The organism is Apilactobacillus kunkeei, assembly GCF_005930975.1.
GTDB lineage: Bacteria > Bacillota > Bacilli > Lactobacillales > Lactobacillaceae > Apilactobacillus > Apilactobacillus kunkeei_E.
Window position 1 is genome coordinate 1 of the sequence record NZ_VBSE01000030.1, and the last position, 41,574, is coordinate 41,574.

A 41,574-nucleotide genomic window follows, 5' to 3' on the forward strand; every position below is an offset into this window, starting at 1 on the left:
TACAGAAAATCAGTTGCCCAATTAAATAGTTAGAAAGCTGCTTTTATTTATTTGTTCAAAATAATAGTTGCAGTTCCTAATGGATAGTGCTTTTTTATATATGTACTTACTTTAATCATTGATCAAATCAAGTACCTTTATCTTTCAAATATTAAGCTAATGCTGCACCAATAAATGATAGTACGAACAAGATAAAGATAATACCAATAAATGAAATAATAGTACCAGCAATTGCAAGACCTTTAGGTTGCTTAAATAAACCAATAATTGAGAAGATGGCACCTAATAACCATACAATAAAGTCAACAAATGGAATCCATGAAGTAACCAATAAAGCAATTAATGATAATACGAAACCGGCAGTCCCGATACCATTAGTCTTAGCTTGGTTGATGTAAATTGATTGGTTACCACCGTTTGGTTGACCATTTTGTTGTTGAAAATCTGGTTGTTGGTTGTTTGAACCGTTATCCATTATGAAAAATCCCCCTAAATATAAATAAAAATAATTACATCTAATCGTTTTATAATTATTCCTTAACATAATAATAACCAAAAATAGACGTAGGGTCAATTTTCGCTTATATTAAATTCACTTTTTGTTTATCTTACATGTACCCATGATTAAAGTTTCTTAGTTTCTTTAGCGTTAACATTGCAACGACTGCAATTAGATACATTAATGACATGAATACCATAATTTCAATCAATGAAAACTTAGCCATTAATAGTCCCATCAACACTGGTGAAAAACCACCTACCGACTTACCGATTGCCATAATCATGTTATTTGCTGTGGTCCTAATGTTGGTAGGATATAATCGACTGATAATGGCACCAAAGCCACCGTAGAAACCTGCTGCAAAGAATCCTGCTAGCGCACTAAACACTAGTAACATCATGGCACTATGAGCAATTGCAATACCATAAATTGCCACGGCTGCAGACAACATAAAGAACGCAAAGGCAACTCTGGGACCAATTTTATCCATAATGTAACCAAAACTAATCATTCCTAAACTGATACCAACAATTGTGGCAATCATCCATAGTGACGATTTTGAAATTGAAACATGAAGTTGTTTTTGCATAATTGTTGGTAACCAAATCATTAACCCATAGTAACCAGCGTTTTCAACAATTACCATAATGGTGATTACAATTGTTTGCCATGCTAGTTGTGGCGTCTTAAATAGTTCAGAAAATGACACATGTGGAAGCTTGTGATTTTTCTGAACTTCAGCTTCATAAACCGGACTTTCTTTTAAATGACGACGAATAAAATATGCTAATGCAACTGGAATTAATCCGAATAAAAATAAAGTATTCCACCCAAACATCGGAAGAACAATCGAAGCAATAATAGCAGCCATGATTCCACCCATTTGACCACCGGCAGCTGAGAAGGAAATAATTTTGCCGACCTTAAACCCTTGGAAATGTTCAGAAATCAATGACACCCCTGCACCAAATTCTCCACCTGATCCAACTCCAGCTAAAAATCTTAGTAGATAAATTTCATAAATGTTGTGAGCAAAGAATAATAATCCAGTAGCAAGCGCAAATAAGAAAATTGTATGTGAGAAGATTTTGACACGACCAAATCGATCAGCCAAAATCCCGAATAACAATCCACCAAATAGTTTACCTAAATTGGTAATAGTTGAAGTAAGTCCAGCTGCGGCAGGACTAATATGTAAACTCAAAATCATCGACGATAGCGCAAAAGATAAGAACATGCTATCCATATTTTCTAGCGCAAAACCAACAGTGGTAGAGGCTAGCGTCTTTTTTTGATCAAAACTAAAATGCTTTGATTCGTTAATGACATCCATTTAAAAGCTCCTCTTTTCGTTAAATCACGAACATTAATTGTATTTACTTTTATAATATACGTATATTATGCTACTATATTGAAAAAATGGCAATATTTTTATGTTTTTATCTATATTTAATATATGGATAATTAGACGTCCTTAGAAATATTCAAATAAAAAAGGATGATTATTAATTAATCATCCTTTTTGTTTTCCAAATTATTTTCAATATTTCGTTCTCTTTGTGATGCTTCGATACGAATTAACATTTCCATTTGTAATTGATTCAATTGACTTTGATGCTTGTTATATTTTGTTTGTAAATCAACCTTAGCATGTAATAACTTTAATTCTTCTTCTGAACGTAGGTTAACGTGGTAATCATTTCTACGGTCTAAATCATCTTTTTCTCCTGCACGGTTTTGACTCATCATAATGATAGGTGCTTGAATCGCAGAAATACATGAAAGTGCCAAATTCAAAAGAATGAATGGATATGGATCAAAATGCCAACCGAATAATTGCATAACATTAATAATCATCCAACCAACTAAAAAGACAATGAAAGAAATTACAAACCCCCATGAACCACCAACTTTAGCTACTTGATCAGCCAGTTTTTTCCCAAACGTGTAGTTTTCTTGAAGTGCCTTGTCGGCATCAATTACTTTAAAATCTTCGTTATTAATTTTTTGAGTTAAACGACGATCAATTTTATTAAAAGCGGCCTCATCTTTTTGCATTGCTTTTTTAATATCAGCATATTGTTGTGCGTAATTTTCCATTATTTCAACTCCTAAAATATGTATAAACAAAAGTCTATACTTTATTCACAAGATATACAAAGATAAAATCTTACAGTAAAAAAGCTATGGTATAGACCATAGCTTTTTTACTTATCTAAATGCTTTGTCACCGATATCAGTTCGGAACGAATAATCGTTCGTATTAACGTTATCAGCAATTGCTTGATTAACTAATTTTTGTGCCTTTTTTAAGTCTTTATTCGAAGCAATTACCATCATAATACGTCCACCAGAACTAACTAGTTGTTCATCTTGTTCTTCTACTCCGGCATAAGCTACCGAAAGTTTATCATCGCTAAATTGAGGTAGTGTTAATCCGTTTTTATGGTTACCAGGGTACCCCTTAGCAGCTAGGACATTGCCAAGGAAGTATCGGTCGGTTTGCCAATCAACGTTTTGTTCTTGATGGTTCATTAGTTTGACAATCACATCCCCCAAATCGTCTTGTAACTGTGGCAAGATGACTTGAGTTTCCGGATCACCCATTCGAACGTTGAATTCGATTACTTTAACACCATCTTTAGTCAGGATTAATCCAGCGTATAGAAAACCTTGGAACAAAATGCCTCGTTTGTGCATTTCAGCCAACACGGGTCTAATCACCTTCACTAATCCCTCGTTTAAGACATTATCACCAAATTGCGGAAGTGGACTGTAGGCACCCATTCCACCAGTATTGGGGCCCTTATCGCCATCATAGATGCGCTTGTGATCTTGAGCTAATGGCATGGTTATGATATCCAATCCGTTTACCATTACAATCATCGAAAATTCTTGACCGTCCAGGTATTCTTCAATCAGAATTTCTTGGTGAACGTTATTATCATAGATCGAAGCCAATGTTTCTTTGGCTTCTGCTAAGTCTTTAATGATGAAAACACCTTTTCCAGCAGCCAAACCGTTTAATTTCACAACAACTGGAAAATCATGTTCCTCCAAGTATTTGATAGAGTCATCATAATTACTAAAAGTAGCATAGGCAGCGGTTGGGACACTAGCTGATTTCATCACTTCTTTAGCGAACTCCTTAGAGCTTTCCAATTGAGCAGCCTCTTTATTGGGTCCAAAAACCTTCAAACCAGCATTGGTAAATCTGTCAACAATGCCATCACTAAGTGGTTTTTCGGGACCGATTACCGTCCAATCAATTTGATTATCCAAGGCAAATTCAATTAGAGCATCGAAATCTAGTTCTTCAATATTTATGGTTTGAACCCTATCGATTACATTCATCATGGGATTACCAGGTGCTACAAAAACTTTTCGATTGACGTTCTTAGCTAAACTTTGTGCCATCGCATATTCGCGACCGCCTGAACCAATCAATAACCATTTTTCCATCTTCATCATAACCTCACTCTAGTGTTTGAAATGACGGTTGCCACTAAATACAAGGGCAATACCTAACTCGTCTGCTTTATCAATTGAATCTTGATCGCGAATACTTCCACCAGGTTCAACAATTGCTGTGATACCATGTTTTGCGGCAAATTCAACACAATCATCCATTGGGAAGTATGCATCTGAACCTAATACTGCGTTTGCATAATCAGGCTTAGTTTCAGCCTTCTTGATAGCAATCTTAGTTGAATCAATACGGTTAGGTTGACCAGAACCAACACCTAAGGTCTGATGATCGGTGGTAACTACGATTGCATTACTTTTAACGTGCTTAACAGCGTTTTGAGCAAATGCTAACGCCTTCATTTGCTTTTCAGTTGGTTGTTTCTTTGAGACAACTTTGTAGTCCGTTGGTTCTTCATGAAGCAAGTCACGTTCTTGAACTAACATTCCACCTAGCACACTTACTAAATCTTTCTTGTCAGGGTTAATCTTATCGAAATCAACAGTTAATAGACGGATGTTTTTCTTCTTAGCTAATACGTCATAAGCTTCGTCAGTAAATGATGGAGCAATTACGATTTCCAAGAAGATAGCGTGCATCTTTTCGGCCGTTGCTAGGTCAACTTCTCGGTTTAAAGCGATGATTCCACCAAAGATTGAAGTTGAATCTGATTCATAAGCTAGGTTCCAAGCAGTTAGTAAGTCATCTGCAGTCCCAATACCACATGGGTTCATGTGCTTTAATGCCACAACAGTAGCTTGATCTGGGAATTCGGCGACAATACGAAGTGCGGCATCTGCATCCCTAACGTTGTTGTATGATAGCTTCTTACCATGTAATTGTTTTGCATTAGCTAGCGAATATTTTTCAGGAATTGGTTCCTTGTAGTATGCCGCTTTTTGGTGACTGTTTTCACCGTAACGCATTGCTTCTACCTTTTCATATGTGAAAGTTAGCTTTTCTGGGAATTCTTCTTTGGTTAGGTAGTTGGCGATTAATGCATCGTAAGCGGCAGTATGTCTAAATACCTTCGCTGCCAAACCGCTTCTGTATTCAGCATCAATTTCATCGGCGTCGTATCTTGCAATGTAATCATCATAGTCAGATACATCAGTAATTACGATCACGTCTTGGCTATTCTTAGCAGCGGCTCTTAGCATTGAAGGACCACCGATATCAATATTTTCAATTGCATCGGCATATGTAACGTCTGGTTTTTCAATTGTTTCTTTAAATGGATACAAATTGACACAGACTAAATCGATTAATCCAATATTTTGTTCCTTTAGTTGTTGCATGTGTTCTTGATTGTCGCGACGAGCAAGAATTCCAGCGTGAATACGAGGATGTAATGTCTTCACACGACCATCTAGCATTTCTGAAAAATTAGTAATTTCTTCAACAGCGATTGCATCCACACCATTGTCCAATAATGTCTTCAATGTTCCCCCAGTTGAGACAATATCGTAATCGCGTTGTTCTAGTTGCTTGGCAAATTCAACAATTCCATTCTTATCTGAGACACTTAACAATGCTAACTTTTTCAATTTAAATAACTCCCTTTTTAATTAATTGTAAAATCGTGCGTGGGTACAACTGATGTTCAACATCATGAATTCGATTTTCCAAATCCGCTAACGAATCACCTTCTTTTCTAAAAACTTCTTCTTGAGCAATAATTTGACCAGAGTCAATCCCCGAATCCACAAAATGAATCGTGACTCCCGTCTTATTAACTCCAGCATTATATGCATCTAGGATTCCTTGTTTTCCTGGAAAACTCGGTAGCAATGCTGGATGGATATTAATAATCTTATTAGGAAAAGCATTTAGCAATGTATCACCTACAATACGCATATACCCGGCGAGTATAATAACCTTTACGCCTTGTTCCTTTAATGCTTCTAAGATACGTCCCTCACGAATAGATCTTTTTTCACCCTTATGAAGCTCTTCTATCAAGACGTTAATGCCTTTTCTTTTCGCTCTTTGCACTACATAAGCATCATGATGATCACATACTAATAACCTAATATCGATTGGTAGCTCTGCTTCAGCAATGGCGTCGAAGTTAGTTCCATTTCCGGAAGCAAAAATGGCAACCGGAAGCTTAGTCGATTTCAACTGCTTGTTGCTCACGTTTTACCACCTCACCAATCTCAAAATATTCTAGGCCGTTGTCTGTAAGGTAGTTGGTCACTGCTTGAACATACTCTTCAGGAGCAACTAATACCATGCCAATTCCCTGGTTAAATACCAAATCCATATCACTTTGATCAAGGTTTCCCCAATCTTGTAGGCACTTGAAGATATTTGGCACTGACCAAGATGAACGGTCAATTTTAGCAGTCAAATCATTCGGAATTACTCGAGATAAATTATCAGCAATTCCTCCACCGGTGATATTGGCAATTGCATGAATCGCACCAGACTCAATGATTCCCTTAACATAGTGGTAGTACAAACGCGTCGGGGTAAGTAATTCATCAATTAATGGTTGTGATAGCCCTTGGTATGTGGCGTTTAAATCAAGATTGGCATCCTTGATAATCTTTCGAACTAATGAGTACCCATTGGAGTGAATTCCAGATGACTTCAAACCGATTAACTTGTCACCTTTTTTCACATTTTGTGCACCTAGCAAACGCTTTTTATCAGCAATTCCTACCGCAAAACCGCTAAGATCATAATCATCTTTCTTATAAATACCAGGCATTTCAGCCATTTCTCCCCCAATTAAAGAAAGACCAGCTTGCTTACATCCCATTACAACACCAGAAACGATTTCCTTAATTTCTGCCGGAAGTAATTTACCAATTCCGATGTAATCTAAGAAAAATAATGGTTTCGCCCCTTGTGCCAAGATGTCGTTAGCACACATTGCCACCAAATCAACACCAATTGTAGTGTGACGTTTAGCTTGAATCGCTAACATCAACTTAGTACCCACACCATCAGTTCCTGAAATCAAAACTGGATCATCATATTTAGCGAAATGTGATTGAAGTGAATACATTGCGCCGAATCCACCTAGACCATCAACTACGCTTTGATCATAAGTAGAAGCGACCATATTTTTAATGGAATCTACTGCCTTTTCGCCACTCTCAACATCGACACCGGCTTCTTTATATTGATTAGCCATTCACTTCATCCTCCTCATATAGATGTAGTCTTTTTGCTTCTGCATCATATGTTTCTTGATAGTCATACAATGGTGTTGGATATTTGCCATCAAAGTAGGCCGTACACAAACCATGGTATTGATTGTCGCAATCAAGATCGATTGCATTGATTAACCCCTCAACACTTAGATACTTTAAAGAATCAGCCCCGATGATGTTTTTAATTTCTTCAACACTGTGATTGGCACCGATTAATTCGCTTGGCTTTTGAATATCGATTCCGTAAAAGCATGGGTATTTCAAATCAGGTGAAGCAATTCGAACATGGACTGATTTTGCTCCAGCATCCTTTAACATTTTGACAATAAAACGACTGGTGGTTCCACGAACGATTGAGTCATCTACTAAGATGACGTCCTTGTCCTTGATGACTGATTTAACAACGGAAAGCTTCATTGAAACCCCGCGTTCACGTCGTTCTTGAGTTGGCTCTATAAAGGTTCTGGCAACGTATTGATTCTTAATCAATCCCATTTCGTAGGGAATGCCACTTTCAATTGCATATCCCATCGCCGCAGAAAGCGACGAGTTTGGTACCCCAATCACAACATCAGCCTTGGTTGGATTTTCGCGAGCCACCAACGCTCCCATACGTTTTCTAGCCTCATGAACCGAAACGCCATGAATTACAGAATCAGGACGAGCGAAGTAAACATATTCCATTGAACAAATAGTTAGTTCAGTATCTTCGGTAAAGTGGTCAATCTTGATTCCAGAGTCATCAACAATAATGACCTCTCCCGGTTGAACATCCCTTACATATTCGGCTTGAACTTGATCTAAAGCACATGTTTCACTACAGATAACCACGGCGCCGTCTTTTCTTCTTCCGACAACCAAAGGACGTAATCCGTTGGGGTCACATACTGCATACATTGCATCTGGACTAAGTAATACATAGGCAAAGCCACCGTGCATTTGATTGGCAGCTTCCTTGATACGACCTAAGAAAGTTTCTTGATTACTAACTTCAATCAAGTCACCGAAAATCTCACTATCAGAATCAGATTGGAAGATAGTTCCAGTTTTTCTAAGCATTTCTTTTAGAGTGTCAGCATTAGTTAAGTTTCCATTATGTGATAGTGCGAAATGAGTTTCGGTGTTTTCAAACATAAATGGTTGAACATTGTTGATGGTATGGCTTCCAGCAGTTGCGTATCGAATGTGGCCTAGTGCTGCATTTCCATGTAATCGATCAAATGAATGTGGGTCATCAAAAATAGCTCCAAGTAAACCTTGTCCGCGATATCGGTTTAGTCGTTTATTAGCGTCAATGGCAAGAATTCCAGCACCTTCTTGACCACGATGCTGCAAAGCGTGGAGACCACTGTAAGCGACTTTGGCAGCCGGACCTTCAACACCCCAGACTCCAAAAACACCACATTCATCGTTTAAGCTTTTGACTTCATTTGGCATGATAAACTTTCCTTCCAGATGGTTTTTAATGTAGTCACATCATCAACATATTGACCATCTTGTAGTCGTAGATTGATTTGTTGACTATCGTCAGTCACTCCAATCAAATGGGCTTTTTTACCAGCTAGTTTTTCAAAGGCTTCTCGGTCTTCTTGGCTGACTGATACCACATATCTTGATTGAGTTTCTGAAAATAATTGCGCTTTAGTAATATCGATTTCACCATTTAAACCAAGATTGTTTTCAAATAATGATTCCAGTAGCGATACGATAATGCCACCTTCACTCACATCGTGAGCAGATTCAATTAGGTGGTTATGAATTAAATCAAGAATTAAACGTTGGTTGCTAAATTCTTCTTCTAGGTCAAAATGGATTTTTCCTGAAATTTGGCCTTCTAAATGCTTTTGAATTTCTGAGCCCGCAAAATCATCGTTTGTATCTCCAATAACGTAGACTAATTTCCCAGTTTCCAAAAAGTCAGATTTAGTGATGTATTGATTATCTTCAATTAAACCAACCATCCCGATCATTGGAGTTGGGTAAATCGCCTTGTTATCAGTCTCGTTATATAGAGAAACGTTTCCAGCAATTACGGGTGTATCGAATTTTTCACAAGCCTTAGAGATTCCTTCAACTGATTGATCCATTTCAAAGTAACTTTCTGAATCATCAGGGTTTCCAAAGTTCAAGCAGTCAGTGATACCGATTGGCACGGCACCGCTAGCGACAATATTTCTAGCAGCTTCTGATACAGCAATTTGCCCACCTAGTTTTGGATTAAGGTAGATGTAACGACCGTTGGCATCAGTAGTCATTGCGAGTGATTTATTAGTTCCACGAACACGAATCACTCCTGAGTCACTACCAGGTTGAACGACAGTGTTGGCTTGAACACGACAATCATATTGACGGTAAACTGACTCTTTAGAAACGATTGTGGGTTGCCCAATAATCGTCTTAACCATGTCATTAACATTGCTAATAACTGGCACTTTGGCTTCTTTAACGTTCTTTAAACGTTCAGGTTCTACGACATCGTGTTGGTATTCTGGAACATCGTTTACCAAACTTGAAGTTGGGATATCACAAACAACTTCACCATGATGAATCAATCTGTATTGTTTATCATCATTAACATGACCAATGACAACAGCGTCTAGGTGATGTTTTTCAAAGATTTCAAGAATTTCATCTTCATGGCCCGCTTTGACACAAAGCAACATTCTTTCTTGTGATTCGGATAGCATGATTTCATATGGTGTCATCCCAATTTCTCTTTGAGGAACTAAGTCTAAATCAAGGTCCACTCCACTATTAGCTTTGTCAGCCATTTCAGCTGATGAAGATACTAGACCAGCTGCACCCATGTCTTGAATTCCAACTAAGATATCCTTGTGGTTATGAGTCACTTCCAGACATGCATCAACAAGTAATTTTTCCATAAATGGATCACCAACTTGAACTGCAGAACGATCAGATTCTTCTTCAGTGCTGAATTGACTTGAAGCAAACGTTGCACCGTTAATTCCATCACGTCCAGTCTTAGCACCGACGTAGATGATTGAGTTTCCAGCACCTGAAGCTCTTCCTGCCTCGATGTCTTCTTGATCCATCAATCCGACACACATAACATTTACCAAAGGGTTACCGTCATAACATGGATCAAAACTTATTTCACCACCAACTGTTGGCACCCCAATACAGTTACCATAACCAGCAATTCCAGCAACAACCTTATCTAATAAAAATCGATTTTTATCATTAGTTAGTTCACCGAAACGAAGACTATCTAAAGAAGCGACCGGTTTAGCTCCCATTGAGAAAATATCCCTGATGATTCCACCCACACCAGTAGCAGCACCTTCATAAGGTTCAACATAGCTTGGATGGTTATGACTTTCGGCTTTAAATACCACCGCTTGGCCATCACCAATATTTAAAACTCCAGCACCTTCCCCAGGTCCTTGTAGAACACGAGAACCATCTGACCAGAATTTTCTTAAGACAGGTTTAGAATTCTTGTATGAGCAGTGTTCGCTCCACATTCCTGAGTACAAACCAGTTTCGGTGTAGTTAGGCAAGCGGTGCAAAATGTCATTTGAAATTAAGTTATATTCAAAATCAGTTAAACCCCAGTCTTGGTAAATCTTTTGATCTTTAATATCTTGGGGTGTAATTGTCTTTGGCTTTTCCATCTTGTTAGCTCCTAACGTGATTTAATAATGACTTGAACAACTTCAAGCCGTCAGTTCCACCTAAAATACTCTCAACGGCACGTTCTGGATGTGGCATCATCCCTAAAACATTACCTTGTTCGTTCACAACACCAGCGATATTGTCACAACTACCGTTCGGATTGTCTTCATAAGTGAAAACGATTTGATTGTTAGCTTTTAATTGAGCTAAAGTTTCGTCATCACAGTAGTAATTACCTTCACCATGGGCGATTGGAATATCAATCACTTCTGATTCTTCGTATTGGTCGGTAAACATTGTGTCGTTATTTTGAACACGAAGTTTGGACCAATCAGAGATAAATTCCATGCTAGTGTTGTGTTGAAGCGAACCTGGTAGTAAGTTTGCTTCAGTTAAAATTTGAAATCCATTGCAGACACCCAATACCGGTTTCCCTTCTGCGGCCATTTCCTTAACCGATTCCATAACTGGTGCAAAACGAGCTACGGCACCACTTCTTAGATAATCACCATAGGAGAAACCACCTGGAATTAAGACACCATCATATCCATCTAGATTAGTAGCGTCTGAAGTAACTAAATCGACGTCTTCATTTAGTGAATCGCGGACTGCATAGTACATATCCATGTCACAGTTAGAGCCGGGAAAACTAATTACTGCAAATTTCATTTCGCCACTTCCTTTAAATCAAATTCAAATGATTCCATATTGTGGTTTACTAATAGGTCTTTAGCAATATCATTAACAACCTTTGATGCTTCATCTTCGCTATCAGCTTGGATGTTAACTTCAAAGTACTTACCTTGTTTAACTGCGTCGACCTTGTCGTAACCCAAACGTTGTAAGGCGTTCAATACTGCTTCACCTTGAGGATCTAAAATTGATGCTTTGTGATGAACATAAATTTGTGCTAAATACATATTTCTTCCTCCCTAAATGGCTGCTCGTAAACGATGTAGAATTTCTAGGTACCCTGGCATCATATCGCCAGCTTCTTTTCTAAAGACATCCTTGTCTAATGATTCGTTCGTGTCTTTATCAAGTAAACGACATGAATCAGGTGATATTTCATCAGCTAAGATAATTTCACCATTTTCGTTAATCCCAAACTCTAGTTTGAAATCAACTAAGGTAACGTTCATCTTGTCGAATAATCCTTTTAGGATTTGGTTAACTTTTAGACCATTAGCTTCTAGTTGAGTTAACTTATCAGCTTCGATTAAATCTAAGCCAATTGCATCAGACTTCGTAACGATTGGATCGTGCAAATCATTGTCTTTATAAAAAAATTCGACAACTGGTTCTTTCAATGTTTGAAGATAATCAGTGCCGAATCTTTTTTGGAAATGTCCGGCAGCAAAGTTTCTAATTACAACTTCCAGCGGAATCATTTCAACTTTTTTATTTAATTGATCTGTTTCGTTCACACGTTCAATAAAGTGAGTATCAACGCCATTTTCGTTTAAGTATGTGAAAATCATACTTGAAATTTCGTTGTTAACTGCGCCCTTGTTTTCGATTAATTCATTACGCAAACCATCCCCTGCAGTGGTGTGGTCAGTGTAGTGCACACGCAATACACTTGAATCATCGGTGGTGTAAAGTTCTTTAGTCTTACCTGATGCAACTAATGTGGTCATTTTAATTCTCCTCATCTAAATAATTTAACGTCTTGCAATAATTGATCGATTGATGAACCAGTCACGGTGATGTGACCCATCTTTCTTTGATGTTTAATTTCAGCCTTACCATAATCATGAAAGTTCCAATTAGGATGGTTAACTAACTCGTTTCGACCGAGTGTTAGATTGTCACCCAATAGGTTCACCATTACGGCGTTATCATTTAACTTGATATCTGGTAAAGATAGATTACAAATACTTAAAATATGTGCTTTAAATTGAGAAACATTGCAGGCCTCAATAGTGTAATGACCTGAATTATGTGGTCGTGGTGCCAGCTCGTTAACAAGAAGTCTACCATCTTCCATTAAGAAGAATTCGATTCCTAAAACACCGACTAGCTTCATTTCTGAAGCAATGTTTTCGGCAATCTGTTCAGCATTTTTATGAACCTTTTCATTAGTTCTTGCTGGTACGATACTGGTGTGTAATATATGGTCCTGATGAATATTTTCGCTAAGTGGGAAGACAATCACCTTGCCGGAAACATCTCGGTCTACCATTATGGAAACTTCCTGTACAAAACGTTGCTTTCTTTCGTAGATCCACTCAATGCCGTCCAAGTGTTTAATGACTTCCTTTAAATCAGATTCACTATTAATGTCGAATTGACCGTGGCCATCGTAACCACCCTCTGCGGTTTTTAAAATCGCAGGAGTAGATATTTTTTGGTACGCTTTCAACAAATCGTCGGCGTTATTTACTGGCATGTAGTCAGTAACAGGTGCTCCAATGCTTTGTAAAAAGCCCTTTTCCTTGTTTCGGTTGCTAGTGATTTCTAGTTCACTAAATGGCTGTGGGATATATGTAGTATCCGAAACCTTTTTAATCGCTTCTTGATCGACGTTTTCAAACTCATAAGTTAAAACATCTGATTTATCAGCTAACTGCTTAATGGCTGTTTCATCATCATAGTCGGCGATAATTTGAAAATCTGCAACTTGTGCTGCTGGAGCGTCAGGTGTTGGATCTAAGACTCCAACCTTATAACCCATTTCTTTGGCAACCAGTGCCATCATTTGACCAAGCTGCCCACCACCCAAAATTCCGATAGTAGCTGGTGGCAAAATTGGTTTAGTGTAATTGTTCATTACTATCAATTGCCTCCCTTGTTTGTCTTTCACGGAAATCATCTAGACTTTGTGCGATTTTGTCATTGCTAATTGCTAAAATCTGAGCCGCTAACAATGCAGCATTCTTAGCACCAGCGTCGCCAATTGCGACGGTCGCAACTGGTACTCCTGAAGGCATTTGAACGATTGATAGCAATGAATCAACTCCATTTAAGGTGCTGGTCTTAACCGGAATCCCGATTACCGGTAAAGTTGTATTTGCCGCTAACATTCCTGGCAAATGGGCTGCACCACCCGCCGCAGCAATAATCACCTTATATTGTTCGTATTTTGCCGAACTGCCAAAAGCCTGCAATTCATTTGGCATCCGATGAGCTGAGATTATTTTAGTGTTATAACTAATTCCTAGACTATCCAAAGTATCAATTGTTCCCTGTATTTTAGGTAAGTCAGAGATTGAACCCATTACAACTGCTACATCCATTTTTTAAAGTCTCCCCTCTAAATGGTTAATTTCATCATAACAAGTCGATTAACATTCGTCAACTAAAAAACGAACAATATTTAAAAATAATATATTATAGTTCGTAAAAAGTAGAATGTCGGCACAAAAAAAGACCAACTTAGAAAAGTCGGTCTTTTTTGACTATTTAAACTCAGGAAATGTCTTATAAATCATTTTGTACATTCGATATTGATCGTATGCATTAAATTTATCATGTAATGACACGATAATCACACGGTTCTTATTTGGTAGTTGACTGGTGCTTACTAGACAGTTACCTGCCAACGGAGTGTATCCTGTCTTTAAACCATCAACATGTAATGCTGCATCATATCTTAGTCCACCCGCTAGTAGTTCATTAGCATTCTTTAGAGTTTGACCACTTTGGTGGTAGCGATAAATCTTAGCATCATTTACAATCGCTGGATATAGCTTCAATAGATGTGAAGCAATCACAGCTAATGCTTTAGCAGATACACGGTTATAGTCATAACGTGATCCATAACGAATATAATATGGATATAAATCGGAGTTTTCCAAACCAGATGAGGAAACGAAGTGAGCTTGAGAAGCGATGCCCCATGCCTTCACTTGTCTGTTCATCTTCTTGATGAACTTATTGTTAGTTCCTGATACCCATTGACCAAGTGCAATGGTTGCACTATTAGATGAGGCAATTAATGAAGCCTTATACAAGTTTCTAACACTGTACTTCTTGTTAGCTTTTAATACGTAACTGCCCAGCGAATGATGTCTACTCATTCTTGCTAAACTTGGTGATATTTTAACTTTTTGTTTCCATCCATTTTTGATAGTTTGTGCTTTTTGAATCGCTAAGTATAATGTCATAATCTTAGCGGTCGAAGCAACGGCACGTTTGGATGTGGAATTCTTTTGGTAGTAAACCTGGTTAGTATCCATGTTCATGGCATAAGTAGCACTACTTGTCTTGTTGTACTTATCCATAGTTTTGGTGTACTTACTGTTGGCATTGGCACTTGCGCTCACAGTAACAAATGATGATCCAAGCATAAAAATAGCTAGAAACGATACCATTATGTTTTTGATTTTACTCATTTAAATTTACCCCCCTTAACGAAATCAATAGCTATATATTACAACGTTTTGACGGGATTTTAGTTTACAAATTATTACATTTATATTGTGAATATTAAAAAAGGAGCCTAATAATTAGGCTCCTTTTCCTTGTTACTATTTAATTGCTGATTTAACAGCGTCTTTTTCGGATTCAACCAATTCAACGGTACTTGTAATTGCTCTAGTATCCATTTTAATTTCACGGGTTAAACCTGGTGTGTCTAGTTTTGGTTCAAAGAAGGCTTTGAATTCATCCAGACGGGTTCTAGTGTGGAAAATGTTTGAGATAACCGTAATAAATGTAGCGAATTCCATATCACCACCAACAGTATCTTCTAACCATTGCCATTCATTTCTAATCCAATCCCATGCGAATTGTTGACCGGCTGGATTTCTCAATACACCAGAGAACCAAGCTCGTAAGTCTTGAGGTTTTACAACGCTACTGTCTTCAAAGTTAGCTACTAATTTCCCTAGTAACTTAGCATCGTTTGTTAGAGTTACTGCAGAACAAATATCTTGTTTATAACTTGGGTCTGTTGATTGCTTGTATTCTTCGACTAATGAATCGAATTCTTCAGCGTTTGAGTAGTTCTTCATTTCATTAGCTAAGATATATACACGTGTATCAGCAGGTAATGATAATAAGTTATCTTGGTGATCTTGGAAGATTGCATGTGCAGCTTCGGCGAAGTCCTTATTGCCACCATATAATGATGCACTTAAGATGTATGGACGAGTTAACTTATCATTGTTACTTTCACCGTCAACACTAACTAGACCTAGTCGTTCTAGTTGTTTGTCACTTAGCTGTCTGTATAGTTTCTTCAAGTTATCTTCGTCTTCAGTTCCGGGTTCAACGAACTTCTTCAAGTTGTTGGCTAATGTGTAAACAGAATCATTAACAACATTAGATTTACTATCAGCAAATTGTTTTAATACCGGAACAATTCCTGCGTATGATACTTGCTTAGCCTCAGCTAATAAACGAAGATCTTGTAATAACTGCATCTTATCAATTGGGGATAAACTATTCGCATCACTTAAGATGTCATCTTGTAATGTTTCATCATATTCAACGATAAAGTGTGAATTATTACCAACATTTACTCTAAATGGTTTGCCATTTAGCTTACGTAGTTCTTGGTAGTCACCCAAATCAATAGTTTCTTCACTAAAGATGTCGGGAACTTGGTCATAGTTTGCGTTTAAAGGAATTTGCCAACGACGGCCTTCATCCTTACCTTCACCTGTGAAAAATTGCTTTTGAGCTAGCTTCAAACGGTTATCTTCAACGTAAGCGTTCACAACTGGATAACCTGGTTGTTCCAGCCATGATTCCATAATCTTGCCCAAGTCCATACCTGCAGCCTTACCAAGTGCATCCCATAAATCAGCACCGGCAGCGTTGCTGTACTTGTGAGCAGCAAAATAGTTCTTTAGACCTTCACGTAGTGCATCGTCACCAATCAAGGCACGAACCATTACTAACATTCTGGCACCCTTAGCATAAACGATTGCTGCATCAAATAATGCATCAATTTCTGCTGGGTGATGAACATCAACGTGTACCGATTGAACACCGTCCACAGCATCACGTTTTAAAGCTGCAGGCACATCTGTGGTTTGGAATACTTCCCAAATGTTCCATGAAGGTTCGATTGCATCAATTGCAACATATTCCATCATGTTCGCAAAACTTTCGTTCAACCATAAATCATCCCACCATCTCATGGTTACTAGGTCACCAAACCATTGATGAGCTAATTCATGGGCAATCACTGTAGCAACACGTTGCTTCACTTCAAATGAAGTGTTATCTGGATCTAGCAATAAGTAAGCTTCACGATAAGTTACTAGTCCCCAGTTTTCCATGGCACCTGCTGAAAAATCAGGTAGAGCTAATTGCCATGAATGTGGAAGTGGATATGGGGTTTGGTAAAAATCTTCGAAGAATTCGATTGAACGTTTAGCAATATCTAAGGCAAAATCTAATTCTTTAGCGTCATGAGCTTTAGTACCAAACACACCAACTTTAACGCCACTCTTGGTTTCAGTCATCTTACTTTGCATGTCACCAAAAGCAAATGCGACTAAATAAGTAGACATTTTTACGGTTTCGTCAAAATAATGAACGCCATTTTCAACTTTTACTTCTGGCATATTTGCTATAGCAGTCTCCCCAGGTTGTTCATCAAACTTAAGCGCTAATTTAAACTTAGCCTTTGCTTCTGGTTCATCAATACATGGAAATGCTTGTCTAGCAAAATTGGTTTCAAATTGAGTCCCTACAAGTTGTTTTTGTTCACCATTAACTTGGTAGTATGAGGGATAAATTCCCATCATAGTATCTGTTAATTTAGCTGAGTATTCAATAGTTACTGCCACTTCCCCGGTCTTTCCTAAGGATATGTTAATTACTTCATTATCATTATCCACGCTAAATTCAACGGCAGTACCATCTACCGAAACGCTAGTGACATCAAAGTCTTTTTCGTGAATGCCAATTTCTTCTTCACTTGCATTACCGTAAATTGTGGTCTTTCCACTAAATTTCTTTTCACTACGGCTAACATCTAGAAAAATATCGTAGTGATCAGGTTGAAATCGATTAAATAATCTAACTAATTCAGCCATCAATAACACTCCTTTTTTATCATCGTTTTCTCATTATTTTTTAATTGTACGCTATCTAAATATAAAATGCTACAAATATATTGTAATAGCTAAAACGTTTTTATGCACATGTTAACATTTTTATAATTTTCTTTATAAAAGATTTAATTTCTTTAGCAAAACTTAACTTTGCAATCATAGATACTAGAACAAAATAAAATTATAGTTAGACCATAAATATAATTAGGAAGTGAACTCAATGAGAAAATTAGCAAAAAAAGCTTTCATTCTTTCAACATTGACTTTTGGTGCTTTAGAAGTAACAAGCGTCGCTAACAAAAATTTTAACCCTAAAGATAACGTCATCGCTTATGCTTCAGAAACCCAAGATCATTTTGATGCTTCTAGCATGTTCCCAGATAAGACATTTCAAGATATCCTTGTTCAGTCTGTTAATGAATACGTAAGACATTCGTATCCATTCGGGAGTGGTGCTGCGAAAAGCATCAATGATATAACTCAGAGTGATATAAACCAATTAACTACTTTAGATGCTAGTAACGAAGCAAATCCTATTGCTTCATTGACTGGAATTAACAATTTAATTAACCTAAACTCAATTAAACTAAAAAATGTTACATTTGATTCTCAAATCAATTTTTCACCTCTAAAGAGTCTAAACAATTTGACATCTCTTTCTATAACTTCTTCAAATATAAACAGTCAAATGATTAATAACTTGGATGGATGGAACAATACAAAATTAACTAATATTAATTTAACAGATAATAAAATCGATAGTATTGATTTCATGAAACACATAGACATTCCAAACATTCAAAATATTGCTGTTGATTACAATCAAATCAGCGATTTTAGTCCACTAGATGGTAAAAATTGGGAACAACTAAAGAGCTTAAGTGCTTCTCATAATCAAATCTCTGATATTTCCCCAATTGCTAACATCAATTGGCCTAATTTACAAAATTTAGATGCTTCTTACAATAAAATATCTGATATCAGTTCCATTTCAAAAGTAAAATGGGAAAACATTCAAGAAATTAACGTTTCAAATAATCAGATTAGCGATATCAATGTCATATCTAGCGCTGATTTCCCTAGTATTCAAACAATTAACGCTGATAATAACCTAATTTCTGATATCAATAGTTTCGCTCACACTAACTGGAAGCAGCTAAATCAAATATCAGTTAACGGAAACAACATTAAAGATATTTCTGCAATGAAGGGACTATCGACTATCTATCCTAACTTGCAAACATTTTATGTAGACAATAACCAATTATCAGATCTTTCATTCATGCTAGGATACCAAATCGGCGGTGGTTCTGCTTTAAACCAAGCTGTTAATGAATCCTATACACTTAAAAAGCCAAAAATTGGTGACGTTATAAAGATTCCAATTAACCTTGAGGATATTAACACTTATCCTCAAAATGCAGTTTTAGACACTGGCAGAACACAATTCATAATAAATCTTCATTCTAATGGATTTACAGCATATGGTACGGATGGAAAAGTATACAACTCATCTGATGGATACTCATCTAATGGTATCAGTTATTTAACATATAAATACAATGGTGGTAACCTTCCAACTGTTGCTACTCTTGGTTTCAGAAGTACATTAGGTCAAGGACAAACTGATCCCTACTTCTCAGGTATTTATAATGTTTCATTAAACTATTCACAAGATGACTTATCAAATGATAAATCTTCTACTTCTAGCTCCGAAGAACAAAGCTCTAGTGCTCAATCCTCTGCTTCTAGCTCTGAAAAACAAAGTTCTAGTGCTCAATCCTCTGCTTCTAGCTCTGAAAAACAAAGTTCTAGTGCTCAATCCTCTGCTAGTTCAAGCTCTGAAAAACAAAGTTCTAGCGCTCAATCCTCTGCTTCCAGCTCTGAAAAACAAAGTTCTAGTGCTCAATCCTCTGCTAGTTCAAGCTCTGAAGAACAAAGCTCTAGTGCTCAGTCCTCTGCTTCTAGCTCTGAAAAACAAAGTTCTAGTGCTCAATCCTCTGCTTCTAGCTCTGAAGAACAAAGCTCTAGCGATCAATCCTCTGCTTCTAACTCTGAAAAACAAAGTTCTAGTGCTCAATCCTCTGCTAGTTCAAGCTCTGAAGAACAAAGCTCTAGCGCTCAATCCTCTGCTTCTAGCTCTGAAAAACAAAGTTCTAGTGCTCAATCTTCTGCTAGTTCAAGTTCTGAAAAGCAAAGCTCTAGTGCACAACCTTCTGTTAGTTCAAGCTCTGTAGATCAAAGCTCTAGCGCTCAATCCTCTGCTTCCAGCTCTGAAAAACAAAGTTCTAGTGCACAACCTTCTGCTAGTTCAAGCTCTGTAGATCAAAGTTCTAGTGCTCATTCTTCTGTTGCAGACAACCACAGCAATAATGCAGGTAATCCTACATCAAAGAAGAGTTCTACTAACACTACTTCAGACAGCAAATCATCCTCAAATCATGGTAATAACGCTGGTAATCCAAACAAAACCGTTACTATCAAGCATGTAGATCCAGCTGTGCCGGGTAACAATAACAATGCTTCTTATCATGATGCTGAAAGCAAAAACAAGTTACCACAAACTGGTAACAAAACTGAACAAAATGTGTTAATCTCCCTCGGTGCAGTTGCAATCGCTACTGCATTAGGACTAGCTGCATTTGCTCTACGTCGTAAAAATAAATAACGATTAATCAAAAAGACCTCCGAAATTAATTCGGGGTCTTTTTTTAGAATAGAGAATTTAAACGTTTTAAATCATTAATATTAAATTTACGATGCTTACCATCAACTAATCTATTACTCTTTTCGTCACGATTTACCAAACTATATTGAGATTGATCTTTAATGAATTCCTGAATAATTGCTTTTAACCACTTAGTGCTCTTAGTTTGGGTGATTTTCATCTCGATTTCTTTTTGAATAACTTGGGTAGCATCGTTTAAATCCTTTTGTGAACTGGTAATATCATATGTATCATCGCCATAATCAAAGTATTCGTTCATAAAATTGATATATTGTGTTTCTAGACGTTTACTTGGCCACCATGCCATAAGAATTGGACGACGATCCTTAGAAGTTGATTTTTCCCACTTTTGCCCATTTCTAAGAATCATCTTTGGTCGATACCACGTGTTAAATGTCAGGTATCCGTCTACAGTTGATATATTTTGTTCATCAATCTTGTAAAACGCATTATTTTTAGAATAAGTGTTTTGCGGATTATACGATGGTTTTACAATTCCTGAAGTTTCCGCCCTTGAATTTGAGATTGATAAAATCAAACCAACTCCAAACAATGCTGCCACTATCATTGCGCAAGTCACAATTGACAATAGCAGTTTTTTGCGCAAGAAACTCAGCTGTCCTTTTTTCATTATAAGTTCTCCTAGTTTCATATTATGATACTAATTTTACCACAAAAGAATATTTCTCTTGCTTCATTGATAAAATCATGAAATATTAGATATTATTGTTTAATTCTAGGAGATGTTTATATTGAAAGCAAAGATGTTGTTTAGAATCATCTTGTACATAATTGGACTAAATGTTTTAGCACTTGGTACAACACTATTCGCATGCGGAAAACTCGGGGTTAGTTCGTTAGTCTCTGTACCACAAACTCTATCATTTATTTTAAATACTACTTTGGGTCATGCCACTACGATGTTCTTTATTGTTTTGGTGGTCATCCAATTAATTATCATTAGAAAATTTGAATTAAAAATAGTTTTACAATTGGTACTAGCATTTGTTTTTGGTTGGCTGGTTGATTTTTATGGATTAACCGTTGGATTGAAAAGGATTCCATTACAGGGATATGCTGAAAAAATCCCAGTAACTTTACTAGCCATTTTATGTACAGCATTAGGGATTTTTATGATGGTAAAAGCATCTTTCGTCCTAATCCCAGCTGATGGATTTGTTAATGTCATCAGTGATAAATTTAATAAACCATTTGGCCAAATGAAGTTTTGCTTTGACGCATCCATGATTATCATCACAATCATTTTAGGATTGGTATTTTTACACCGCATTACTTCAATTGGGATTGGAACTGTTTTAGCAGTCCTTTTTGTTGGTCAATTGATTAACCTATTTAATTATATTGTGGACAAGACAAAAAAAGCTTAGAGCATCTGCTCTAAGCTTTTTTGTTATTTAAATTTACGACGGTATCCTAAATATATTGTGAAAAGATATAATATCGTATATACAGTAAAGAAAATAAATCCGAAGTCGCCGCCCAAAAATAAGTTGAAACAAATAAGAAACATAATTACAAATACTAATGTAATTATGCTTTCATTAAAATAGCTTTTGATAGCTCTTTTTCGTTCAGCATCGTCACCATAATCATATTCATCTAATCCATATCGTTTCACTACAACATTCATATACGTTAGCGCAATTAAAGCAGCTGTTATATTTGCAAAGATCAAACCAATCAAGATGTTGGAATTATCGTAGAAGTTTCCTATTATTAGCGATGTGAAAGACGAAACCAAAAGAAAGACAATAAGACCGAATGCCACCTTATTGGCCGCCTCAGAAATTACCTTATTGGTAAATTCATCAAATGGTTTATTAATACCGTAAATAAATTTAACTAATTTTGTAAATAAAGATTCATTCATATTCATTCTCCTCATCTTTTAAATAGACGACAATACTGCATATAAATTACCACCAAATTACCAATAAAAAAACCGATAAACATTGGCGAAATACTTTCGTACATTCCCATATATCTGAACCAAATCGAAATCGGATACATAGTGAGTAACAAAATCAATACAGACGTGAATAATCTGCTGATAATAAATCTTTTACTATAAATCTTTTGTTCTTCTTCATTATCAAATTCATAGCGATCCAATTTATTTTTTCTAATGATTCTACCTATATATGCACTTGCAATCAAATACACAAAGGTATCGGCAATAATTAAACCACTTACTACATTCATAGGACTAAACCAACTTATCAGTACCATCAATGCATATGCTGAAACAATAAGATATACCATTAACCAAATCGCGATTTTATTTCCAGCGTCGTTAATGACGTCCCTGGCAAACTCATCAAACGGTTTGCTAATTCCATAAAAATTTTTAACTAGTTTTATAAACAAAGATTCCTTCACCGGTTATTCACTCCTTCATTCCAAAATAAAGTATTTAAATCTGTTTTTAGTGTTTTGGCAATATTGAAACATAGTTTCAAACTCGGATTGTATTCTCCCTTTTCAATCAAACTTAAAGTCTGACGAGAAATACCAACTAGCTGCGCTAGATCTTTTTGCTGAATATTCAATTTGGTCCGTATTTCTTTAACTCGATTTTCCAAAAATAACCCCTCACAGCTTCTTTATTTTTGAATTTTATTTTTTAAAGTTATATATACAGTAAAGCCACCAATCACAGAAAAAGCTAATATCATTAAATTATTCCATGGACTTAACACTCTCTCTGCTAAAGTGTTACCAGCGTTATTGGGACCACCAAAGATAACAAGTGCCCTTTCCAAAATGAAAAAAGATATACCACAATTAAATCCACGACGTTTAGCCTTTTTTACCAACGTTTCATATGATTGTTCATTCGTTACATCAATTAAATCAATTTTACTTTTACGTATTTTATATTTGAGAAACGCTAACACCAATAACATAGCTAATAAGTTAATTGATAATACGACTGCTAATAAGTTAGATAAAAAGTTGGCAGAAGGTGAATTTAAAAAGAAACATCCGGCAACCAAGAATTCAATAAGACTAAATAGGAAATAAGATCCGAACGCAATAAAACCACTTTCATACATGACATTTTGTTGGTATTCATCTTTTTTTAATGGAACACCAAATTCATATTCAATAATTTTGTTTAATATTTTTTTCATTAGATATGCACTTCCTAATTTTTAGGTAATATATATATTCCATATGTAAACTATATATTACATAAATTAAAAATGCAAGTATAGAAAAAGATATCTTTTTAGACGTCTCTTTTATTATTATTTATGATATGGACTACCTTCATTAATCATGAAGGCACGATAAATTTGTTCGGTTAATACCAAGCGCATCAATTGATGTGGCAAGGTAAAACGGCCAAATGAAATTTGAGTGTCAGCACGTTTTAAAACCTTTGGCGCAAGACCAAGTGATCCACCGATTACAAAAGTGATATCTGAATGACCATATGTGGCCAACTTATCGATTTCTTTGGCAAATTCTTCGGATGCACGTTCTTTACCAAGAATGGCTAGTGCATATACATATTCCTTGTCGGCAATCTTGTCCAGAATTCTAGTTCCTTCTTTATCCATAACATCTTGCATCTCAGATTCACTAAGGGATTCAGGCGCTTTCTCATCTGGAACCTCAATAATCCGAAACTTACAAAAACGTGATAAACGCTTGCTGTACTCATCAATTCCGGCCTTAAAATACTTTTCTTTTAATTTTCCAACCACAACTAGTTTAATATTCATTTGTGAAATCTCCTTTTTGAATTTTAGAACCACTATATTTAGTATGTGGAAATGTTGTTAACTACTACTAATATTGTCCACAGATTGTCAAGGTTTTTCACGAGTTATCCACATCTGTGCATATGCTATTTTAACCCGTGTAACACTCAAAAAATACTGTCACACAGGCGTTTCACAGTACTGCGTTTTCCGTGTAACTTTCTTTTCCACAATGTTATCCACAGAGTTATCCACATGAGGTGGAAAACTAAAAAATAGCGATAATTATTGATTTTTCGGGCATATATATAGATCGAAAAAATTTTAATTTTTCTAGTTATACACCGAATGTATGTTTTTTTCTTTGTGAAAAGTTTTGGATTAAAATTTCACAAAGATTATTATACAAAATTAAGTAATTGTTCGTAAAATTTTATATAAAAAAAAGCGTTGAATTTAATCAACGCTCTCATAAATAAATGGTAATTATTTAGTTGGTAATTCGCCTTCAACGATTTGGTCTAACGTTGTCATAGAAGGTATAAAGAACACGTTACCAGTCACTGGATCAGAGAAATCTAGTAAGCGGTCGGATTGCCCAAACATGTTTTCAAGCATGCGCTTAGTAACTGTCCAATGTCTAGCATAACCAATGAAGTATGTTCCAGTCTTACCAGAGCTAGGATCTGAGAATGGGACATTCATTCTGACAATCTTGTGTTCAACACCATCGTCGTTATCTTGAGATGCGACGTTATGTGAGTTTTTAAGTTTTTCGTCATCTTCTAATTCCAAATCGGAGTATTTCTTTCTTCCGATAGCCTTTTCTTGGTCTTCAGTCTTTAATGCATTCCAAGCATCCATGTTATGAATGTATTTTTGAGCAAATGCGTACGAACCATTTTCAAAGTCAGGGTCTTCATCCCCAATAATAGCGTATCCTGAAGCCTTTTGAATTTCAGGATTTTCAGTTCCATCAACAAACCCGATGATAGCTCGACCTTCAAAATATCTAAATCCCTTTGTTTCATCTTCAACGGTTGCAAAATCACGGTAGTAATTTCTGATTTGACTAGCAACTTCATATACCACTGCTTCAGAATCTGCACGAATGTGGATAAATAAATCGGCAGGTGTTGATGGTGAAGTATATTTAGGTCCCTTTACTGGTTTAAAGTCTTCTAATTCTTGTGGCTTCTTCGCGTCAGCAAATAAATAATCCCATGCTGAGTTAGAGAACCCAAACGCTACTTTCAAATGTTCTTCAGGATATCTGATATTCATTGAACGTAAAATGGCTTGTTCTCTAGATACTAATTCGACAACCTTTTCACGGTCATCGTCTGCGTTACTTCTATTAATAGTTAATGTCGTAAATAATACATTTTTTCCCGCATCTTTATATACGTCTTGTGCGTCAGTAGGATCGAATGGCATGGTAGTACCTTCTTTCGTTATTTATAATGATTATAAACTAATAATCAATATTATTATAACTCATTTTAAACATGATGAACGGTAAAAATTTAAAAAATCATTAAAATTTTGAGCATATATTATCATAAGTTTTTATTTAGCATTACAATGTTGGTGTATAAACATAAAGGGGGAATTATTCATGACCAAACTAACTACTGATGAAGGTCAACCATGGGCAGATAATAATCATTCATTAACTGCCGGAAATCGTGGCCCTGTTTTATTACAAGACTACCAATTAATTGAAAAATTAGCTCACTTTAACCGTGAACGTATTCCAGAAAGAGTAGTCCACGCTAAAGGTGCCGGGGCTAAGGGTGTTTTCACTCTTACCCGTGACATGAGCGATTATACAAAAGCCGACTTGTTCAATGGTAAAGGCAAGCAAACACCTCTTACCATTCGTTTCTCTGAAGTTGCTGGTGAATTAGGTTATCCTGATACCATCAGAGATGTGCGTGGTTTCGCAATGAAGTTCTACACTAATGAAGGAAATTACGACATCGTTGGTAACAACACACCTATATTCTTTGTTAATGATCCTTTGAAGTTCCCTGACTTCATTCACTCACAAAAACGTGATCCTGCTACACATCTTCGTTCAGAAGACATGCAATGGGACTTCTGGTCACACTCACCTGAATCACTTCACCAAGTAACCTATTTAATGGGTGACCGTGGTAACCCTGCTAGCTACGCTAACATGAATGGTTACGGTTCACATACATTCAAGTGGGTTAACGCCAAAGGAGAAGTTTACTGGGTTAAGTACCACTTCATCTCAGAACAAGGCGTTAAGAACATGACCGAAGACCAAGCATCCAAGGTTGCTTCTGAAAACACTGACTACTTAATTCAGGATTTATATGACCGTATTAATAATGGTGACTATCCTAAGTGGAAGGTATGTGTTCAATTAATTCCTTATGAAGAAGGATTAAATTACAAGTACGACATTTTTGATGTTACTAAGACCGTTTCTCACAAGGACTACCCACTACAAGAAATCGGTGAGTTCGTATTAAACGAAAATCCTGAAAACTACTTCAATGATGTTGAAGAAGCATCATTCTCTCCTGCTAACCTAGTTCCAGGAATCGAACCTTCAATGGATAAACTATTACAAGGTCGTTTATTTGCTTATAAAGACGCCGCTAGATACCGTTTAGGTGCCAACTACGAACATCTTCCTGTTAATAGTCCAAAGAATGAAGTTCACAACTACGCTCGTGACGGATACATGTCACAAGGTCAAAATGGTGACGTTAACTACGAACCAAATCAATATGAAGATGCTCCACGCGAAGATCCTCACGCAAAGATTAAGCCATTTCCAGTTGAAGGTGAAGCTAACAGCTACAAGACCTATGACGAAGACCCATACTCACAAGCTGGTGCACTATATCACGTCTACTCAGACGATGAAAAAGACCGCTTAATTCAAGCCATCAAAAAACACCTAGGTAGCGTTAAGAGCCATGATACAAAAGTACGTCAAACTAAGCTATTCTACCGTGCAGATCATGACTATGGTAAACGCGTTGCCGATGCTTTAGGCCTAAATATGGATGAAATTACTGAATAATTGATAAAAATTACACCGGTATGATTGTTGTCATACCGGTGTTTTTTTGACTTTTATTTCAGCAATGTAACAATTAATAATATAACTGTAACCATGTAATAACGTTACTGATATATAACTTCGATATAGTATTAATCATCATAAGAAATCGAAGTAAAAAATTTTTAAGGTATATATAAAGGAGTTATGTTTCTTGAATAACGTTACAAAATCTTTTATCAAATTCACAGTAATCGCATTTACATCATTATTAATTTTATTTGCAATTAATTTCGCTAAAAACGACATTCATGCTGATGCCTCAGTTAACTGGCAACATGTTGCTGAAAAGCATCTAAGCAAGAAAAACATCGCCGCAAGACGCTGGATTTCATTTCACGAATCAACTAACAGATACCATGCAAGAAACGGTGTTTGTTACGGTAAGTTCCAATTAGATATCAGCTACCTACATGGTGACAAATCAAAGAAGAACCAAGAATTAACTGCCAACAGATACGTTGCTAGTCGTTACGGTTCATGGGTTAACGCCAAGAAATTCTGGCAAAGACACCACTGGTACTAAAATAAAAAACAGCTTAGCTAATCGCTAAGCTGTTTTTTATTGTCTAAACATTATTGTTTTGTTATCCGCTTGAAGAATTTCTTGATATAACATATGTGCAGATTCGATAGTTTGGTTAGATAAAGTCCAATACTTACCTTCTAGGTTAGTAACATCTTTTAAATCACTAAGATCAATTTCAGTTCTTATGATGTATTCAGCAGCAAAATTATTGTTATCGATTATTAAACGGTGGCTACCATCAATGGAATAGCTAGGATTACTCTCAAAAACATCGACGATATCTTGTAACAAGGCGTTGGCGGTTGGTTTTCTTCCAGCCCCTTGTCCTAAGAAACATAGTGGTCCAATGGTATCCCCGGATAGTTGGACGTAGTTCAAATTGCCGTTAACTGTCGCAACGGTATTATCAACCGGTAATAATGTTGGTTCAATTGAAATAGCTAGTTTATCTTGATCATACAAGCTCGCCTTTCCAATTAATTTAATATTCATATTACGACTCAAGAAGAAATCAACATCTTCCTTTAGTAGATTTCTAATACCGATTTTCTTAATCGCATCCCCCGGTTTAACAATTGTATTAAACGCTAAATCCGTTGAAATACATAGTTTATTTTCGACATCAAATCCATCAATATCAGCTGTCGGATCTGATTCTGCGTATCCTAAGTCTTGTGCCTGCTTCAACGCTCCTGCAAAACTAACGTGTTGATGTGCGATTGAATCAATAATGAAGTTACTAGTTCCATTAAGGATTCCTCCTATCGATTGAACATCGTCAATTCGTAGCGCTCTTTTGAGGTTTTGAATCCATGGTATTCCACCGGCGACACTTGGTTCAAAGCGAAACGAAACATGATTTCGTGTGGCCTCATGGATAAATTCTTCCATATACTTAGCTACAACTGCTTTATTGGCAGTAACCACATTCTTATGAGCTTTAAAAGCATCCATAATCATCTCATATGCTGGGTGAATGCCACCCAATGTTTCTACAATCACCTTAATGTCATCATTATCTAAAATTGATTGATAATCATTAGTCTTATTTTGATTTGCATCTACTTTTTCTTTTCTTACCCATATGGCTGATACGTTTAACTTTTCGTTAAGTCGTGGGCTCTCATCGATAATTTCTTTAACCCCACCACCGACGGTTCCAAGTCCTAAAATCGCGATATCCAAACCGATCACATCTTTTCTTTTGTATGTATATAATAAACACTTGTTTTTTATTAATAAACAGATTATCATGTAATCAAATCTTTTTCAACCACACAGGAGGATATCAATTATGGAAAAATACACTAGCACTAGAGATAAAAATATCGAAATTAGCTCGTTTGATGCAATTATCAAGGGATTTTCGGATGATGGTGGCTTATTCGTTCTACCAGATTTAGCCAATCATAATATTAATATCGATAAAGTTATCGACCAAAGTTACCAAGAAATTGCCTTCGATGTTGTTAAAGCATTGCTACCTGATTTTTCAGACTTCCAAATCGCCAACAGCATTCACGAAGCATACGATGATGGTTTCGATGATTACGAAATTACACCCATTAAAGATGTCGATAACTTCTCAGTTCTAGAATTATTCCATGGTCCCACCTGTGCATTCAAAGACGTCGGACTTCAATTATTACCAAAACTAATGCAACAGTGTCTACCTGAAAACAAGCACGTAATGGTACTAGCGGCTACGAGTGGTGACACCGGTACTGCTGCTCTTGCAGGTTTTAAAGATGTCGATAAGATGGGGGCAATGGTCTTCTACCCACAAAACGGAGTCAGCATGGTACAAAAACAGCAAATGTTGACCACTAAGGGTTACAATACCAGAGTTGCTGCTATCAATGGTAATTTTGACGACGCGCAAACTAACGTCAAAAAAATCTTCAACAACCAAGCACTAAAGGAAAAACTTGGTGATGGTAACTCACTATCAAGCGCTAACTCAATTAATATCGGTCGTTTAGTTCCACAAATCGTTTACTATTTCGATGCTTACAAGCAAATGGTCAAAAACGGGAAAATAAACGTTGGGGACGAAATCATCTTCACCGTCCCTACCGGAAACTTTGGTGATGTTTTAGCCGGATACTACGCCAAGTTATTAGGACTACCCGTGAAGAAACTAGTAATTGCATGTAACTCAAATAAAGTCTTAGCAGATTTCTTTGAAAATGGTGTTTATGATCGTAACCGTCCATTTTTTAAGACAATTGCGCCAAGTATGGATATCCAAATTTCTAGCAACTTCGAACGTCTTCTGTATTACAAGAGCGGTGAAAACGTTGATTATGTAAAGGCACTAATGGATGACTTAGAGCATGATGGTAAGTACGAAGTACTCCCAGAAATATTGGCATCCATCAAAGAAGATTTCATCTGCGGATACAGTGATGATGAGGAAATAAAAGCATCCATTAAGGAAGTCTTTGAAAAATATGACTACCTAATGGATCCGCACACTGCTTCCGGATACCGTGTTACACGTGAAACACAAGCTAATTATCCAGATACTCATATCGTAATGCTAAGTACAGCTAGTCCATATAAATTTGTCGACGCAGTTGCTGATGCCATCATCGGCGAACACCGTCAAAGTCCAATTGAGACTAGTGATTTATTAGTTAAAAAGACTGGAATCGAAATGCCCGAACAACTAAGACAAATCTGGCACGATGAAGCTATTGTCCCATCCAAAATCAACCCTGAAGAAATGGAAGAATTGGTGGTCGATACAATAAAGGATGTGTTTGAAAATGATAAAAGTAAGAGTTCCCGCAACTAGCGCAAATATCGCGATGGGTTACGACTGTCTAGGCATGGCCATCAACCTATTTACAGCGATTGAAATTGAAGATTCTGAAAAATTCAATATCACCGGTTGTGATGAAGCTTTCCAAAACGAAGACAATCTGGTCTATCAAGGCTTTATTCAAGGATGTAAATATTTAAAAAGAGCAGTTCCTACCATATCAATTGATATTCAAAGCGAAATTCCAGAATCACGTGGTCTAGGTAGTTCATCTGCTTGTATTGTCGGTGGAATAATTGGTGCATTTGAATATTTCAAAAAAGATATCGATAAGGACGTCATCCTCCAAATCGCCACTGCCATGGAAAGACATCCCGACAACGTTGCTCCCGCTATCTATGGTGGATTATGTATGGCATTTAAAGATAGTAACGGTCACTACGACATCATCAAGTACCCCATAGATGATTCTTACTACTTCACTGCAGTCATTCCGGACTTCAAAGTATCCACCAGCGAAGCCAGAAAGATTGTCCCTAAAGAAGTTAAAACTTCAACCGTAGCTCATCAACTCTCTCATTGTTTAGCGATGTTAAACGCTCTATCCAATGGTGATATCGAACAATTAGACGATTCCATCGATGACCGTTTGCATGAGCCCTACCGTCGAAAACTAATCAAAGGATTTGATGAAATTAAAAATATCGTCAAATCAAATGATTCTATCGTATATATCAGCGGAAGCGGATCAACGCTAATAATCATTAGTAATTCAACTGATAGACGTGATAAAATAATAGAAGCGTTGCAAAAACGATTCGAAAAATTCGACATTAAAAATGTTGAAATCATGAACTAACGGTGGTGAGAACAATCAGTAAGTACTATATTGTCGATGACTCGCTTCTACCAGAAGCATTCGGGAAGGTCATTGAAGCAAGAAAAATGATTGATAACGGGGAAGTCAAAAACGTCAGTGAAGCCGTCAAAAAAGTCGGCATCAGTCGTGCTAGTTACTACAAGTACAAGGACTACGTTTACGAAGCCCAACAATCATCATGGCAACGAAAAGCCGTTATTTCATTTTTACTAAGTCATAAAAGTGGTATCTTATCCAAGGTTTTGAATTCCATTTCAAACCGTGATGCCAACATCTTAACTATCAACCAAAATATCCCCATCAACGATTCAGCCAGTGTCGTAATTTCACTGGACTTGAGTCAAATGGATGGTACAATCGATGAATTAATCGCGGATATCAGTGCAATTGATGGCACAAACAAGGTTAACCTAGTCGCTGTTGAGTAATTAGACAAGAGATGCTAACACTCGTTCTAATACATAGGATGGTAATTACACTTTCATGTTTAATCATGACCATTCTACTTATGCCAATCCGTATGGGGCAAGGAGATTTAAATGATAAAAAAAAGACTCAGCAGTCGCTGAGTCTTTTTTAGATTGTGCTTGTTTTGGTCTTGGTCATATATGATGCCGGTTGTTCTTTAGCAACTAATGCAGCAACGTTTCTCATATGATCACCGAAGATATTGATTAATTCTTGAATATGATCATATTCAGGATGTTCTGATAGTCGTTTCAATCTAGTACAAATCACACGACGTTCACGACTCTTAAAGCATAACTTCAATTGACGGCTAACCGTTAGCATCTTCGCTAAGCAGTAAACATTAACTGTCATTGGAGCTGATCCCATCATTTGATCATAAATTGCCTCAATAATTTCTTGGTTAGTTTGATTTTTGGGTACAAAGGTTCTTACCTTGTGTACCAATCCCTTTTTCTTTTCTAAAACATGGCCACCCTCATAAAACTGTTCGCCTAACGCCATGTAAGTATGTTTCATTACATCAATGTTTTGCAAAAGTTTTGCCATGATTGTATCCACATCTTCATTCTTATTACGGATGATTAAATCCATAAAAGAATTCAAGAAGTATAACTTGTGTGGTAAATTGTCGACTATGTCGATTCGGTTATCTTCACCTAATTTAATTACACCTGCAGCCGCTAAGTCTAACAAACAGCTATCTACAAAATAAGCACGTAGACGAACATTTTTTAGCATTACGCGGCTATCTTTGGACTTACTAGTAATTAAAAAGTACATTTCAGCAGTTGTAAGAGCCATAATATAGCCTCCATGAGTAGAATAAAAGTATTCTAACACTTATTTGTCTTTTTTGTTACCCTTTTTTCTTTCGACTTCATCTCTAATTTTAATCGCTCGTTCGAAGTTGTTAGTGAACACACCAGCAACATTATGTTTCATAATAAAACGTAATCGAAGATTCCCGTTAACAGTCCAAATACGTTCACGGTCTTCCACGTCAGGTTGATAAAAACGAAGATGTAACGCATCTAAATTATTTTCATTCATAAATTCCTTTGGGTTATCGATACGATTACCTGTTAGAAATGCGAACTTAGCATCATGGGTAATAGTTTGAGCAATCTTGATTGAAGACAAGTTAAAAGAAGAATAGATGATTGGATGGAGTAATTCATATTCATCCACCATTTTTATAACAATTTCTTCGATGTTCTTGTAGTGAATCTTATTGGTCTTAAATTCTAAATTAACATAGACATCCCTGCCTTCGACCAATTCTAGGACTTCCTGTAACTTTGGAATGGATTCATAGTTAAACAATGAAAAATGAGATAGTTCTTCATATGTATAATCTTTTACAAATCCCCTACCATCAGTAGTCCGATCAATTCGTTCATCATGAATTACGACGGGGACGTTATCCTTTGTTAAGTGAACATCAAATTCCAATCCTTCAATATGATTATGCAGTGCGTATCGAAACCCTTGTAGCGAATTCTCTGGGTACAAGTCTGGTACACCACGATGACCATAGATTACAGTCTTCATTTGAAAGCCCCCCTCATTTTTCTTTTCACTAATCAATAATAATGCTATTTTTTTATTTTGCAACCAAAGTTTATTTAAATGTTACAATAAACTTATCCAAAGATAAGAGGTGTGCCATGATTTACGCAATTATCAGTTTCTCGGCAAGTTACATAATGTTTGTTTTTTGCCTATTTCAAGGCGTTCTAGATATGTCAGGACAAATAAACGAATTACATAAAGCAGAACATTCGGCAAAAAAATATCATCCAATGAGAGCGGGACTATGGATGATTCCACCGCTTAAGATAATGCTGGAACGAAATCGTTTGAAAAAAATTTTATTAAACGCTAAATCAGAGACCGACATCAAAAAATTTAGGGCTTTTTACAACGTTTCCAACCAATCTACTGCATGGGCCTACATATCATTTGCTTGCATGCTAGACGCGATTGTTTCAATTAAAACACTATTTGATGCATTTAGATGGCATCTATCAATTCCAGTATTCATTCTTTTGTCATTTCTAATTATCATCATTGGATATGCTCAGGTCATGTATCGCGTATCAGATGATCGTAAAGAAAAAATTGGCTCCAAAATTAATCGACTAAAAAAGCAATAAATACGCGATGTCATTTTGTTTTTATGCCATTTAACGTTATAATTTATTTATCACTACTTGCGGAGGAAATTATGATCATAAACGACAAAAAACTACATATGATTACCAAAGCTTTGGATAATTCACTTCGAATTAAGATTTTGTATTATTTAGAAGCCAACAATCAAAGTAATGTTTCCAACTTAATGAATTACTTTGAAACTTCTCAACCCAATATTTCTCGTCATTTGAAGATTTTAGCGGATGCTAACCTTGTCTACAGTGAAAAGGATGGCCAGGAAAGAATCTATCAATTAAGCGATAACCACGTTTCTCAGTTATTAGGAACTTTAAAAACCCATATTAATGATTAATAAACATCATTCTTGACATATGCCGTATTTAGTTATATAACTATATTTGTTATATAACAGAATTCGGTATATTTTTATTTGGAGGCACATAATGAAAAAATTTAAAGTAGTCGGTATAATTGCTTTCATCAGCATGTTTATAGTTCTACTTGCTGGTTGCTCTTCTACCAAGGCAAATGACCCTAAGAAAAGTATTAATGTTACTTCTTCGGTAAACTTCTATGGTGAAGTTGCCAAAAACGTTTTAGGTAAATATGGTACGGTTACATCTATTATTAACAACCCCAATATTGATCCTCATGACTTCACCCCTTCTAGTTCTGACGCAAAAAAAGTCTATAAGGCTAATCTAGTTATTTACAATGGTCTAGGTTACGACTCATGGGCACAAAAACTAACAAGTAGTAACAATGATGTTGATTCAATTAATGTCGGCAGTCTAATGGGTAAAAAGACTGGCGATAATCCGCATATTTGGTACAACGTTGCTACAATGGAAAAATTAGCTAACACCCTAGCAGATAAATTCGCTAAGTTACAACCAAAACACAAGAAACAATTCGAAGCTAATGCCAAGGCATACATTGCCAAACTAAAGGTTCTAAACACTCAACTTGATGACATTAAGAAGAATAAAATGAGTAAACCAGTGGCAGTATCAGAACCTGTCTTCGATTACTCACTAGAAAACATGGGATACAAAGTATCTGACACGTCATTTGAAAAAGCTACTGAAAAAGACAACGACCCAAGTCCAAAATCAATTCGTTCACTACAAGAAGATATCAAGAATCACAAGCTATCATTCTTTGTTGTTAATAAGCAAGTTAACAGCAAGACAGTTAACAACCTAGTTAAGTTAGCTAAGGAAAATAACCTTCCAATCGTCTACGTAACTGAAACTAAGCCAAGCAATGAACCTAACTACATCTCATGGATGCAAAATCAATATAAAGAAATTCAAGCAATCCAAAAATCTAAATAATTTGAAGTAAAAAAGATAAAATATTAGTATATAATGTAGTTAGAAAATATATTTGGACGAAGGAGTTTGAACCATTATGGCAATTGCACTAGTAAATGAAATGTTTAACGAATTTAACGATCCTGATTTAAGTTACAAAGATTCCAGAGATGGATACACTGAATGGTTTAAATTATCATTTCTAGTGGATGACGGTTACCACAAGTTTGAAGATGGTAAGCGCAAATTCATTCCCAAATATGACGAAGAATTACAAGAAGTTATGAGTAACTTCTTGAATAAGTACCAAAAGGAATTCGAATCATCATTTATCAACGAAAAAGAATTTGAAGTTCTAGATCGTACCAAGGAAATTGTAAAAGACTTAAAGCAAACCCTTGAAAAAGAATTTTTAATCGAAGATAAGATTAGTTTGTTTGGTATCGATTTAGTCGGTAGTTGGCAAGCATTCAAGAGTTCTGGTTCTTCTAAACTAGAACAACGCTTCTATAGCGACATAACTAACCACGTTGAAAAGAAACACCAAAAATAATTAAAAAAGCAGCTAAGAAATATTCTTAGCTGCTTTTTTCTATACTAATTCTGCATTATTTACGTCAATAAATTGACCCTTTCCATCAACAATGCGGTAATTCTTATCAACATACTTCAATAGTCTAGCATCATGAGTAATAATAATAACCGTCTTGTTTTCGCGATGTGCCAAGTCTTGTAGCATCTGCATCGACTTAACTGCCATATTTCCATCAAGAGCAGCAGTTGGTTCATCTGCCAAGATGATATCTGGATTAGTGTACAGAGCACGTAAAATTGCGACACGTTGTTGTTGGCCGCCAGATAATTCATCAGGATAGTTATTCATTAGGTCATCAATTTTTAATGCTCGTGCCCATTTTGAAAAAGTCTCGGTATCAATATTTCTACTCTTCTTGACCTTATCAGCTAATTTGAATTGATCAGATACCTTTAGGTAAGGCAATAAATTATATGCTTGAAGAATAAAACCAATGTGTTCCAACCTAAACTTACTTTGTTGTTTTTTATTCATATTGCCGTAATCACTACCATCAATATTAATATCTCCAGATGTGGCTGAAAGAATACCACCCAAAATCTTCATGAAGGTACTCTTTCCTGAACCAGAAGGCCCAGTAATGGCAATGACTTCACCTGAATTAGCAGAGAAATTAATATCTTCAAGAGCAGTCGTGGTGGCCATTTTGTCACCAAATACTTTGTTAACATTAGTTAATTCAATTTTTCTCATTATGAACCCCCCATTGCTTTGGCTGGATCAATCTTTGCAACAGTTCGCATTGGAATTAATCCACCAATAATTGACATCACAATTACCATCACAGCAACTGATCCCATCAAGGTAATGTCGAAGGTCATTGGTACTGCTGCAGGCATTGAAATGGCTGTCAAGAAAGTTAATAATCCACTGATTACCACTCCGACAATCGATAGAATCAACGCGTTTGAAATTACGTTCATAGCTAGATAGCCGTTTGATACACCTTGAACCTTTAGAACAGCAAAATATGGAATCTTTTGCATGGTTAGGACGTACAAGAAGATTGAGATTACCACTAAGGTAATTAATAGTAGAAACGCAATCATAAATTCAAAAGTGCTATTTTGAGCACTGTATCCAGGAATGTCTTGGATGAAATCTTCAATATTCATGATTTGAGTGCCGTTGACTGCCTTCTTGACGTCGCTACGATAAATCATGGCACTAATGGTATGATTCATGTCAGTACCAAATTTTTCGGTTTGCACGGCATCGTTGGTGGCATAAATTACCGGTGCAACATTTAATTGGTTGTTTTTAACGGTTCCGACAATTTTAAAGACGTGACCGTTTCTGCTGAACTTCACCTTTTCCCCGAGGTGATAGCCATCTGTTTCCAATAAACTTTGATCAACTACGACTTCATTATCCTTATTGAAATTATGGCCCTTAACAATTTTTAAATCACGGTAGATAAATTGTTTCTTATTTAAACCAATTACTTGTGAGCCCACTTTATTACCTTCTGAAAGAGTTTGGACGTTGGCACTCATTTGAGTAATATCTGCTCGTTTGTCTGCACTAGCTTTCTTAGCTTGTTGTGCAGTAATAGTGGATTGATCCAATGAACCATTGGCATCAGAATTTAAAACAATTTTTTCAGCATTCCAAGAATCGATTGCTTGACGATTAGCTTCACTTAAACCGTTAGCTAATGCAGTTAATATAAAAATCAAGTATGCAATCATCACAATTACCAAGCAAATTAGACTGTATCTAAACTTGCTTTTCTTAATTTCGCGAAGTGATAAAAACACGATTTCCCCTCCTAGTTAACTAAACCCTTATTAATTAGTTTTAACAAATTGGCAAAGTCTGATAGCGCTTGTTTCTCGTCGCCACCGTTCAATACAGTTCTAATGGTTTGGTGAGCTGCTCGACTAGCCCACTTATATGTCAAAACGATTGTCTTCCTGTCAGAAATCTTTTGACCATCAACCACTAAAATTAGTTTGTCGTCTGGTAAATTATTATAATCATATTCAACATGTTTTAATTCATATTGGTTAAATAGTACGTATTGACGATAAAACTGTTCGTAATCAGAATCCTTCAATTTATTAATAAAAGACTCAGTCGCCACATAAAAAGCATGAAGTGAATCAGTTGGTTCTGATTTCAATTGTGCAAACACATCAAAATGAACTTTTCTTAAAACCCTCTTTAAAACATATTGATAACTATCGTTAATATCATCGAAATACTTGTAGAAAGAACCGCGCGCTATTGAACAATCTTTAATAATTCTTGCTACTTGTGCGTCCATTAATCGATGATCTGAAAACTCCTTAATCAATGCATTGAAAACTTGGTTTTGCTTATCTTCATTTAAATTTAAAAAAGTTTGTGTAGGCATTTATAACTACTCCCTTTTTGTGGTGACACGATGTCATTTTCTAATATATTACTCATAAGGTGACACCGTGTCAACTGATTTGTATTAAAAAACACTGAAAAATTTCAGTGTCCTTCACTCTTACTTGTTAATCTTTCTTACAGCAGCTTGTGCAGCTTCGTTCATGATGTTCCAAGGACGATCAAATCCAGGTTGGAAGAAGAAGTCAGCGTAAGCTAAATCATAAACAGTTGCATGTTGTTGAATTGCAAATGAAATGGTATTGATGTTTGCAGTAACATCTCTAGTTGACATGATTTGGCCACCCAAGATACGACCATCAGTTGGATCAAATGTAATCTTGAAGTAAACCTTAGCATTTCCTGCTTCTTGTGAAACAAATGGAGGAACTGCCCAATCTTCGATTAGTACTGATTCTGCACCAGTAACACCGCACTTTTCTTGAGTATCTTGCTTAACACCAGTTGAAGCGAAGTGATAGTTAAATACTGAAAGTGCTGATGACCCTGAAACAGCAGTCATTTTTAATTCTCTTCCAGCAGCGTTAGCAGCAGCAGTACGTCCTTGACGACGGGCATTTGATGCTAAAGCGATTGATGATAATTCGCCAGTTGGTGCATATGGAACCTTAGTTGCATCACCAACAGCGTAAATATCTTTAACACTAGTTTCTTGGTGTTCGTCAATCTTAATACGGCCACGTTCATCTAGGTCTAATAGTCCTTTTACTAATGAAGTATTTGGAATAACACCGGCAGTTTCAACAACTAATTCGGCATCAAAAGTACCTTGATCAGTCTTAACAGCTGAAACCTTACCGTCTTTTCCGACAAATTCAGAAACATTAACGCTACCAACAAAGTTAACACCGTTTTCCTTGAATTCTTGGGTTAATTTTTCAGTAAATTCTGAATCTAGATAGTTACCTAATAGACGAGGATTGTGATCTACGATAGTAACTTCCTTACCTGCCTTAGCAAAAGCTTCAGCAGCTTCGATTCCAATGTAACCTGAACCAATTACAAAAACATGTTTTAAATCAGGATCTACCATTTTTTGCTTTAGTTTGATAGCCCAGTCACGTCCACGCATTGCGTATAGGTTTTCTAGGTCCTTACCAGGAACATCTAGTCGGCGAGGAGTAGCACCAATAGCTAAAATTAGCTTATCGTAGCTTTCATCACGTTCTGAACCATCAGCTAAGTTCTTAACATGAACTGATTTATTCTTTTCATCAATACTTGCGATTTCTTGTTGTACAAATACATGTACACCATCTTTTTCAGCATTTTCAACAGTTTCATAAGATACTGTATTTACATCCTTTACAGTACCTTCTAAGTATAATTCCATACCACATGATAGGAAGGAAATGAAATCTCCTCTTTCATACCATTGAATTTCTGCATCCGGGTTTTCTAAAAGCATTCCACGAACGGCTTCATATCCACCGTGTGAAGAACCAACTACGATAACTTTCATTAGTGTGTGGCCTCCTAATAATTTTTAATTAATATTTATATAACTTTACTTTGTGATAAATATCACATTTAATTTACAAAAACAATTTTACCTTTTGTACGATTATATAGCAAGCAATATTAGCAAAAAAGTAAAAAAATATGATGATTTTTTTATAAAAATTAAAAAAACATCATATTTATAGCTAAAACCGCTTTAAAATACTTTTATTTTAATCTTCACTCTCATATTATCATCCAAAAAATATCGATTTTTTCTTTAAACAAATGATATTTTCATCACAAAGTATCTGTACAAATGTTTAAATATTGATTAAGTTTCCCTATATGTAATTGTAGTGGCCATAAAATGCTAGTAAAATTAAAAACAATAATAAAAACTATGAGGAGTTAATTACAATGAAATATGGGTTGATTAAAACTGCATTATTCACTGCAGCTGGCGCTGCGCTTGTAAAGTTATCAAAGAAAAGTATTGATATTAGAAGAGCTAACAGCGATATCTATCAACCATCTAGAGATTTCTTTGTAGATGACAACCTAAACGGAAAGAAAATAGTATTCCTTGGATCATCGGTAACAGCTGGACTTGCCGCCAAGGGAATTTCATTTGTTGATTTCTTGAGAGTAGAACATGGAGTTCACGCAATCAAGGAGGCAGTTAGCGGAACTACCTTAGCCGATGTTAATGATAAATCATACATTAGTAGAATGAAGAAGAATCTAGATTTTGATTCTCATTACGACTTGTTTGCTTGCCAACTATCCACTAACGATCAAAGAAACGGTGTTGAGATGGGAAGAATCAGCAAATCGTATGATGCTGAAGATTTTGATACTCAAACTACCATCGGTGCAATCGAGTACATAGTAGCTACTGTCCAGGATACTTGGGACTGTCCATTGGTCTTTTACACCTGTTTAAGAAAACCTGAACCAGAGTACGAATTTTTACGTGAAAAACTTTTTGAATTACAAAGAAAATGGCATTTCGCAATCATCGACATTTGGAATAACAAAGCATTAAAGAAGATGAATGAAGAAAATCCTTCCTTCATGCTAGATGATACACATCCAACCTGTGCAGGATATCGTTATGGTTGGACCCCTATTTTCGTTAAAGAATTAGATCAAATGTTAGAATAATAAAAAGGTCACCAATGACAAGCGTTGTAATATCAACGTTTTATGGGTGGCTTTTTATTTTTATTAATTTTTAATGAAAAAACAGTTGCAATTTTATAATAATGATGTATTATTATAAACAACGACAGAGATATGATAACTACATAAGCAAAAATTTAGATTAACGTCTTTATTGAGTTTGCATGATGTTTCGGTTAAAAATTATCGTTGTTATTTGATATTGTTAATGAATTAAAATTTCACATTTTTCTCTCATTTTGTATCACATACAAACATATTTTTACTCTATTGAGTAGTTGGATTAATTTCCAAGCACATATTTCATTCTTGCTCTATGGTTCAATGGTAGAACGGCGCACTGTTAATGCGAAGGTTACTGGTTCGAGTCCAGTTAGAGCAGTTGGGTAGGATGCTACTCATCACAAAAAGACTTAGATCTTTAATCAATTACAGATTCTTGCTCTATGGTTCAATGGTAGAACGGCGCACTGTTAATGCGAAGGTTACTGGTTCGAGTCCAGTTAGAGCAG

At 36.1% G+C, this 41,574-nt stretch carries 42 protein-coding genes and 2 tRNA genes; 14 read left to right on the plus strand and 30 right to left on the minus strand.

The features are described from left to right. Positions 1 to 151: 151 nt before the first annotated feature. The 16 genes from FD688_RS00275 to FD688_RS00350 all read right to left on the minus strand — a co-directional run bounded on the left by FD688_RS00275 (position 152) and on the right by FD688_RS00350 (position 17,763). Positions 152 to 475, minus strand: a complete 324-nt coding sequence (locus tag FD688_RS00275) for a hypothetical protein (RefSeq protein WP_034531285.1) — start codon at positions 473 to 475, stop codon at positions 152 to 154. A gap of 133 nt (positions 476 to 608) precedes the next feature. Next, positions 609 to 1,835, minus strand: coding sequence for an MFS transporter (locus FD688_RS00280; RefSeq protein ID WP_138741337.1), 1,227 nt, complete (start codon positions 1,833 to 1,835; stop codon positions 609 to 611). 176 nt (positions 1,836 to 2,011) lie between these two features. Next, positions 2,012 to 2,602: a DUF1003 domain-containing protein gene (locus FD688_RS00285; protein WP_138741338.1), complete on the minus strand. Its 591-nt coding sequence runs from the start codon at positions 2,600 to 2,602 to the stop codon at positions 2,012 to 2,014. Between the two features lie 111 nt (positions 2,603 to 2,713). Beyond that, on the minus strand, positions 2,714 to 3,973 hold the full coding sequence (gene purD / locus FD688_RS00290) for a phosphoribosylamine--glycine ligase (protein ID WP_138741339.1): 1,260 nt from the start codon (positions 3,971 to 3,973) through the stop codon (positions 2,714 to 2,716). A 9-nt stretch (positions 3,974 to 3,982) separates the two neighbouring features. Next, on the minus strand, positions 3,983 to 5,515 hold the full coding sequence (gene purH / locus FD688_RS00295; RefSeq protein ID WP_138741340.1) for a bifunctional phosphoribosylaminoimidazolecarboxamide formyltransferase/IMP cyclohydrolase: 1,533 nt from the start codon (positions 5,513 to 5,515) through the stop codon (positions 3,983 to 3,985). A gap of 1 nt (position 5,516) precedes the next feature. Next, on the minus strand, positions 5,517 to 6,107 hold the full coding sequence (purN, locus tag FD688_RS00300; protein WP_225426072.1) for a phosphoribosylglycinamide formyltransferase: 591 nt from the start codon (positions 6,105 to 6,107) through the stop codon (positions 5,517 to 5,519). Continuing rightward, on the minus strand, positions 6,079 to 7,113 hold the full coding sequence (gene purM / locus FD688_RS00305) for a phosphoribosylformylglycinamidine cyclo-ligase (RefSeq protein ID WP_138741341.1): 1,035 nt from the start codon (positions 7,111 to 7,113) through the stop codon (positions 6,079 to 6,081). Before purM ends, purN begins: the two co-directional genes overlap by 29 nt. Next, complete coding sequence (gene purF / locus FD688_RS00310; RefSeq protein WP_034534776.1) at positions 7,106 to 8,569, minus strand: amidophosphoribosyltransferase; 1,464 nt, start codon at positions 8,567 to 8,569, stop codon at positions 7,106 to 7,108. The genes purM and purF overlap by 8 nt, the downstream gene beginning before the upstream one ends. After that, positions 8,545 to 10,767, minus strand: a complete 2,223-nt coding sequence (gene purL / locus FD688_RS00315) for a phosphoribosylformylglycinamidine synthase subunit PurL (protein ID WP_138741342.1) — start codon at positions 10,765 to 10,767, stop codon at positions 8,545 to 8,547. Before purL ends, purF begins: the two co-directional genes overlap by 25 nt. A gap of 4 nt (positions 10,768 to 10,771) precedes the next feature. Beyond that, on the minus strand, positions 10,772 to 11,437 hold the full coding sequence (gene purQ / locus FD688_RS00320; protein ID WP_054605062.1) for a phosphoribosylformylglycinamidine synthase subunit PurQ: 666 nt from the start codon (positions 11,435 to 11,437) through the stop codon (positions 10,772 to 10,774). Then, positions 11,434 to 11,688, minus strand: coding sequence for a phosphoribosylformylglycinamidine synthase subunit PurS (gene purS / locus FD688_RS00325; RefSeq protein ID WP_034531295.1), 255 nt, complete (start codon positions 11,686 to 11,688; stop codon positions 11,434 to 11,436). Before purS ends, purQ begins: the two co-directional genes overlap by 4 nt. Before the next feature lie 12 nt (positions 11,689 to 11,700). Next, a complete protein-coding gene (gene purC / locus FD688_RS00330) occupies positions 11,701 to 12,408 on the minus strand; it encodes a phosphoribosylaminoimidazolesuccinocarboxamide synthase (RefSeq protein ID WP_225426073.1) in 708 nt (235 codons plus the stop codon). 11 nt (positions 12,409 to 12,419) lie between these two features. Further along, positions 12,420 to 13,541, minus strand: coding sequence for a 5-(carboxyamino)imidazole ribonucleotide synthase (gene purK / locus FD688_RS00335; protein ID WP_138741343.1), 1,122 nt, complete (start codon positions 13,539 to 13,541; stop codon positions 12,420 to 12,422). Next, positions 13,525 to 14,007 (minus strand): 5-(carboxyamino)imidazole ribonucleotide mutase, encoded by a 483-nt coding sequence (gene purE, locus FD688_RS00340; protein ID WP_034531300.1) that lies wholly within the window; start codon positions 14,005 to 14,007, stop codon positions 13,525 to 13,527. Before purE ends, purK begins: the two co-directional genes overlap by 17 nt. Positions 14,008 to 14,169: 162 nt before the next feature. Beyond that, positions 14,170 to 15,105 (minus strand): D-alanyl-D-alanine carboxypeptidase family protein, encoded by a 936-nt coding sequence (locus tag FD688_RS00345; protein ID WP_138741344.1) that lies wholly within the window; start codon positions 15,103 to 15,105, stop codon positions 14,170 to 14,172. Between the two features lie 135 nt (positions 15,106 to 15,240). After that, the gene (locus FD688_RS00350) at positions 15,241 to 17,763 is read right to left on the minus strand and encodes a M1 family metallopeptidase (RefSeq protein ID WP_138741345.1); all 2,523 of its coding nucleotides are present in this window, start codon (positions 17,761 to 17,763) and stop codon (positions 15,241 to 15,243) included. Positions 17,764 to 18,001: 238 nt separating this feature from the next. On the opposite strand from FD688_RS00350, the gene FD688_RS00355 reads away from it, so the two are divergent. After that, a complete protein-coding gene (locus tag FD688_RS00355) occupies positions 18,002 to 20,449 on the plus strand; it encodes a leucine-rich repeat domain-containing protein (protein ID WP_138741346.1) in 2,448 nt (815 codons plus the stop codon). Positions 20,450 to 20,492: 43 nt separating this feature from the next. Here FD688_RS00355 and FD688_RS00360 read toward each other — a convergent pair whose 3' ends face one another. Beyond that, positions 20,493 to 21,140 carry a glycoside hydrolase family 70 protein gene (locus FD688_RS00360; protein ID WP_190242844.1) on the minus strand — a complete coding sequence of 216 codons (648 nt, stop codon included), beginning with the start codon at positions 21,138 to 21,140 and terminating at the stop codon, positions 20,493 to 20,495. Positions 21,141 to 21,261: 121 nt separating this feature from the next. On the opposite strand from FD688_RS00360, the gene FD688_RS00365 reads away from it, so the two are divergent. Continuing rightward, the gene (locus FD688_RS00365) at positions 21,262 to 21,897 is read left to right on the plus strand and encodes a YczE/YyaS/YitT family protein (RefSeq protein ID WP_138741348.1); all 636 of its coding nucleotides are present in this window, start codon (positions 21,262 to 21,264) and stop codon (positions 21,895 to 21,897) included. Positions 21,898 to 21,920: 23 nt separating this feature from the next. Here FD688_RS00365 and FD688_RS00370 read toward each other — a convergent pair whose 3' ends face one another. The 6 genes from FD688_RS00370 to FD688_RS00395 form a co-directional block, all read right to left on the minus strand. Next, positions 21,921 to 22,400, minus strand: coding sequence for a DUF3278 domain-containing protein (locus tag FD688_RS00370; RefSeq protein ID WP_190242845.1), 480 nt, complete (start codon positions 22,398 to 22,400; stop codon positions 21,921 to 21,923). Between the two features lie 11 nt (positions 22,401 to 22,411). Beyond that, entirely contained in the window at positions 22,412 to 22,909 is a 498-nt protein-coding gene (locus tag FD688_RS00375) for a DUF3278 domain-containing protein (protein WP_138741350.1), read from the minus strand. Next, positions 22,906 to 23,112 (minus strand): helix-turn-helix transcriptional regulator, encoded by a 207-nt coding sequence (locus tag FD688_RS00380; RefSeq protein ID WP_138741351.1) that lies wholly within the window; start codon positions 23,110 to 23,112, stop codon positions 22,906 to 22,908. The genes FD688_RS00375 and FD688_RS00380 overlap by 4 nt, the downstream gene beginning before the upstream one ends. A gap of 21 nt (positions 23,113 to 23,133) precedes the next feature. After that, on the minus strand, positions 23,134 to 23,664 hold the full coding sequence (locus FD688_RS00385) for a DUF3278 domain-containing protein (protein ID WP_138741352.1): 531 nt from the start codon (positions 23,662 to 23,664) through the stop codon (positions 23,134 to 23,136). A 117-nt stretch (positions 23,665 to 23,781) separates the two neighbouring features. Next, positions 23,782 to 24,261 (minus strand): 23S rRNA (pseudouridine(1915)-N(3))-methyltransferase RlmH, encoded by a 480-nt coding sequence (gene rlmH, locus FD688_RS00390; protein WP_053792152.1) that lies wholly within the window; start codon positions 24,259 to 24,261, stop codon positions 23,782 to 23,784. A 465-nt stretch (positions 24,262 to 24,726) separates the two neighbouring features. Further along, on the minus strand, positions 24,727 to 25,677 hold the full coding sequence (locus FD688_RS00395; protein ID WP_138741353.1) for a Dyp-type peroxidase: 951 nt from the start codon (positions 25,675 to 25,677) through the stop codon (positions 24,727 to 24,729). Positions 25,678 to 25,858: 181 nt separating this feature from the next. Here FD688_RS00395 and FD688_RS00400 point away from each other — a divergent pair, with 181 nt between their 5' ends. Both FD688_RS00400 and FD688_RS00405 read left to right on the plus strand, forming a co-directional pair. Then, entirely contained in the window at positions 25,859 to 27,304 is a 1,446-nt protein-coding gene (locus tag FD688_RS00400) for a catalase (protein ID WP_138741354.1), read from the plus strand. 193 nt (positions 27,305 to 27,497) lie between these two features. Continuing rightward, a complete protein-coding gene (locus FD688_RS00405) occupies positions 27,498 to 27,869 on the plus strand; it encodes an aggregation promoting factor surface protein (RefSeq protein WP_282570073.1) in 372 nt (123 codons plus the stop codon). A 36-nt stretch (positions 27,870 to 27,905) separates the two neighbouring features. Here FD688_RS00405 and FD688_RS00410 read toward each other — a convergent pair whose 3' ends face one another. Beyond that, a complete protein-coding gene (locus tag FD688_RS00410) occupies positions 27,906 to 29,066 on the minus strand; it encodes a homoserine dehydrogenase (protein WP_190242846.1) in 1,161 nt (386 codons plus the stop codon). A 100-nt stretch (positions 29,067 to 29,166) separates the two neighbouring features. On the opposite strand from FD688_RS00410, the gene thrC reads away from it, so the two are divergent. The 3 genes from thrC to FD688_RS00425 are packed head-to-tail and all read left to right on the plus strand — an operon-like array spanning position 29,167 to position 31,947. Next, positions 29,167 to 30,672, plus strand: a complete 1,506-nt coding sequence (gene thrC, locus FD688_RS00415) for a threonine synthase (protein ID WP_225426075.1) — start codon at positions 29,167 to 29,169, stop codon at positions 30,670 to 30,672. Beyond that, on the plus strand, positions 30,644 to 31,498 hold the full coding sequence (gene thrB / locus FD688_RS00420) for a homoserine kinase (RefSeq protein ID WP_190242847.1): 855 nt from the start codon (positions 30,644 to 30,646) through the stop codon (positions 31,496 to 31,498). The genes thrC and thrB overlap by 29 nt, the downstream gene beginning before the upstream one ends. 14 nt (positions 31,499 to 31,512) lie before the next feature. After that, entirely contained in the window at positions 31,513 to 31,947 is a 435-nt protein-coding gene (locus FD688_RS00425) for an ACT domain-containing protein (protein ID WP_034530904.1), read from the plus strand. A gap of 148 nt (positions 31,948 to 32,095) precedes the next feature. Here FD688_RS00425 and FD688_RS00430 read toward each other — a convergent pair whose 3' ends face one another. Beyond that, positions 32,096 to 32,791: a GPP34 family phosphoprotein gene (locus tag FD688_RS00430; RefSeq protein WP_053795908.1), complete on the minus strand. Its 696-nt coding sequence runs from the start codon at positions 32,789 to 32,791 to the stop codon at positions 32,096 to 32,098. A 39-nt stretch (positions 32,792 to 32,830) separates the two neighbouring features. Beyond that, positions 32,831 to 33,541: a glycerophosphodiester phosphodiesterase family protein gene (locus FD688_RS00435; RefSeq protein WP_138741358.1), complete on the minus strand. Its 711-nt coding sequence runs from the start codon at positions 33,539 to 33,541 to the stop codon at positions 32,831 to 32,833. A 191-nt stretch (positions 33,542 to 33,732) separates the two neighbouring features. Here FD688_RS00435 and FD688_RS00440 point away from each other — a divergent pair, with 191 nt between their 5' ends. From FD688_RS00440 to FD688_RS00455, 4 genes are all read left to right on the plus strand, one after another. Continuing rightward, positions 33,733 to 34,146, plus strand: a complete 414-nt coding sequence (locus FD688_RS00440) for a hypothetical protein (RefSeq protein WP_138741359.1) — start codon at positions 33,733 to 33,735, stop codon at positions 34,144 to 34,146. 71 nt (positions 34,147 to 34,217) lie between these two features. Continuing rightward, entirely contained in the window at positions 34,218 to 34,499 is a 282-nt protein-coding gene (locus FD688_RS00445) for an ArsR/SmtB family transcription factor (protein WP_176589783.1), read from the plus strand. A gap of 91 nt (positions 34,500 to 34,590) precedes the next feature. Next, on the plus strand, positions 34,591 to 35,484 hold the full coding sequence (locus FD688_RS00450) for a metal ABC transporter solute-binding protein, Zn/Mn family (RefSeq protein WP_190242848.1): 894 nt from the start codon (positions 34,591 to 34,593) through the stop codon (positions 35,482 to 35,484). A 76-nt stretch (positions 35,485 to 35,560) separates the two neighbouring features. After that, positions 35,561 to 36,016, plus strand: a complete 456-nt coding sequence (locus FD688_RS00455) for a hypothetical protein (RefSeq protein ID WP_034531352.1) — start codon at positions 35,561 to 35,563, stop codon at positions 36,014 to 36,016. A 39-nt stretch (positions 36,017 to 36,055) separates the two neighbouring features. Here the strand turns inward: FD688_RS00455 and FD688_RS00460 are convergent, their stop codons facing one another. The 4 genes from FD688_RS00460 to FD688_RS00475 form a co-directional block, all read right to left on the minus strand. After that, on the minus strand, positions 36,056 to 36,751 hold the full coding sequence (locus tag FD688_RS00460; protein ID WP_138741360.1) for an ABC transporter ATP-binding protein: 696 nt from the start codon (positions 36,749 to 36,751) through the stop codon (positions 36,056 to 36,058). Next, positions 36,751 to 37,818 (minus strand): ABC transporter permease, encoded by a 1,068-nt coding sequence (locus tag FD688_RS00465; protein ID WP_138741361.1) that lies wholly within the window; start codon positions 37,816 to 37,818, stop codon positions 36,751 to 36,753. Before FD688_RS00465 ends, FD688_RS00460 begins: the two co-directional genes overlap by 1 nt. Positions 37,819 to 37,829: 11 nt before the next feature. After that, on the minus strand, positions 37,830 to 38,417 hold the full coding sequence (locus tag FD688_RS00470; protein ID WP_138741362.1) for a TetR/AcrR family transcriptional regulator: 588 nt from the start codon (positions 38,415 to 38,417) through the stop codon (positions 37,830 to 37,832). A gap of 120 nt (positions 38,418 to 38,537) precedes the next feature. After that, on the minus strand, positions 38,538 to 39,899 hold the full coding sequence (locus FD688_RS00475; RefSeq protein ID WP_054450804.1) for an FAD-dependent oxidoreductase: 1,362 nt from the start codon (positions 39,897 to 39,899) through the stop codon (positions 38,538 to 38,540). Positions 39,900 to 40,297: 398 nt separating this feature from the next. On the opposite strand from FD688_RS00475, the gene FD688_RS00480 reads away from it, so the two are divergent. The 3 genes from FD688_RS00480 to FD688_RS00490 all read left to right on the plus strand — a co-directional run bounded on the left by FD688_RS00480 (position 40,298) and on the right by FD688_RS00490 (position 41,574). Then, complete coding sequence (locus tag FD688_RS00480) at positions 40,298 to 41,044, plus strand: SGNH/GDSL hydrolase family protein (protein ID WP_138741363.1); 747 nt, start codon at positions 40,298 to 40,300, stop codon at positions 41,042 to 41,044. 328 nt (positions 41,045 to 41,372) lie between these two features. Next, positions 41,373 to 41,444 (plus strand) — tRNA-Asn (locus FD688_RS00485). A gap of 58 nt (positions 41,445 to 41,502) precedes the next feature. Beyond that, a tRNA-Asn gene (locus FD688_RS00490) sits at positions 41,503 to 41,574 on the plus strand.

What these genes read in the sequence shown, in the direction of transcription:
- FD688_RS00275 (WP_034531285.1), bottom strand. Translation starts at nt 475, where the DNA reads ATGGATAACGGTTCAAACAACCAACAACCAGATTTTCAACAACAAAAT.
- FD688_RS00280 (WP_138741337.1), bottom strand. Translation starts at nt 1,835, where the DNA reads ATGGATGTCATTAACGAATCAAAGCATTTTAGTTTTGATCAAAAAAAG.
- FD688_RS00285 (WP_138741338.1), bottom strand. Translation starts at nt 2,602, where the DNA reads ATGGAAAATTACGCACAACAATATGCTGATATTAAAAAAGCAATGCAA.
- purD (WP_138741339.1), bottom strand. Translation starts at nt 3,973, where the DNA reads ATGATGAAGATGGAAAAATGGTTATTGATTGGTTCAGGCGGTCGCGAA.
- purM (WP_138741341.1), bottom strand. Translation starts at nt 7,113, where the DNA reads ATGGCTAATCAATATAAAGAAGCCGGTGTCGATGTTGAGAGTGGCGAA.
- purF (WP_034534776.1), bottom strand. Translation starts at nt 8,569, where the DNA reads ATGCCAAATGAAGTCAAAAGCTTAAACGATGAATGTGGTGTTTTTGGA.
- purL (WP_138741342.1), bottom strand. Translation starts at nt 10,767, where the DNA reads ATGGAAAAGCCAAAGACAATTACACCCCAAGATATTAAAGATCAAAAG.
- purQ (WP_054605062.1), bottom strand. Translation starts at nt 11,437, where the DNA reads ATGAAATTTGCAGTAATTAGTTTTCCCGGCTCTAACTGTGACATGGAT.
- purS (WP_034531295.1), bottom strand. Translation starts at nt 11,688, where the DNA reads ATGTATTTAGCACAAATTTATGTTCATCACAAAGCATCAATTTTAGAT.
- purC (WP_225426073.1), bottom strand. Translation starts at nt 12,408, where the DNA reads ATGACCACATTAGTTGCATCAGGTAAGACTAAAGAACTTTACACCACC.
- purK (WP_138741343.1), bottom strand. Translation starts at nt 13,541, where the DNA reads ATGAACAATTACACTAAACCAATTTTGCCACCAGCTACTATCGGAATT.
- purE (WP_034531300.1), bottom strand. Translation starts at nt 14,007, where the DNA reads ATGGATGTAGCAGTTGTAATGGGTTCAATCTCTGACTTACCTAAAATA.
- FD688_RS00345 (WP_138741344.1), bottom strand. Translation starts at nt 15,105, where the DNA reads ATGAGTAAAATCAAAAACATAATGGTATCGTTTCTAGCTATTTTTATG.
- FD688_RS00350 (WP_138741345.1), bottom strand. Translation starts at nt 17,763, where the DNA reads ATGGCTGAATTAGTTAGATTATTTAATCGATTTCAACCTGATCACTAC.
- FD688_RS00355 (WP_138741346.1), top strand. Translation starts at nt 18,002, where the DNA reads ATGAGAAAATTAGCAAAAAAAGCTTTCATTCTTTCAACATTGACTTTT.
- FD688_RS00360 (WP_190242844.1), bottom strand. Translation starts at nt 21,140, where the DNA reads ATGAAAAAAGGACAGCTGAGTTTCTTGCGCAAAAAACTGCTATTGTCA.
- FD688_RS00370 (WP_190242845.1), bottom strand. Translation starts at nt 22,400, where the DNA reads ATGAATGAATCTTTATTTACAAAATTAGTTAAATTTATTTACGGTATT.
- FD688_RS00385 (WP_138741352.1), bottom strand. Translation starts at nt 23,664, where the DNA reads ATGAAAAAAATATTAAACAAAATTATTGAATATGAATTTGGTGTTCCA.
- rlmH (WP_053792152.1), bottom strand. Translation starts at nt 24,261, where the DNA reads ATGAATATTAAACTAGTTGTGGTTGGAAAATTAAAAGAAAAGTATTTT.
- FD688_RS00395 (WP_138741353.1), bottom strand. Translation starts at nt 25,677, where the DNA reads ATGCCATTCGATCCTACTGACGCACAAGACGTATATAAAGATGCGGGA.
- FD688_RS00400 (WP_138741354.1), top strand. Translation starts at nt 25,859, where the DNA reads ATGACCAAACTAACTACTGATGAAGGTCAACCATGGGCAGATAATAAT.
- thrC (WP_225426075.1), top strand. Translation starts at nt 29,167, where the DNA reads ATGGAAAAATACACTAGCACTAGAGATAAAAATATCGAAATTAGCTCG.
- thrB (WP_190242847.1), top strand. Translation starts at nt 30,644, where the DNA reads ATGATAAAAGTAAGAGTTCCCGCAACTAGCGCAAATATCGCGATGGGT.
- FD688_RS00430 (WP_053795908.1), bottom strand. Translation starts at nt 32,791, where the DNA reads ATGGCTCTTACAACTGCTGAAATGTACTTTTTAATTACTAGTAAGTCC.
- FD688_RS00435 (WP_138741358.1), bottom strand. Translation starts at nt 33,541, where the DNA reads ATGAAGACTGTAATCTATGGTCATCGTGGTGTACCAGACTTGTACCCA.
- FD688_RS00440 (WP_138741359.1), top strand. Translation starts at nt 33,733, where the DNA reads ATGTCAGGACAAATAAACGAATTACATAAAGCAGAACATTCGGCAAAA.
- FD688_RS00445 (WP_176589783.1), top strand. Translation starts at nt 34,218, where the DNA reads ATGATCATAAACGACAAAAAACTACATATGATTACCAAAGCTTTGGAT.
- FD688_RS00450 (WP_190242848.1), top strand. Translation starts at nt 34,591, where the DNA reads ATGAAAAAATTTAAAGTAGTCGGTATAATTGCTTTCATCAGCATGTTT.
- FD688_RS00455 (WP_034531352.1), top strand. Translation starts at nt 35,561, where the DNA reads ATGGCAATTGCACTAGTAAATGAAATGTTTAACGAATTTAACGATCCT.
- FD688_RS00460 (WP_138741360.1), bottom strand. Translation starts at nt 36,751, where the DNA reads ATGAGAAAAATTGAATTAACTAATGTTAACAAAGTATTTGGTGACAAA.
- FD688_RS00470 (WP_138741362.1), bottom strand. Translation starts at nt 38,417, where the DNA reads ATGCCTACACAAACTTTTTTAAATTTAAATGAAGATAAGCAAAACCAA.
- FD688_RS00475 (WP_054450804.1), bottom strand. Translation starts at nt 39,899, where the DNA reads ATGAAAGTTATCGTAGTTGGTTCTTCACACGGTGGATATGAAGCCGTT.
- FD688_RS00480 (WP_138741363.1), top strand. Translation starts at nt 40,298, where the DNA reads ATGAAATATGGGTTGATTAAAACTGCATTATTCACTGCAGCTGGCGCT.